Genomic DNA, 55402 nt, shown 5'->3' with positions numbered 1-55402 from the left:
CGGAAATGGTGCGCAAGGGCATGGCAGTATCCTACGGTGCTTACCGTGATGAGGAGACGCAAGCAAAGGTCGAGAAAGTCGGGTTGTGGGCGGGTGCGTTCGAAATGCCCCGCAGCGTGCGCGACCACGCGCCGCGATCGGATACCCGCGGCATCATGGGGCCGCTCGGATGGTGAGCGGGAAGGCTCCGCCAGACGAGCAGGCGCTCGATATTCTCCGGCAGGAAATTGCGGCCTGTCGCATCTGTCGGGATACGCCGCTTGGCGGCGCGGATGCTCGCTTGCCGCACGAGCCGCGGCCGGTCGCGGTGGTATCGTCGAAGGCGAGGATATTGATCGCGGGGCAGGCACCAGGTCTTAAGGTTCAAGAGACTGGCCTGCCATTCAACGATGCATCCGGCGATCGCCTGCGGGACTGGCTGCAGGTCGATCGAGAGACGTTCTATGACCGCGACTGTTTCGCCATCGTGCCGATGGGCTTCTGTTTTCCCGGTTATGATGCCAAGGGCAGTGATTTGCCGCCGCGGCGCGAATGTGCACCGCATTGGCGGAGCAGGGTCATTTCGGCAATGCCGCAGATCGAGCTTATCCTTGCAGTCGGCCAGTATGCGCAGGCTTGGCACATGCGCACGGAACGCCGCCAAAACATGACCGAGACGGTGCGGGCTTGGCGGACGACGCATTCACCGACACATCTGCCGTCAATTCTGCCGTTGCCGCATCCGAGCTGGCGCAACACCGGTTGGATCAAGCGTAACTTATGGTTCGAGGAGGAGTTGCTGCCCGTGCTGCGGGAACGGGTCGGCGCGTTGCTGCGCTGAAAAAAAATTCTTTTAACCTGCCGGAATCGCGCTATACAGAGAAAATAAATTCGAAGGGGCTTTTCCAGATGGACCGTCTTGACCGCAAAATCCTGCGTCTCTTGCAGGAAGATTCGACTTTGGCTGTTGCCGACCTTGCCAAGAAGGTCGGGCTTTCCACGACACCATGCTGGCGGCGCATCCAGAAGATGGAAGAGGACGGCGTGATCAAGCGCCGCGTTGCGATCCTCGATCCGGAAAAGGTCAATACCAAGGTTACGGTCTTTGTGTCGATCCGGACGGCAACGCACTCGATCGAGTGGCTGCGGCGCTTTTCCGAGGTCGTTGCCGATTTTCCCGAGGTGGTCGAGTTCTATCGCATGAGCGGCGATGTGGACTACCTGTTGCGTGTGGTTGTGCCTGACATTGCCGCCTACGACGCCTTCTACAAGCGGATGATCGCCAAGATCGAGATCCGCGATGTGTCGTCCGCCTTTGCCATGGAGCAGATCAAGTATTCGACGCAACTGCCGCTCGATTACATGATCCTCGACAACGCGAAGTCGAACGAGGACTGACAAGCGACAGCGGCGCAGCGTTATTCGCTCTGCCGCAGATTTCTCAGCCGGTCGAACAGAACCGCAAGAACGATCGCGCCGCCGATGAAGGTCCCTTGCCAGAAGGCATTGATGCCCAATAGGCCAAGGCTGTTGCGGATAACCTCGATCAAGGCGGCGCCGACAAGGGCGCCGAAGGCGGTACCGACACCGCCGGCGAGATTGGCGCCGCCGATGACGGCTGCGGCGATGACCTGCAGTTCCATTCCGGCGCCGATGTTCGTCGTGACGGCTCCGAGCCAGCCTGTCTGGATGATGCCGGCAACACCGGCCGAGAGAGCCGAGATCATGTAGACTGCGACCTTGATCTTCCTGACCGGCACGCCGGTCAGGGTCGCAGCGTGTTCGTTTCCACCGATGGCGAAGACGTAGCGACCGAAGCGTGTCCAGCGCAGCACGAAGCCGGTCAGCAAAGCCAGCACAGCCATGTAAAGCACGGGATTGGCGATGCCGAAGAGCCATGCACCGCCGCCGAGCGCCAGCAGCTTGTCGTGATCGGGGCCGAACTGGAAGACGACGGTGTTGTTCGAGGCCACCATCGCGAGGCTTCGGGCGATCGACAGCATTCCGAGCGTGACGACGAAGGGCGGGAATCCGAGGTAGGCGATCAGAATGCCGTTGAAGGCGCCGACCACCAGCGCTGTGCCGATCGAGGCTGCAATGCCCGTTCCGATGCCATAGCCGGCATGCATGGTGATCGCAAGGATCATGCTGCAGAGGCAAAGCACTGACCCGACCGACAGGTCGATTCCACCGGTGATGATGACCAGCGTCATGCCAAGCGCAATAATCGCGACGAAGGTGACGTTGCGGGTGATGTTGTAAAGGTTGGTGGGCGTGGCGAAGGAGCTCGTGGCGAAGGATAGGAAGATGCAGGCGAGGACGACGGCAACGAGCACCCAAAAGGTCTGACTGGCGAAAATGGACGAGAACCAGTTGCGCTGCTTCTGCGCTATCGTCTGATCGAGGGTTATTGCCATGGTCGACCTTCGCTTACGTTAACTACCGTGTGCTAATCACACCTGTTCGATTGCGCCTGTTATCAGCCCCGTGACTTCCTCCGGCGAACTCGCCGCTATCGGCTTGTCTGCGACCTTGCGCCCGCGCCGCATGACGATCACGCGGTCGGCAACCGAGAAGACGTCAGGCATGCGGTGGCTGATCAGAATGACTGCGATGCCGCGATCGCGCAGTTGACGGATGTGAGCAAGAACCTCCGCAACCTGGCGTACTGAGATGGCGGCGGTCGGCTCGTCCATGAGCACGAGCTTCGCTTCCGCCAGCATGGTACGAGCGATTGCCACGGCCTGGCGTTGGCCACCCGACATCTGTTTTACCAGATCTCGTGGCCGTGTCTCCGATTTCAGCTCCTTGAAGATTTCGCCGGCGCGCTTGTACATCGATTTGTAGTCGAGGATGCGAAGGGGGCCGAAACCACTGCGGATCTCGCGGCCGAGGAATACATTGGCGGCGGCCGTCAGATTGTTGCAAAGCGCGAGGTCCTGGTGGACGATCTCGATGCCCCGTTGTCGGGCTTCGACCGGCCGATGCAGAACGAGGTCTTGGTCGTCGAGTCGCATCGTTCCGTGGCTTGGACGGAAATTGCCGGCGATCATCTTCACAAGCGTCGATTTGCCGGCGCCGTTGTCGCCCATCAATCCGACGACCTCTCCCGCTTCCAGCGAAAATGACACGTCGTTGACCGCCTGTATGGCGCCGAAATGTTTTGAGATGTTGGTGAGCTCGAGAACTGCCACCAGCTGTCTAGCCTCCGAAAGCCGCGACCGTATTTCAAGCCGCAATTTCACCCGCCAGTTCCTCCCTGCGAGCGCTCTCAGCATTTATCCAGAACCGCGCGAGACCGTCAATTGGATGCTGCTAATTTACGGCGTTCGTTACAATTACTCGTTTTATAGTACAATTCGATTGACGCGCGGAGGTGTCTGTATATTAGCTGTTTGTGGAGGAGAGCATGCTGATCCTTGTCACCGGTGCAACGGGCAAGGTCGGGCAGCACTTCATCGCTGGGCTGCTCGACGATCCGCGATTTTCGAAGGCGCGCATTCGCGCGCTTTGTCATAACCGCTTGTGCCCAGAAACCGAACGCGTCGAGGCGGTGCGCGGCTCTATCAGCGATCGCGGGGCGGTTACGAGCGCGCTTGCGGATGTCACGCATGTCGTGCATCTCGCAACATGCAAGGAGACGCCTGATGACGTGATGGATGTCACCGTCAAGGGACTGTTCTGGCTTCTCGAAGGCTTCAGGACCAGCGCCACTGCACGCCAGTTCATTCTCATCGGCGGCGATGCCGCGATAGGGCATTTCTTCTATCGCCACGAGGCCCCGATTACCGAAGCGACGCCGCATCAGGCCTATCCCGGCTGCTATGCCCTATCGAAGGTGCTGGAAGAGGTGATGCTGGAGCAATTCCAGATCCAGTATGGCATCAATGGCTGCTGCCTGCGTGCGCCTTGGATCATGGAGAAGGATGACTTCAAGTTCACGCTGTCGTTCGGAGACGATGTTTTCGGGGGGCCGGATTGGAAGACGCTCGTTCCGGAGAGCGACGCCGTGCGCTATGCGCGGAAGCAGACGGTTCCGTTGTTGCGTGACGCCGATGGCCGCCCCTTGAAGCGCAATTTCGTTCACGTCGACGATCTCGTCTCCGCAATACTTGAAGCGCTCGACAATCCGCGCGCGCGCGGCCAGCTGTTCAACATTTGCATGGATCGACCTGTCGACTACGGTGAGGTTGCCCTCCACCTTGCGCGCACACGCGGCCTCGGTTCGGTCGACGTACCGAGCCAGTTCCACTCGAACTGGATGGACAACGGCAAGGCGAAATACCTGCTCGGGTGGCGGCCCGTCTACGATCTGGAAATGCTAATCGACTCGGCCTGGGGGTATGTGCGTTCGGAGGAGGATTCTCGCATCGTCTGGTATCCGGGTTGATCATGTGGCGGGCGATGGCGTCCGCCATTTTTCAATGGGAGGAAGCTATGAAGAAGGCATTATTGCTTACAGTCGCGGTGCTGGCGCTGACGGCCGGACAGGCCCTGGCAGCCAAGAAGCAGTTGGTCATCGTCGTGAAGGGCCTCGACAACCCGTTCTTCGAGGCGATCAACCAAGGTTGCCAGAAGTGGAACAAGGAAAACGCCAAGTCCGAGTACGAGTGCTTCTACACAGGCCCAGCATCGACATCTGATGAGGCCGGCGAGGCGCAGATCGTTCAGGACGTGTTGGGCAAGGCCGAAACGGCGGCAATCGCCATATCTCCGTCGAACGCCAAACTGATCGCACAGACGCTTAAGACGGCTAATCCCAAGGTTCCTGTGATGACCCTCGACGCCGACCTTGCGGCAGAGGATTCAGCTCTGCGCAAGACCTATCTCGGCACCGATAACTATCTGATGGGCGCGCGCATCGGCGAGTACATTAAGAAAGCGAAGCCAAAGGGTGGCAAGATCTGCACGATCGAAGGCAACCCCGGCGCCGACAACATTCTCCGGCGTGCTCAGGGTATGCGCGATACCTTGACCGGAAAGAAAGGCCTGACGGCATTGAAGGGTGAGGGCGGATGGACGGAGGTTGCCGGCTGCCCGGTCTTCACGAACGACGACGGCGCCAAGGGCGTTCAGGCCATGACCGACATTCTCCAGGCCAATCCGGACCTGGACGCCTTCGGCATCATGGGCGGCTGGCCGCTGTTTGGCGCACCGCAACCCTATCGCGACCTATTCAAGCCGATGGCTAAGAAGATTTCCAAGAACCAGTTCGTGATCGGTGCAGCCGACACGATCGGCGATGAAGTCGCGATCGCCAAGGAAGGTCTCGTGACTGCTCTTGTCGGTCAGCGGCCGTTCGAAATGGGCTACAAGGCGCCAACGGTCATGATGGACCTGATCGCTGGAAAGAAGGTTCCGGATCCCGTCTTCACCGGTCTCGACGAATGCACCAAAGATACCGTCAAGACGTGCATTCAGAAGTAGTTGACAAGCGAGGCAGCGGGCGAAGCATCGTCCGCCCGCTGTCTTTCCGATGGCGGGTACCGCGGTCACCGTAGAGCCGCTTTCCGATCCAGTCTGGCAAGCACCTTGTCGCTCGTCAGTTCCCGGACGGCATCCTTGCCGATCCAACGTGCCGTCTGATCATCCGATGCCGCCAGTTTCTTCGCGAGCTCCAGTGCTGCGGTATGGCAGTAGAGACTTCGTTTTCCGATGTTTCTCAGCGCCCAGTTCACAGCCTTGCGCACGAAATTGCGGGGATCGTCGGCATGGGTCGCGATGAGCGGAAGCGAGGCCAGCAATGTCTCATCCGGCTCCTTCTTCAGGTGGACGGCCGCGCCCGCAATCATTGCAAAGGCCGTGCGCCGGACGAATTCCCGCTCGTCGGATGCGAATTCGGGAATGAGCGTTTCGATGCGTGCTTCGACATAGAGGTCTGCGGCGCAATCGACGATTTCCCATGAGTCGAAGTCGTCGGCCCAGGCTCGCGCGGTTTCGAGCGTAAGCCTGTTGGGCTCGGCCGTATAGAGAGCGAGTAAGCGGCCTTCGCGGATGCCGCTCTGCCAAAGCTCAAGGGCGCGGGCATGGTTCCGCTTCACTATCCGGGCGATTTTCTGGAGATCCGGATTGGAGATGCCGAGCGCGGTTTCGGTGACGATACCAAAACGGGCCATGCCGGATATGTTTTCCTCCGAGCGCAGCGTCTGCAGATGCGCGATCAGTTCCGCGGCACTGGAGGAGGGGCCGATCATTTCTCCAGTCGAGCCAGCAGTGAGGACGTGTCCCAGCGGTTGCCTCCCATGGCCTGGACGTCGCCATAGAATTGATCGACCAAGGCTGTCACCGGCAGTTTCGCACCGTTGCGGCGCGCCTCGCTGAGCACGATTCCGAGATCCTTGCGCATCCAATCGATGGCGAAGCCGAAATCGTATCTCCCCTCGTTCATGGTCTTATGCCTGTTCTCCATCTGCCACGAGCCGGCAGCACCTTTGGATATAACTTCGACAACCTTCTCGATGTCCAGGCCGGCGCGCTTTCCGAAATGAATGCCTTCCGCAAGTCCCTGGACGACGCCGGCGATGCAGATCTGGTTGATCATCTTGGTCAGTTGGCCGGCGCCCGCCGGTCCCATGAGGCCGACCATGCGGGCGTAGGCATCGATGACAGGCATTGCCTTGTCGAACGTGGTCTCCTCACCGCCGCACATGACCGTAAGCACGCCGTTCTCGGCGCCCGCCTGTCCGCCCGATACTGGGGCATCGATGAAGCCGCAGCCCTTGTCTTTCGCTGCGGTATCAAGCTCGCGGGCAACCTCGGCGCTCGCGGTCGTGTTGTCGATCAGGATCGCACCGGGCTTCATCGTTTCAAAAACGCCGTTCTTGCCCGTTGTCACCGAGCGGAGATCGTCGTCATTGCCGACGCAGGTGAAGACGAAATCCGCATCCTTGGCTGCTTCCGCAGGCGTTGGGGCCGATTTACCACCAAACTTTTCTGCCCAGGCAGCCGCCTTTGATGCGGTCCGATTGTAGACCGTGACGTCATGGCCGCCTTTCACCTTGAGATGGCCCGCCATGGGAAACCCCATCACGCCAAGACCGATGAATGCGACTTTTGCCATGTGCCTATCCTTTTCTGAATGCAGGGCATGAGGATTAGCCGAAAGCACTGCGCGCGAAAAGGCATCGGAGCGCCGGCAACCTCGAGACGGAAAAATTTTCCTCGAAAGCGGCGAAGCTTGTTCGGATAATCCCGTGAGCGTCGAAAGATGATAATTATAAATGTCGATCGATTTAATAGGTTTTATCAAGATTGGAGTATCGAAACGCTGGAGCGCCGAGACCGGCTGCCTCCCAACGAGGGAACGATCATGATCTCACGACGTCAAACATTGGGACTTTTTGGCGCCGCGGCCGCCACGGCATTGTTGCCTGGCATCAAGGGTGCGCGCGCGGCAACGACCGAATTTCGGATCGGCTGGCAGAAGAATGGGGTCCTGGCCCTCGCCAAGCGCCGCGGCGCGCTGGAAAAGCGGCTAGCAGACAGAGGCATTACCGTCAGCTGGTCGGAATTCACCTCCGGCCCGCCTCTGCTGGAAGCGCTCGGCGCTGGTGCGCTCGACTTCGGTGCAACGGGCGACGTGCCTCCGCTTTTTGCCCAGGCGGCCGGCGGTCACCTTTACTATGTGGGGCTCTATCGAGGCAGCCCGGCAGGCTCGGCAATCCTTGTCAGAAAGGACTCGCCGATCCAGACGCTGGAAGATCTGAAGGGCAAGAAGATTGCCTTCAAGCGCGGTTCGAGCGCGCACAACGTTGCAGTCAAGGTCCTGCGTAAGGCAGGCCTGGCACCGGAAGACATTGAGGGTGTGGATCTCAGCCCGGCGGATGCGGCGGCAGCCTTCAAGAATGGTAGCATCGACGCCTGGTCGATTTGGGACCCCTATCTCGCAATTGCTGAAGCCGATCCGGAAACGCGGGTTCTGACGACGGCTGAAGGCATTGTCGACTCCTACAGCTTCTTCCTTGCGAATGCCGAGTTCACCGACGCAAACGGGCAGGTCATCACCGATGTGCTTGATGAGCTTAAGCAGGTCGGGAGCTCTGCTCAGAGCAATCTCGATCAGACAATCAAGGAGCTCTCCGAGATCACCGGCGTGCCGCCGGAGGTAACACGCGTGACCCTGACGCGCGCTGGAGCCGATCTCGGCAGCGTATCTGGCATCACGGATGCGGCCGCGGCCTACCAGCAGGGGTTGGCCGATGAGTTCTACAAGCTCGGCATCGTGCCGAAGCAGCTGAACACCGGCGACATCATCTGGCGCGCCAAGGCAAGCTGATTTCCATTCCGACTAGAAGGCATCACTTGCATGACCAGCAAACACGACCCTATCAATTTCCTCTGGTTCATCCCGACCTCCGGGGATGGCGCCTATCTCGGTTCGAACGAGCAGACGCGCGCGCCCGAGATCGGCTATCTGACGCAGATCGCCCAGGCAGCTGATCGTCTCGGCTACTCCGGCGTGCTGCTGCCGACGGGCGTTGCCTGCGAAGAGTCCTTCGTGACGGCAGCAGCACTTGCCGCCAAGACCGAGAGGCTGCAGTTCCTAGTGGCTATCCGTCCCGGCACGGCATCGCCGGCATATTACGCGCGTCTAACAACGACGCTGGACCGTATTTCGAATGGGCGCCTGCTGCTCAACATCGTCGTCGGCGGCAGTCCGGCGGAGCTTGCCGGCGACGGCATTCATCTCGCGCATGACGAACGCTATGCCCATGCCGACGAGTTCTTCACGGTTTTCGAAGAGCTGCTGGAGAGGGGTGTCGCGAGCTATGATGGCAAGTACATCAAGGCGACGAACGCGAAGCTTGGTTTTCCTTCCGTCCAGAACCCGCGGCCGCCACTGTACTTCGGTGGTTCGTCGGATGCCGGCATCGACTTCTCGGTCGGCCGAGTCGACAAATACCTGACCTGGGGTGAGCCACCGGCTCAAGTTGCCGAAAAGGTTCAAAAGGTACGCGCTGCCGCGGCGAAAAAGGGGCGCGAAGTCAGCTTCGGCATTCGCCTGCATTTCATCGTCCGCGAAACCGATGAGGAAGCATGGGCAGCGGCAGATCGCCTGATCTCGAAACTCGACGATGAGGCGATCCGCGAGGCGCAGGAGCGTTTCGTGAATGAATCCGATTCCGTCGGCCAGAAGCGCATGGCGGCATTGCACGGCGGCCGGCGCGACAAGCTGGAAGTGTCGCCGAACCTGTGGGCTGGCGTCGGCCTAGTACGCGCCGGGGCAGGGACGGCACTGGTCGGCTCGCCGAAAACAGTCGCCGCGCGGCTGCGCGAATATCAGGACGTCGGCATCGATACCGTCATAGGATCCGGCTATCCGCATCTTGAGGAGGCCTATCGCGTCGCCGAGCTATTGTTCCCGGAACTCGGGATCACGCGCGAGGAGCAGCGACACGGCTTCCAGACTGATTTTGGAAAGCATCAGGTCTTCGGTGGCGGCAGCCATGGCGGAAACCTGAAAGTCGTCTCCGGCTCCTGATCTGCCAATTGGCGCCGTCCGCTGTCGGGCGGCGCTTCTTCATCGACCGCACCGGCCCACCAAGCCTCTCGGAGGCCGGGTTAAGCAAGCAGAAGCGAGGAAAACCTTCATGTCGACTTTTGATACGCCGATTGGGCGGACGCTGACCGAGCGCGTTGAACGCAACGGAAGGCTCCGGGTCTCGCTTCCAGGGTGGGACAAGCTATTGCCCTTCTTCGTGCCGGTGGCAATTATTGCCGCCTGGCAGCTGGCCTCGTCAGCCGGCTGGATCTCCTCCCGCATCATGCCGTCGCCCGCCGATGTAGGCGTTGCATTCTGGTCGACGACCGCCACAGGACAGTTGCCGCACGATATCCTCGTCAGCGCCGGTCGCGCCTTTGCCGGTCTGCTGGTAGGTGGCTCGATCGGTTTCCTCCTTGGGATCGCCAACGGCGTCTCGAAAATCTCGGAACAACTGACGGATACGACGCTGCAGATGCTGCGTACGATCCCGCATCTCGCAATGATCCCGCTGGTTATCCTCTGGTTCGGGATCGGCGAGGAATCGAAGTTGTTCCTGACCTCGCTCGGCGTGCTCTTTCCCATTTATCTCAACACCTATCATGGCGTTCGCAACGTCGATCGTGACCTGATCGAAATGGGCCGCGTCTATGGGATGGGACGCTGGACATTGTTCCGAAAGGTGATCTTCCCCGGCGCGCTGCCGTCTATCTTCGTCGGGCTGCGATACGCGCTCGGCATCATGTGGCTGACCTTGATCGTGTCGGAGTCGATCGCCGCTTCATCCGGCATCGGTCACATGGCGAACAATGCGCGCGAGTTCATGATGACCGACGTCGTCGTGCTGGCGCTGGTCATCTACGCCATCCTCGGCAAGCTTGCCGATGTCGTCGCCCGGGCCCTCGAACGCCGGGCCCTCAAATGGAACCCGGTTTACCAGAAGTAGGAGAGGCGTCATGACCATCATTGCGCATGAGCGTTTTCAAGGAGCCTCGGACGAGTTCGAATACGAGACCGATCGCGCGACGCCAGCCGGCACCGGCGCTGCGGCAATTACGCTGAGGGGACTTGAGAAGAGCTTCGGCGGCAATCGCGTGCTCCGCGGCATCAATCTCCACATTCCGGCCGGGCAGTTCGTTGCCGTCATCGGCAAGAGCGGCTGCGGCAAGAGTACGCTGCTGCGCATTCTGATGGGCCTCGACGAGCCGACGAGCGGTAAACTCCATTTCGAGAACGCCGATGGCGCTGATGCGGAAGCGAATGCCAGGATCGTGTTTCAGGAGCCTCGTCTGCTTCCCTGGTTGAGCGTCGCCGAAAACGTGGCGGTCGGGCTTGGCGATGGGGTCGATAAGCGCATCGCTCTCAGGGAGGCCGAGGCGGTGCTCGGCGAGGTGCAGCTTGCCGAAAAGGCAGCCGAATGGCCTGCTCGTCTCTCTGGCGGGCAGCGGCAGCGTGTCGCGCTGGGACGGGCACTTGTCAGCAAGCCTGGCGTGCTGGCGCTTGACGAACCGCTGGGCGCGCTCGACGCATTGACGCGGATCAGCATGCAGGAGCTGCTCAATCGTGTCTGGCGGGAACTGGGCTTTACGGCCGTCCTGGTTACGCACGACGTCAGCGAGGCGATGCATCTCGCCGATCGTGTGATCGTGCTGGAAGAGGGGCGCGTTGCGCTTGATCTGGCGATCCCCTATCCGCATCCGCGTCGATACGGCAATCCCGCGCTCGCCGAGCTCGAAGGGCGGCTTTTGGCGGCGATCCTGGGGACGGACACCGCTCATTGAATTGCCCGGTTGCGATGTTCGACGCCGTTGTCTCAGATCGCGCCGTCGACAATCACCATCGGTGTGCCTTGCGAGCAGTTTTCTATGCGAGCGTTGATCTTGTAGATGTCGCGCAGCATGGCGTCGGTAATGACGTCCGATGTCGGTCCGCTCGCCGCCATTGCGCCATTGGCGATAACAATTGTGTTCTCGCAATAGCGCAGCGCATGATTGAGGTCGTGGAGCGCGATGAGCACGATCATTCCGTTGCGGCGGGCGAGGTCGGCGATAAAGCTCAATACTTCGATCTGTCTGTGGAGGTCGAGCGCCGAGGTCGGCTCGTCCATCAGCAACACCTCGGGCCTGCGTACCAACGCCTGCGCGAGAGACACAAGCTGGCGCTGGCCGCCGGAAAGTTCACCAAGGCCCCGGAAAGCCAGGTTTTCGATGCGAAGAGCCCTCAGGATTTCATCGATGCCATTGAGCTCGTCGTCGGCGACCCGCCAGCCGCCGCCTTGCTTAGCTGACAGGAGAATCGACTCGTAAACGGTCAGGACGGCATTGGCGCCGGTATCTTGTGGCATGTAGCAGATCGTACGCGATCCGCGATCGGTATCGGAAAGCTCGACCAGGCCAGGACCTTTCACCAGGGCCGCGATCCGTTTGAATAGCGTGGATTTGCCTGCCGCGTTGGGGCCGATGATGGCCGTGACGCTGCCGCCTTTCAGGTCGTCGATGCTCACGTTCGATAGAACGGTCGTGCGTCCATAGGAAGCGCCGACATCTGCGAGGGCTAGGGCTACCATGAGCGCCTCCGATTGCTGAAGATAAGGACGAAGAAGAAGGGGACGCCGACGAGCGCCGTAATGACGCCGATCGGCAGGATTGCGCCGGGGATCAGGATCTTGCTGACCACAGATGTCACCGACAGGAGAAGAGCGCCGCATATGACGGAACCCGGCAGGAAGAAGCGCTGGTCCTCGCCAACGACCATGCGGGCGATGTGCGGTCCGACGAGCCCGACGAAGCCGATGGTGCCGACGAACGACACCGGGATGGCAGCCAGGAGGCTGACGATCATCATTGTTTGCAGACGCAGCCGGCGGACGTTGATGCCGAGGCTGGCGGCCTTGTCGTCACCGAGACGGAGAGCCGTCAGTGCCCAGGCCTGCCGCATGAAGAGCGGCACTGTGACAACAAGCACCGCGGCGGTGAAATAGACCTTCACCCAGGTCGCCTTGGTCAGGCTGCCCATCGTCCAGAAGACGACGGCGGCCAGAGCTTGCTCGGAGGCTAGGTATTCCAGCAGTGATAGCGCGGCATTGAAGGTGAAGACGAGGGCAATGCCGAGAAGCACGATCGTTTCGACGCTCACGCCACGCATTGTCGAGGCGAAATGAATGAAAAGGGCTGCCGCCATCGCCATCAGGAAGGCATTGAGCGGCACCATGTATTCGATCGCTCCCGGAAAGATAGCAACGCCGCCGACCAAAGCGAGAGCCGCACCAAAGCTCGCGGCGGCAGAAATGCCGAGCGTGAAGGGGCTCGCCAGCGGGTTCGAAAGGATCGTCTGCATCTGCGCGCCTGCAACGGAAAGCGAAGCGCCGACGGTCACCGCCATCAAGGCGATCGGCATACGGATGTCCCAGATGATGACGCGAAGCTGGTTGGCTGCCGCGGCGGGATCAAAGAGCGCCGAAAGGACGTCCGACAGCGCGTAGTTGGCAGGGCCAAGCGCCATATCGGTCGAGATGCTGAAGCAGAGCGCCGCGGTTAGGCCGACGAGGATGAGGATACGGCGAAAGGCGAGGGCGCGATATTGCTCGCGCCCCGTCACTTCGGCCTGGACCTGGCTGAACGAGGCCATCAGTTGGAGCCCTTTTCGAGAGAAACGAAATATCCCGGCTGGTAGGTCACCGGCAGGAATCGCTTGTGGAATTCTGCGAAGTTCGCTTCGGGATCGAGATCTGCGAAGAGATCCGGGTGGAACCAGTTGGCGAATTGCTGGATGGGGAAGAACTCATAGGGCGCGCCGTAGAACTGATGCCAGGCGGCGTGTACTTTGCCGGTTTTGACGGCCTTTAGTTCGGGGAACGGCGTCCGGGTCATCAGATTTGCCAGCCTCTCCCGGGCCAGCGTCAAATCCGCACCGCGACCGACGGGCACGAACTGATTGATGTCCGACTCGACCGCCCAGTTCGATCCGGTGACGATGATGTGTTCCGGATCGGCAAGCACGAGCTGTTCCGGATTGAGATCGCCGAAGGTGGTCTTTATGACGTCGGCGCCAATGTTGTGGCCGCCAGCCTGCTCGACCATGGCGCCGAAATTGACCGGGCCGAAGGTACGGCAGCAGGTGTTCTCGCCTGATATGCCGGGCGAGCGCTCGATGAAGACGTTCGGCCGCTTCAGATCTTTCACGGCTGCCAACCTGTCGGTCACGCGCGCGATCTCGGCGCGGCGATAGGCGATGAACTCCTTCGCGCGCTCCTCCGCGCCGAAGAGCCTGCCGAGGATCGCAATTGAAGCCTCGCTGTTCCTATCGGGATCGATGCGGAAATCGAGATAGACCACCTTGATGCCAGCGGCTGCGGCCTTCTCCTCAAAACCGCTTTCCTTGGCGGACTTTTCCGCCTCGAGATTGAGCGTGATGACATCCGGTGAGAGCGAGATCGCTGTTTCGAGGCTGAAATCGCCCTGTGGCACATAACCGAAACGAGGCAGCTTTTCGATCTGCGGAAAATGCTCGGCGTAAGCCTTGTAGCTATCGGGGTCCTTCGTGATGATATCGTCACGCCAGCCGACGATTGTGTCGAAGGTCTGTTCACCCTTGAGCGCCGCGATCACATGGATCTGACGCGCTTCGCCAACGATGACGCGCTTGGCGGGCAGGTCTATCTCGACCGTGCGACCGGTGACATCCGTAATTTCCGCAGACAGGGCGGGTGTGGTCAGGAGCGCGAGGGTAAGGACAGCAACATGCCGGAGTGTCGTGAGTCGCATGGACACCTCTCAATCTGAAACAGAAGCGCGGAGCCGCGTACGCGGCCCCGCCTTGCGATTTCGGCGAACCGTCGATGGCCCGCCAAGTATCTTATTCGTCCTTCAGAGAGACGAAGTAGCCGGGCTTGTATTCCAGCGGCAGGAAGCGGGCGTGCAGTTCCTTGAATGTCGCTTCCGGATCGAGATCGGCGAAGAGATCAGGATGCAGCCACTTGGCGATCTCCTGGATGGCGACGAACTGGTAGGGGTTGTTGTAGAACTGGTGCCAGATGGCGTGGACGTTCTTGTCTTCGACGGCCTTGACGCCGGTGAAGGCAGGGCGCTTGGTCAGGGCTTCGAGTTTGCGGTGCGCTTCCTTGAGGTCGGCGCCATAGCCAACGCCGACCCAGGCGCCGCCCGGCACGTACTTGTCCCAGTTGCCGCCGGTAATGATGATCTGGTCCGGATTGGAGGCGATGATCTGCTCGGGATTGACGGTGCCGAACGTGCCCGGGATGATGTCCTTGGCCATGTTCTTACCGCCTGAAATCTCGACCATCTTGCCGAAATTCTCGTCGCCGAAGGACATGCAGCAATCATCGGAGTAGCCGCCGGCACGCTCGACGAAGACGACGGGCTTAGGCGGGTTGTTCTTCTCGAGGACATCGGTGACGCGCTTGATGCTGTCGGCACGGAACTTGATGAAGTCCTCGGCGACAGCCTCCTTGCCCATCAACTGGCCCATGATGCGCATGCTGGCTTCGGTATTTTCCATCGGCTTTTCGCGGAAATCCACATAGACAAGCGGAATGCCGACCTTCGCCAGTTTCTCGATGTAGCCGGCTTCGTCGGTCGCCGTCTTGGCGTCGACGTTCATGAGAATGACATCCGGCTTGAGCGTCACGGCCTGCTCGATATCGAAGGTGCCGTCCTTCATGCCACCGAAAGTCGGGAGCTTGGCGATGTCCGGATATTTCGCCAGATAGGCCGCATAGGATTCGGGATCGGCCTTGGGGAGGTCGTCGCGCCAGCCGACGACGTGCTCAAACGGCGCCTCCTTGTCGAGCGCGGCCAAAAAGTAGATTTGCCGTCCTTCGCCGAGAATCATGTGGTTGACGGGCGCGTTCACTTCGACGCTGCGGCCGGTCACGTCCTTGATCGTGATCTTGTCGGCCAGCGCCGGCAGGACTGCGGAGACGAGAAAGCCGATTGCAAGCGCTGCTGTTTTGCCTGTAAGTCGCATCGAAAAGTATACCCCCGTGGAAAACTTTTCGTCGTCTATTATTTTCTGAGTAAAGCGGTCAAGTTATATCTATTAGAACGATTTCAAACTGGAATGGCGATCGGCATGAGCATGGGTGATACAGGGATTGCAGGCGGGCACAACTACGGGCTTCGCGAGGAGATCAAGGCTTATTGGTCCGCACGTGCGGCGACGTTCGATCTGTCTCCGGGGCATGAGATTTTCTCGGAACCGGAGCGTGTTGCCTGGCACCGACTGATTCTGAAGCATCTGGGGCCGGGCGATGGCAGGCAGGCGCTTGACCTCGCCAGTGGCACCGGCGTGATTTCCCACCTGATGGACGATCTGGGCTTCAAGGTCTCGGGGCTCGATTGGGCGGAGCCGATGCTGGAGCGGGCGCGCGCCAAGGCGAAGGCGAGGGGAAGGTCGATCTCATTTCGAATGGCTGATGTCGAACACACGATGGAGCCCGATGAGACTTATGACGTCATCATAACCCGCCATCTCGTATGGACACTCGTGGATCCCAAAGCGGCTTTTGCCGAATGGATGCGCGTTCTGAAACCTGGTGGCACGATCCTGATCGTTGACGGGGACTTCGTGAATGTTAGCCGGGTAGAGCGCATGCTGAAGGCGCTTGCGAAGACCATGGAGAGGGCCGGCTTGCTCAAGACCGATCCGCAGCATGCGCCGCCCGAGCTCATGAAAAATCACAGTGACATCGTTTCGCGCGTTCACTTTTCGAATGGGGCACGGGCAGAGCTGGTCGCAAGCATGCTCGGCGATGCTGGCTTCGAAGACGTGACGATCGACACGAACCTGCGCGAAATCCACAAGACGCAGGCGAAGCACTGGAATTATCTGAAGGCGCTGTCGCGCGGCATCCAGCATCGCTTTGCCATTAGCGCGCGCAAGCCGGGCGGTTAAGGCCAACGGCCTTGCAGCACTCGGCGGCTACCATAGTGCCTGAACGGCGACAACGACGAGAAAGACAACCGTCACCACGGAAGCCATCCATAAAACGGTGCGATTGGCGTCGGCCAGAACGTGCGGTTTCGGGTCGCGCTTGGGATTGAATTTGTGCCGACGTCTCTGTGGGGCACCCGCCTGGGACGGTTTGTTTCCTGCTGCCATGGCCGTTTCGCTCGAGGTGGTGGATTGCTGGAACGGCAATCTAGCATGAAAGGCACGTGGCGCTTAGTGCGCGATGCTGCCGTCTCGCTCGACGAAGGCCTGGATGCGGTCGACCAGAATTTCGGTCCCTTGTCGGCGCGAACCGCCGTCCGTGTAGCCATCGAGGAAGACAACCTGCTCGGTGAAGAGCATGGTTGTTCCCGACGGTGTTGCCTCGAAGGTGACCGTCGCGAGCGATGCTGAAATACGTGTTTCGCCGAGCTTCATGTCGTAGGCATAGATAATGCGGGCTTCTGGCACGATATCGAGATAGCGCGCCTCGTAGGCGTGCGGAACGCCGCTGCTGTCGGCGACGCGGTTCCGCTCCTGGCCGCCGACCCGGAAGTCGAGGCTATAGTCGAGGGACACCCACTCGTCGTGGCAGGCAAACCACTGGCGCTTGGCTGCGGGACTGGCCCAGGCCGCAAAGACGCGAGAGGCCGACACCCGAATCTTTCGCTCGATCGAGAAGGTCTCGTGCATGGCGGAATATTTCATCATCTCCGTCCTCACTCTGGTTGGTCGTCTGACAGGAACTGTTCCAGGCGGTCGAAGGCCTTGTTCCAGCTCGCCTTGTGTGTGGCAAGCCAGTGCTCCATCTGCGCCAGGGCGTCTTTCCGTAGGTGGTAGGTGCGCACACGGCCGCTCTTTTCCGAATGGACGAGACCGCCTTTTTCCAGAACCGCAAGGTGCTTCATGACAGTGGGAAGCGCCATCGACAGAGGCTCGGCGAGCTCGGACACGGAAGCAGGCCCATGGCCGAGGCGATCAACCATGCCGCGCCGGCTGCGGTCGGACAGCGCGTGGAACATCTGATCGAGAGCGGCAGGTTCGTGCATCATTCGGCGGCTTCATCCGGCCGGAAACGGGCGGGCAGCCGCTCGCGGTACGGATAGAACTTGAAGTATGGCCGCGCCTCCTCAAGGACCCGCGCGAAGGAAGGGCGCGCCAGAAGCCTGTCATAGTAACTCTGCAGCTTCGGTTGTTTCGCGAGCGGGACCAGTGTCTCGGAGTAGAAGAGGGCGGGAGCGGCCGCGCAATCGGCCATGGTGAAGCTATCTCCGATGATCCATGCGTGTTCGCCAAGCTGCCTCTCGATCAGCGCGTAAGCTTTGCGCAGCGCTGCCTCGGCCTGGGTCACCCGGGCCGGATCGCCGCCGCCGCGCAGACGTTCACCAACGATCTGCTGCATCGGTTCCTGTACGTGCAGGTCGAAAAGACGATCCCACAGCCTGACCTCGAGCGCTTCGTCGAAGTCGTCGGGGATAAGGGGTATTGCGCCCGGATAGTACCGATCGAGATACTCGATGATGATTGTCGTTTCGGGCACGGTGCGGTTCCGGACTTCATCACGAAGGACCGGCATCTTTCCGAGCGGCCAGACGCCGAGGAACGCCGCTCTCGACGCCTCGTTTCCAAGGTCGACATGAACGTCTTCGAAGGGCGTGGCGTTCTCATAGAGCGCCACAAGGACCTTGTGGCAGAAGGATGCAAGCGGGTGGCTGTGGAGGAAGAGCGACATGCGACCAGCCTTTCACGTTGTTTTAAACTTGCGCGATTGGCTAAGTATCAGCTCCTTGAGCTGTGATCAATGAAAAGTTTCGTGGTTGGCTAACTATTGGTCGGCGTATTTCGCTGCAGGCGTCAGCCGAGGCGGGCGACTACAAGATGGCCAGGGCTTGGAAGCCCTTCCTGCATACGAACGTTGATCTCCGTCATTTCGACGAGCTCGAATCCCGTCGCGATGAGCCTTTCGCGAATGTAAGTCGCCGAATGCAGAAAGCGCTGATGCGGACCGACCATGTAGGGTTGGGCGTTCGCAGACGCCTCGGACAGTTCCTCCGAGGAAAAGATGAAGAGGCCGCCGGGGTTTAGGTTTTCCGCAGCGCCAAAGAACAGTGGTTCCAGCGCGCCGAGGTAGGGCAGGACGTCCGTTGCCGTGATGAGGTCGAAGGGATCCTCGTCATTGTCATCGAGGAAGTCTTCGACTTCCGCGACGAAGAGCGTTTCGTAGAGATCCTTCTCGTGGGCGATCTCGACCATGTTTTCGGAGATATCGATACCGGTCATGTCCTCGCAGAGATCGCCGAGCGCGCTGCCGGTGAGGCCGGTGCCGCAGCCGAGGTCGAGCATGCGCTTGAAGGGGCCAAGCTTCAGCTCCTGCAGGCGTTGGCGCACCATCATCGGTACGTGGTAGCCGAGTTGTTCCACCAGAACGTCCTCGAAGACCTCGGCATGCTGGTCGAACAGGGTCTCGACATAGGCATCCGGCGCCTTGGTCGGCGTCTCGCCACGGCCCATGGAGGCGATCCTGACGGCTGCGCCCCCGTGATCTTCGGGATCGATGGCAAGAACCTCCTCATAGGCCTTCACGGCTGCGTCGACATCACCTGCCTTTTCAAGGGCAAGAGCCCGCTCGTAGGCTTCCGCGAGTGCGTCTTCGTCGATCTTATTGGCCATAGCAATTCACCATCGTTTTTATCCAGAGCTGCGTCTACGGCGACTGAATGTCTTTTGCAATGGCGACGTTCGAAGCGCAGAATAGGGATCCTCTAATGGATAAGAACAAAATGGAGGAAATGCCATGGTCGCCGAAATCAGCAAGGCGAATTTCGAGAAGGAGATGGATAGTCCGCGACCGGCGCTCCCGGCCACCCCAGGCGAGATCACAAATACGCTCAGCCACTATTATCGCGGAGAGCTCGGCCGGATGATAAGCTGGCGCGATCGTATCGACCGAACATCGAACTGGGCGATCACAGTCTCGGCGGCGCTGCTTTCCGTTTCTCTGTCGACGCCGACCTCCCACCATGGCGTGCTGCTTTTCGGGATGATGCTGATCACCCTGTTGTTGCTCATTGAAGCCCGCCGCTATCGCTTCTTCGATATCTATCGCGCCCGTGTGAGGAAGCTTGAGCGGGGTTACTTCGCGCAAATTCTTGCGCCGAACGGCGAGTCCAGGCCCGATTGGGCCGGCGCCATCGCCAAGAGCTTGCGCAAGCCGCAATTTCTCTTGAGTTATCCCGGCGCCGTGAAGCGTCGACTGCGGCGAAACTATTGTTGGATGTATCTCATCCTGCTTCTCGCATGGTGCCTGAAGATCACCACACCCAAGCTCCAGACTGAAGGAAATCCACTGACGCAGGCACATTCATGGAGCTATGTGGTCGACAACGCGGCGCTTGGCCCAATCCCGGGTTGGGCCGTGCTCTGCATCGTGAGCTTGGCTTATGTCGGCATACTGTACGGCACACTGCATCGCGAGATGGACGAAGACGAATTCGTCCAGGGGGAGGCTCATGTCTGACCGGCGCTCGCTGCGCGGTCAGTTGATGATGAACTCGCCTCTCAGCGCGCGCCATTCGGTGGCGGAGATCAATTTGCGGTGCATGTAGCGCACCGAATGCAGCGGCCCGTCGAGCTTCTCCTGCCAGAACTTCAGGAAGCTGCACATCTCGGGAAAATCCGGAGCAAGGTCGTAGTCCTGCCAGATATAGGTCTGAAGGATCGTTTGATGATCCGGCATGCGGTAGATGATCTGGGCCGTCGTAAGGCCGTAGCCCTGAAGCTGCCTTTCCATGTCCTTGTGCATCGTCGTCTCGCTTCTGGTTCCAATGACCGCTTATTAGTGGTCCTCGAAATGGAACCACTACATGCTTAACCGAAGCTTGACGAATTGCTAGTGTTTCATGGATTTTCTTTGTAATTTCAGATCGTTAGCAGCTCTCTTCAGTGAGTGCTGCCAAATCTTCAACGCTTTAGGTGGCGAGTCAGCCGCCGCTCAATCCAGGCCCAGAGATGGCGTAGCGCTTCAACCATGCTGAGGTAGAAGATCGCTGCCCAAAGGTAGGTCTGGTAGTCGAAGGTGCGCGAGAAGGCGTAGCGCGTTTCGCCCATCAGGTCGAGAACGGTGATGATCGCGACGACAGCCGAGCCCTTGATAAGCAGGATGATTTCGTTGCCGTAGGGCCGCAGGGCGACGATCAGGGCCTGCGGCAGGATGATCTTGCGGAAGGCGACGATCTTGTGAATGCCGAGCGAGGCCGCCGCCTCATGCTGGCCGCGCGGAACGCTCTGGATGGCGCCACGCAGGATTTCGGCCTGATAGGCGGCCGTATTGATGGTCATCGCAAACAGACCGCAATACCAGGCATCGCGGAAGAACCACCACAGACCGACGGCTTCCAACTCCGGCCGGAAGCTGCCGAGGCCGTAGTAGATGAGGAAGAGCTGGGCCAGCAGCGGCGTGCCGCGGAACACGTAGACGTAGCAATAGGCGATGCCGTTGATGACCTTGTTCTTCGACATGCGGGCAAAGGCCAGCGGCAAGGAGAGAATGGCGCCAAAGAAAACCGAGATCACCACGAGCATGATCGTCGTGTACAGGCCATGCAGATAGCGGGGACCGTAGCGTGTGAATTTTTCCGGATCCCAACCGCTGACCACCATTGCAATCAGCGCGGCGGCAAGAAGGATCCAGAGAGCGACGACGACGTAACCGGTGATGCGCGCAACGGTGATCGGCTTGTGCGCCTGCTTCGGTGCCGGCTGTGCCGGAATGAGCGTTTGGGCGTGGCTCATCGGCTGATCTCCGACCGCTTGGCCCACCGCTCGATGTAGCTGAGACCGAAGGAGGAAATGATGGCAAGGCCGAGATAAAGAGCGCAGGCGACGGTATAGAACAGGAACGCCTGTTTGGTGACCTTAACGGCGACGCCGGTCTGCCGCAGAATGTCGGCAAGGCCGATAATCGAGACGTAGGACGTATCCTTGAGCAGGATCATCCAGAGGTTTACCAGGCCGGGAAGGGCGATGCGCACGAGTTGCGGCAGCACGATAAGCAGCAGGGTACGGCCGCGATGAAAGCCCAGCGCGTCTCCTGCCTCATACTGGCCCTTCGGAATGGCGCGGAAAGCCGACAGCAGAACTTCGGAGCAATAGGCGGAGAATACGACCGAAAGGGCGATCATGCCGGCGAAGAAGGCGTTGATTTCAATACGGCTGTCGTAGCCGAGAGAGGCAAGAACCGACTGGATCAGAATCTGCATGCCGTAATAGATGATAAACAGCGTCAGCAGTTCCGGAAGGCCGCGAAAGATCGTGGTGTAAATGCCGGCGGCCAGGCGGACCGATTTCTCTTCCGATTGCTGGCCGAGCGCCACGAGAAAGCCGATGATCAGTCCGATCGGCAGGGTAAGGAGCGCGACTGCAACGGTGACCTTCAGGCCGGCGGCAATCTCATCGCCCCAGCCGGTGTCGCCACAGGCCAGGATCGTCGAAGAGCCGAACCAGGTGAAGAGTCCTGCAGGTCCGCAAAGCGGATCGAAGATATACCCAATCCAGGCCCAGAATGAGCCCAGCGCGGAAAATAATCCGCCCATGCCAGTTTTCCCCTCGCGGTTTGTACCGCTTTGATCTTTCCATTCTTTTCAAACAAAAATGGCGGAAGAGCAAGCCTTCCGCCATAACCTTTCTGGGCGACCTACAGCTTTTCTTATTCGCCGTAAACGTCGAAGTCGAAGTACTTGTCCTGGATCTTCTTGTATTCACCGCTGGTGCGGATCGCGGCGATCGCTTTGTTCAGCTTTTCGCGCAGCGCGTCGTCGCCCTTGCGGACGGCAATGCCTGCACCAACGCCGTTGATTTCCTTGTCGACCGGGAGCGGCGTCAGGATCTTGCAGCATGCGCCGGCATCCGACTTGACCCACTGCGACAGAACGACGATGTCGTCGATGACGGCGTCAACGCGGCCATTCGCGATGTCGAGCTTGTACTCGTCTGCCGTCGGGTAGAGCTTCAGCTCTGTGTCGGGCAGGTGCTTTTCAGCGTAGTTCGAGTGGGTGGTGGAGGTCTGCGCGCCGATCGTCTTGCCCTTCAGGCCGGCAACGTCGGTGACGGTCGAATCCTTCGGCACGGCGATTGCCGGCGGGGTGTTGTAGTACTTGTTGGTGAAGTCGACGAGCTTCGAGCGCTCCGGTGTGATCGACATGGACGAGATGATCATGTCGAACTTCTTGGCTTGCAGCGCGGGAATGATGCCGTCCCAGTCACTGCTGACGATGGTGCAGTCGGCCTTCATCTCAGCGCAGAGCGCGCGGGCGATGTCCATGTCGAAGCCGAGGAACTGGCCGCTGGCATCAACGTATTCGAAGGGCGGATAGGTCGAGTCTGTGCCGATGACATACTTCTCGCCATCAGCCATGGCGGCGCCTGCGAAAAGAGACATCGCGGCGACGGAAGCAGCGGCAAGAATACGGGTGGAGATACGCATGTTAGTCCTCTCTGTTGGTGCTGCCGCTCGTATTCTTCTTTTGGACGGCGGCGGAGCAGGGCGGTGCTGGGCACTGCCTTGGCGCGATACTCAACCCTTTTTCAGCGGAATTGCAACTGGAATCGCAGGGGGGCGCGGCGAGCGGTCAACTATGGCGAAGATGAACAATGCCGCACTGCCACATTCATACCGGGTTAATAGTCCAGTTCCTAAGACTCGTGGAACAAATGCAGTCCTCGCGCGGTTTTCGCCGTGGGTGAGTGCCCCAAAATCGGACGTGGCCGCGACCGCGTCTCAAGAACATAAAGTCAACGAGGAGCCCCTATGGGAATGAAATCCAGATTGTTTGCCAGTGCCGCCTTTCCGCTGTTGTCGCTGTCGCTCATAATGCCTCCCGCACATTCCTTCGCCGCAGTGGCCAGCGTTGATCAGGTTCGCACAGCGCCGCAAGCGGTCGCGGGCAGTTTCGAGGTTGCTCAGGCTGCACCCTCCGATGAAGAGCTTCTGAAGAAGCGGCATAAACAGCACGATGGTGGCGGCGAGCCACAGGCGCCGGCAGGCCAGGAACAGCCGCCCCAGCAGGAAGCGCCCGCCGAAAAGCCGCGTGGCCAGCGCCAACCCGCTGCCGACCAGCCCCAAGAGCAGCCAGCGCCAGTGGAGAAGCCACGGAAGCAGCGTGAGCCTGCGCCCGAGGCCCAGCCCGAACAACAGCAGCAAGCGCCGGTAGAGAAGCCACGAAAGCAGCGTGAGCCCGCGCCGGAGGCCCAGCCTGAGCAACAGCAGGCACCGGCAGAAAAACCGCGCCATCAGCGCGAACCCGCCGCCGAGCAGCAACTTCAGCAGTTGCAGCAAGAAGCGCAGCCCGAGCAACCGCGCAAGAAGAGGCAGCCCGCTGCAGAGCAGGCAGAGCCTGCTGCGCCGCAGGAGCAGGTAGCACCGGGACAGCAACAGCAACCAGCGCAGAGCCCCGAAAAGCCGCGGCGCAATAAGAAGCAGCAGCCACAGCAGCAAGAGGCTGCACCGCAGCCGCAGATCGAGCAGGTGGCCCCACAGCAAGAACAGGCAAAACCGCAGGGTGAAGAACTGCAGCCGCCGGCCAATGGTAAGCAGCCGGCGACCGAAGGGGCCGAACAACCGGTGAAACCGCGCAAGAAGCCGACTGCCGAAACGCAGCCGCAGAAGCCGGCCACAGAACAAGCAACTCCGCAGGAATCACCCGTGGCACCGAAGGCTCCCAAGCCAGCGGAAGCACCGACGGCTGAGAAGCCGCCGGTTCCCGCACAGCAGCCTGCGACTGAAGCCAAACCTGGCGGAGAGCAACCGGCCCAACAGCAGGGTAATCAGGCCCCTGCGCCGCAGGGGGGGCAGCAGCAGCCTGTCCAACAACAAGGCGAACAGGTTCCGGCTCAGCCTAATGCCGCACCGGGTGGCCAGCCGATAACTGGCCAGGCCGAGCAACCCATCCCGGCTCCGGAAAAAGTCACGCCGCAGGAGCTCCAGCGCCGCAAGGCAATCGCTGCCGATCCGAGCAAGAGCACGGAAACCGTCGTTCTGCCTGTTGAAAACGGCGCCGCTGTTCTCGACAGCGACAAGGACGCTGACCGCTTCGGCGGCATCCAATCCCGTCGTGACCGCGACAGGCTGCGCGGTCAGGAGCAGAACTTCCGCGTGCCGAAGTCCGATGCCGATGCCCAGATCGTAACCGGGGGAGCCAAGGCTGCTCCAATCAAGATCGAAGCCGTTACCAGTGAAGAGGGTCGGCGTCTCGACAAGCGCCCGCAATTCGAGCAGCCGCAAGGCGCGCTCTTCGGCCAGCGCAGCGACGACAATCGCGTGATCATCCAGATCAACAACCAGACGATCGTTCGCGGCGACGATGACCGGCGCTTCCTGCGTGATGGTGAACGGCCGATCTACGAACAGCTGCCGCGCGACCGCTATCGCGAGACGATCGACCGCGATGGCTATCAGATCGTGACGATCCGGAACCGCTACGGCGACGTTATCCAGCGGTCGCGTATCGATGACCGTGGCCGCGAAGATGTCCTCTATTATTCGCCCGACCTCTATGAGGATCCGGACCGTGGCGGCTACTTCGAAGATCCGGGCCGCGACCTGCCGCCGATGCGTCTGGCCATTCCGCTTGATGACTACATCATCGACACCAGCAGCGACGAGGATCGCGACTATTACCAGTTCCTCAGTGAGCCACCTGTCGAACCGGTGGAACGCGTCTACTCGCTGGACGAGGTGAGGTATTCGGCACGTATTCGCGACAAGGTTCGTCGTATCGATCTGGATACGATCACCTTCGCAACAGGTAGCGCGGAGATTCCCATGAGCCAGGCGCGGACACTTCGTAAGGTGGCCGATGCTATGAACGAGTTGCTGCGGAAGAGTCCGGCGGAAACCTTCCTGATTGAAGGTCACACCGACGCCGTCGGCTCGGATCAGAGTAACCTCGTTTTGTCGGACCAGCGTGCGGAGTCTGTGGCCAACGTGCTGACGGATGTCTACGGCGTTCCACCGGAAAACCTGACGACTCAGGGCTACGGCGAGCGTTACCTCAAGGTCAACACGCAGGGGCCGAACCAGGAAAACCGTCGCGTTACCATCCGCCGCGTGACGGCGCTGGTGCGCCCAGTCGCCTCGCGCTAACCTAGCCGAGAGACAGAACGGATCGAAAGCCGCCGGGAGACTGGCGGCTTTTCTTGTTGCCGCACGCAGCGGTTTTGGGCTCGCTTTTATGTGGGCTGCGACCGAAGCCCTAATTCGCAAAGCGGCGTGGGCGACCGGTGTTGCAGTCGACGTGGACTTTTATTTCTCAGCGCGTGAATGGATTTCCCAGTAAAGCGCGCCAATCCTAGGTTTTGGGGCGAGATCAACGTCGCAGACCTTTCGCTGTAAATCTTGCCGCAGCATACCAGCAACGTTGTCGCAGACCTCTGCCCCAGGGTCACCTTGGAGGTTTGTCGATACACGGAAATTGCCGCGTATTAGACGCAGGCCCGAAGCGCTGTTAGCGGCTATGGAAAACAATTCGGCCATCGGTCCCGTCGCCCCAAGCGGAAAGTTATCAGGGCTAATCTGCCAATCGCAATACGAGAGAGGACGTCCAGCCTCGTCTCGCATTTGATTAATATTCAGAGCATGCATTCTACAGATAAAATATAGAAGGTAGACGACGTACGCAGCTTGCACGGACGAGATCGTGAACTCACGGCTTGACGCTAAGCCGACGGCCGAGACTTTGTGTCCGGAAGTCAAAATGTGCCGGCTTAAGCCCGGGTTGGGATCAACGCAGAAAGTGAATCTGTAACTGTGCCGCCTTTCACGCTGAAAGCGAGACCAAAGACCTCGCTGTTGGCAAGCGTTATGGGGAACTGCTTGCGGAATTCTTCCCGGTATCGGTCGTTGCGTTTGGCCGCCCATTTCCGCAAAGTCTTACCCTGGCGGTTCAACAATGGCCCTAGCGTGTTGCCCCATCCCCACTGTTCGGCACGTTCAGATACCAAAAGGACTGTCGTATGCCAGCCCTCACGATCGTTTGGAATCTCCTGAGGACTATGGTCCATGGAAGCAACGAGCATTGTCATCTATCGAACCTTGCTTGGTTGCTCCTGCTCGGTTTGTCGTCGCGATGCGTCACTGCCAGTTCACCCAGTTGCGGGTACCGCCTCCACTCGACGGAACCAAGTGCTCCAGGATTGGTTAGCATCCTGCGCCCTTGTAGCTTACGTGAAGACCCTGCGCCTCGTCGGATTGACGCTGCAAGCGCTGCTGTCTTTCGGAGCCGTAGTAGGTCATTGCTCCCTCGCAACAAGCTTTTCTATTTTGCAGGCAGTTGCACTATTCCTGAAATGAAGTCTGCGATCGCCTGGGTATCATCAAGATTGAACACCGGTAGAAAACCTTCGGCAACCGGGTGATCGGCTGCGATGGCCACGATGAAGGGATCGGTCGGTGCGAGAGGTTCCCGGTTGGTGGATTCGAGCCGCCTGGCTTCAATCTTCGGGATCGGCTCGCGCTTGTAGCCCTCGATCAACACGAGGTCACAGGGCGCAATGCGGCCAAGGATTTCATCGAACGTCGGCTCAGGGGCGCCGCGCAACTCGTGCATGATGGCGTAGCGCGTCCCGGAAACGATGGTGACTTCGTGAGCTCCAGCCTGCCGGTGGCGGTAGCTATCGGCACCGACCTTGTCGATGTCGAAATCATGATGGGCGTGCTTGATCGTGGAAATGCTGTAGCCACGGCTGGTGAATTCCTCGACGAGCCGGACGGCCAAGCCGGTCTTGCCGGAGTTCTTCCAACCCGCGATTCCAAAGACCTTCGGTTTGTCCATCATACCAGTACCTTGAGCCAGCGTTCCGCCTCTGCGAGGTCGTCGGGCGTGTTGACGTTGAAAAACGGATCGAGGAGGCTCGCCCGAGTCGGGCGTAGGGGAAAGGCAACTTCCGTAACGTTATGCCGTAAGAGGAAGTCCCGAACGCGGCGTTTTTCATCGGCAGCGATCCAAGATGCCAGCTCATCGGCAAGAGCGACGGGCCATAAGCCGAACACCGGATGGCTGCGGCCCTCCGAGGAAGCAATAGCGATTTTATCGTGCGCATCGATCGCGGCAGCGAGCCAATCGACGAGGTCGCCAGGAAAGAATGGACTGTCGACAGAAACCGTGACCACGTGCGTCACCCCCCCGAGCGTCGCGCCGTAGGCCATCGCGGCGTGGATGCCGGCCATCGGTCCCGCTTTGCCGGGAATTATATCAGGAATGAACAAATGCCGGCAATTCTCCGGTGTCGCGTCGGCGTTGACGGCGAAGGTATTCACCTGCGGCTCAAGCTGTTCGACGACGCGCTCCAGCAAGGTGCGGTTGCTGAGGCGTACGGAGGCTTTGTCGCGGCCCATGCGCGAGGAACGCCCGCCCGCGAGCACGACACCCGGTATATTGGATCTATCGAGCACAAAATCGTTCATTGTTGCCTCAGACGGGTGTTCTCGGCTCGGACTCCTGGGCGACCGGCGGCACGTGGCGCTTGGCCTCACGATAGAACGTGTAGAGGCCGGACGCTATGACCACTGCGGCACCTTCAAGTGTCCAGAGATCGGGAAACTCCGCAAAGAAGACGAAGCCCAGCAATGTCGAGAAAATCAGGCTGGTGTAGCGGAAGGGCGCCACGAAGGAGATTTCACCGGTTCGCATTGCCATGATGACGGACTGATAGCCGATCAGGACAAGAATGGCGGCGAGCAAAAGGTGGGAAAGCGAGCTCAGGCTGACCGGCTCCCACCCGCCGAGTAGCGGCGTCAGCAACGCACCAACGATCGTCACGGAGACGGCTGTAACGACGGTAATCATCAGCGATGGGATCTCAGGGCCAATGCCACGGGTGGCGAGGTCGCGACCGGCCGTGGTGAGGACGCTACCAACGCAGAGGAGGGCTGCGGCCGTGAAACCCTCTGGTCCCGGTCGAATGATAATCAGAACGCCGATCAGGCCGACAAGAATGGCTGACCAGCGACGCCAGCCGACGGGCTCGCGAAAGAACAGCGCCGCACCGAAAGTGACGACCAGCGGCAGCGACTGCAGGATGGCCGATGCGTTCGCGATCGGCATCATGCCAAGGGCGGTAATGTAAGTCACCGCTGCCAATATCTCGCAAATGACTCGGACGATAATCATCGGCTTCAATACGAGTCCCCACGGACGCAGCGCGTCCATGCGGCGCGCGATCACGTAGACGAAGATGCTCGTGAACAGGCCACGCAGACACATGATCTGGCCGGCATTCATGTAGGCGATGACTGATTTGGAAAGTGCGTCGCTGCAAGAAAATCCGGCCATGGCCGAACTCATGTAGATGGCGCCCTGGGTATTGCGGGACCGCGGCATGTCGATATTCCGATTCTCGTACACGTCCTTGTAGAGGGTGCCTCGCGGCCTGGGTATCGAGCGAAAGACACAGTCGAGATAATTCGGTTGCGCAGTGCACAATAACGCAGGCGGTGCGTGCGCAGACGCGAGCAGGAAACGGGTGGCTGCTCGGGCGGATGTCTGAAAATTTGGAATGCCGCAAACAACAAGTGGAGGTTTCGACATGAGATATCTGGATGACAAGGTTGCGATTATAACCGGTGCGAGCTCAGGTATTGGCCGGGCGGCGGCCAAACTCTTTGCAGCCGAAGGCGCGCGACTGGTCGTTGCGGCGCGACGCGAGGCCGAACTCGGTATGCTCGTCGAAGAAATCGCGGATGCCGGTGGCGAGGCGTTTGCTGTTGCCGGTGACGTGCGCGAGGAGGCTTTGAACAGACGGCTGGTCGAGGTGGCTGTCGAGCGTTTCGGTGGTCTTGATGTCGCCTTTAACAATGCAGGCAGCACCGGCGAGTCAGCGCCGATGGTTGATCTATCCTTGGCAGGCTGGAACGAAATGCTGGCGGTCAATCTGACCAGTGCGTTTCTGGCGGCGAAATACCAGGTGCCGGCGATGATTGCTCGCGGCGGCGGATCGATCGTCTACACCTCGACTTTCGTCGGCCATACGGCGGGAATGCCAGGGATGGGTGCCTATGCTGCGAGCAAGGCGGGGCTGACCGGCCTGGTGCAGGTGCTTGCAGCCGAACTCGGTCCGAAAAACATCCGCGTCAACGCGTTGCTGCCTGGAGGTACCGATACCGCGATGAACCCGGCAAACTCCGAGAATCCGGATATGCAGTTGGTCGCGTTCATCCATGGCCTGCATGCGCTGAAACGACTGGCGCAGCCGGAGGAGATTGCCAAAGCGGCTCTTTTCCTTGGATCGGATCTGGCAAGTTTTGTGACCGGCACGTCCATGCTGGCCGATGGCGGAGTATCGATCAACCGGACCTGATCTGCTTGAATTCAGTGGGCGTCACCCACCGGTGACGCTCATGTGGCGGGCAACCGCGGGGCGGTTGTGAGTACGGTCGATGATGAAATCGTGGCCTTTTGGCTTGCGTGAGATCGCCTCGTCGATCGCAGCATAGAGCAGCCCGTCGTTATCAGTGGCGCGGACAGCGGCGCGGAGATCAGCGGCGTCGTTCTGGCCGAGGCACATGTAGAGCGTGCCCGTGCAGGTCAGCCGCACGCGGTTGCAGCTCTCGCAGAAGTTATGCGTCATCGGGGTGATGAAGCCGAGCCGGCCGCCAGTTTCCTTGACCTCGACATAGCGGGCCGGACCGCCAGTGCGGTAGCCGACATCCGACAAGGTGAACTGCTGCTCGAGATCGGCTCGGAGCTTTGACAGCGGCAGGTAGCGGTCGGTCCGGTCTTCCTCGATCTCCCCCATCGGCATGGTTTCGATGACGGTCAGATCCATGCCGCGGCCGTGCGCGAAGCGGATCATCTGAGGCATTTCGATATCGTTGAAGTCCTTCAGCGCCACGGCATTCAGCTTGACCTTGAGGCCAGCCTTCTGGGCCGCCTCGATGCCGTCCATCACCTTGTGAAAATCGCCCCAGCGGGTGATCTGGCGGAATTTGTCGGGATCAAGCGTGTCGAGCGAGACGTTGATGCGGCGCACGCCGCAATCATAGAGTTCGTCGGCAAAGCGGGAGAGTTGCGAGCCGTTGGTAGTCAGCGTCAACTCGTCGAGACCGGAGCCGATCTGCTTTCCGAGTTCGCGCACCAGATACATGATGTTCTTGCGCACCAGCGGCTCGCCGCCAGTGAGCCGCAGCTTGCGGACGCCCTTGGCGATGAAGGCGGAACAGAGCCGGTGCAGTTCCTCGAGCGTCAAGAGCTCCTGCTTCGGCAGGAAGGTCATGTGCTCGGCCATGCAGTAGGTGCAGCGGAAATCACAGCGGTCGGTCACGGAGACGCGCAGATATGTCACGGCCCGCTTGAACGGGTCGATCATCTGTTTCGCCTCTGCAACGAGGGGCGATGCGTTGCCTGTCGTTCCGACGTTGCTGTTCACGAATACCTCCGCAATGCTACTAATGTGCGTATATGCCATTGTCGCGTCAAGGGAAACGCGTTCTGGGCACGACAAATTGAGCTTGCCTCGCCAAGCATCATTGCCTACTCGTGATTTTGAAGGGGAATGGGATCATGAGCGATATCTGGCCGACTGAACTCAGAGTTTCGAAAGATCGGCAGCACCTCGTCGTCACGTTCAACGACGAGCAGAGTTACGATCTTTCCGCCGAAATGCTGCGCGTGCTTTCGCCATCGGCGGAAGTGCAGGGGCACGGGCCGGGGCAGAAGGTGACGGTGCCTGGCAAGCGCAATGTCGCCATCATCTCGCTGACGCCGACCGGCAACTATGCGGTGCGCATCGGCTTCGATGACATGCACGATACGGGTATTTACACCTGGACCTATTTGCGCGAACTCGGCGAACGCGGCGAAGAACTCTTCGCCGCATACGAGGAAGAGCTGCGCGAAAAGGGCATGAGTCGCGACACCTCCGAGAAGCCGCGGTAAAAAACAACACTCACGGGGTGAATGCGTGACGGGAACGAAGAAACGAAACTGGCTGCGCGCGAAGGGTAGTCCAGGCGGGAGCAGGGTCACTTTTCTCGAACTGTTTTTCGATCTCGTTTTCGTCTTCTCGATTTCGCAGCTTTCGCATGCCTTGGCGGCGCATTATACGCCCCTCGGAGCGCTTGAGGCTGGACTGATGACCTTCGCCGTCTGGTGGGTGTGGATCTTCACGGCGTGGGTTACCAACTGGCTCGATCCCGACAAGATGCCCGTTCGCGGTATGCTCGTCGTGTTGATGTTGCTGGGCCTCGTTCTTTCCGCGTCCATTCCGGAAGCCTTCGGTGACAAAGGTCTTCTTTTTGCTGGCGCCTATGTGCTGATGCAGGTCGGGCGGTCGCTCTTCGCGACCTATGCCGTCAAACAGGCGAGTGCTTCCAACTACCGCAATTTTCTGCGCATCAGCACCTGGTTGACCGTTTCCGGCATATTCTGGATTGCCGGTGGCATTCTAGAGCACGACGCGCGGCTGATTGCCTGGCTGATCGCGCTTGCGATCGAGTACGCGGGGCCGGCGAGCGGCTTTGTCGTACCCGGGCTTGGCAAGTCAACTGCTTCCGACTGGGATGTGTCCGGCGCGCATATGGCCGAGCGTTGCGCGCTCTTCGTTATCATCTGCCTCGGTGAAGCGATTCTCGTCTCCGGCCGTACATTCTCCGAGTTGCCGTTTTCGCTGCTGACAGCGGTGGTATTCGCCACGGGTTTCGTCGGGACCGTCGCCATGTGGTGGCTCTATTTCCGCTTCGGCCACGAGCGGGCGGCGCATCGGATCGAGCACGACGAAACGCCTGGAAGCCTCGCACGGCAGGCCTTCACCTATGCCCATATCCCGATTTTGGCGGGGATCATCGTTCACGCCGTTGCGGTTGAGTTCATGTTCTCGCACCCGCATGAAACCGGCGACCTCGGCGTGATTGCCTCGGTGCTCGGCGGCTCGGGACTGTTTCTGGCGGGCAATCTCTGGTTCAAGGGGGCGACCAGCGGGCGTTTGCCGCTCTCGCATCTGGCCGGCCTCGTGCTCCTGATTCTGCTCGCTTTCATTGCGCCATTTATCGAGCTCTACCTTGCCGGCGTTCTCGCGACGGCAGTGCTGATTATCGTGGCCGCCTGGGAGTACAAGTCCCTCGCGGGCCAGGCAGTCGGTCATACAGCTGACTGATGTCAATCTTCGTCGACCAGATCCCGTTGCAGCACGCGGATAATCCGCTCCATCGAGTCCGCCATCGCCATGCATTGCTCGATCGGTTCGGGGGAAAGCACGCGCTCGATTAGGTCAGTCTGAATGATCATGGCTTTTTCGGTGACTTCGCGCCCTTCCTGGGTCAGGAAGAGGCGTAGCACACGCTTGTCTTTTGCGTCGCCGCGTCGTTCGATCAGGCCGCGCTTCTCCATCTGCGGCAGCAGCATGCTCATGTTCGAGCGCCCGACCAGCAGTTTGCGGGCGAGCTCCTGCTGGGAAATGCCTTCGAAGCGGTAGAGGTTGATCAGAATATCGAGATGCGGGGTCTTGATATCGAGTTCAGACAGCGAGCGACCGAGCGACTGCTGCATGAGCTGGCAGGCGCGGGCGACGTTGATCCAGCTGCGGAAACGCGGATGATCCCAGGGCAGGGATTGATTTTTGTTCATCGTTGTACTTTATTGTTCAGTGTTGAACATTATTGGATTCCCACTATGGCAAACTTTACGCTGAAGGTCACCCGCCTCGGATTTTCCTTGTTGCAGTCGGTTTCGCCGCGCATCGCCGGGAAAATGGCGTTCCGTCTGTTCTGCATCACACCCTCCTCAAAGCCCAAGGGCGAGAAGGCGAAGGGCGCGCATGCAGCCGGCATAGCAAAGCTGGCCGGCGCGGAGCGGTTCAGGCTTCGTCTTGCCGGCGGCGGGCGGGCGCATGCCTATCGGCTGAATGGTGGCGCCTTGGGGCGCCGCCCCCGCTATCTCGTGACGCACGGCTGGGGATCAAACAGCGCCTATATGGCCGACCTTGCGACGACTCTGGCGGCAGCGGGCGCGGAGGTGATCGCAATCGATTTTCCCGGCCACGGCCGCGCAGCGGGGCGGGCGCTCCATATGGGTATGGCGGTGAAGGCAATAGCGGCGGCCGAAGTTCGGTTCGGCGCGTTCGACGCCGCAATCGGCCATTCTTTCGGCGGTGCCGCACTGGTCGTGGCGGCGGCAGGCCTGCTACCGGGCGTGCCTGCCGTGCTCCCGCAAAAGCTGGTGCTGATCGGCTCGCCGAGCGAAATGCACTGGCTGTTCAAGGATTTCGGCAAGCTGATCGGGCTTGGGTGGCCGGCGCAGCAAGTCTTGGAGAACGAGGTGCGCCGTGTCACCGGCCGGCGAGTGGAGGAGTTCGACGCGAGCAGGACCGCCGGCACGATCCAGCGCCCGGTGTTGATCGTGCATGCCGAAGACGACAAGGAGGTGAGCGCCGACCATGCCCGACGGTACGCGGCGGCTGGCGATGATGTCCGGCTTCACTGGGCCAACGGATTTGGGCACCGCCGAATTGTCGCGGCGCGGCCGGTTCTGGATACGATCGCGGGCTTTCTCGGCGAGGTCTGTTCCGATAAAGATGCTGAGATCATTCCGCTTTTTGATCTTCCGACCCGTCGTGTGTCATTGTAACGTCACGCCAGGCAGCTAAAGGCCGCCCGACAAACCCGGCAGGACGATCATGAAGATCATTGAAACGGTGGAAGAACTCGCGGCGATCTATGCCGGCGGGCTGACGCAGGCATCAGTAGCCAAGGTGACGGATTACCTGACACAGCTCTATCGCGAGATGATCGAGGCATCGCCTTTCGTGGCACTGGCAACGGTTGGTCCCGAAGGGCTCGACTGCTCGCCGCGCGGCGATATTGGTGGCGTCGTGCGTATCATCGACGACAGGACGCTGCACCTGCCGGACTGGCGCGGAAATAACCGTGTCGACTCGCTCTCCAACATCGTGCGCGATCCGCGTTTGGCGTTGATGTTTCTCATTCCCGGTTCGAACACGACCATGCGCATCAATGGGCGCGGCGTCGTGACCAACGATGAGGCGGTCCTTTCCAGCTTCGTGATGGACGGAAAGCATCCGCGGACGGTGATCGCTATCACGATCGACGAGGTCTATTTCCAGTGCGCCCGTGCGCTGATCCGTTCCGAGCTCTGGAATCCAGCAACGTTCATCGATCCGAAGAGCTTGCCGACCCCCGGGTTGATGCTGAAGGCGGCGACTGGGGATTTCGATTACGAGACCTATGATCGCGAATGGCCGGAGCGTGCGGCCAAGACGATGTGGTGAAATAGCAACCGGAAGGTTCAAGCCCGAGGCAGCTGGCGAACTGTCCTTGCGGGCTTAACCCTTGTAGATCAGCCAGCTCTTCGTGAAGTCTTTCTGCATGCCGTCTTCGAAGAGGACGCTGCAGTTGCGGCCCGAATTTTTGGCGCCGTAAAGCGCCACGTCTGCCTTGTGGTAGAGCTCGCCGGCGTCGTCCGCGTAGGAAGCCATGCAGACGCCGACCGATACGGTGACAGGCCCGTAATTGATCCTCGTGCGCGAATTCGTGAAAGGTGTCGTTTCAAGCGTGCGGCGGATCCGCTCCGCCGTTCCCATCACTTCCTCGGCGGTGTTGCCTTCGACGATCAGGGCGAACTCCTCGCCGCCGGTGCGGGCGACGAAAACGTCGCGGCGGACGTTGGCGCGGATGACAGACGCGACAGTCGCAAGAATCTTGTCACCGACAGGATGGCCATAGGTGTCGTTGATCTTCTTGAAATTATCGATGTCGGCGAGCACCAATGCGGTGACCGGACGCATGGCAGGATTGTTGAAAACCGCCGCGAGGCGATCGTCGAAGGCACGGCGGTTCGACAGGCGTGTCAACGAGTCGGTGTTGGCGATGCGCTTGTACTCGTCGAGCTCCTTGCGGACCTGGTCCATCTCCTGCGAGCGCTGGACGACGTTCTCTACCGTGCGTTCGCCGTGCGCCATGGTGTCGCCGGTGGCCTCGGTGAGCAAAGTGAGGGCGTTTTCGATGAGTTCCACGCTCGTATGGTTCTTCGAGCTGATCCGCTTGTAGGTTTCCCCAAGCAGCCTGTTGTAGCTCTCCAGTGAGGTTTGCTCCTGGCGCAGGACGCGCAACAGCGTCTCAAGCTCGGCGGCGATACGACCGTGCGCGTCGTCGAACACGCGGGCAGGGCTGTGCGCAAAATACTGTGCGCCGAGCCTATCGAGTTCTTCCTGCGTTGCCTGACTGCCGAGCGCCGCAAGATCTCGTGTCAGCGCCGGGTTGGAGCCGATATAGGCTTCATAGAAGAGTTCGTAGTTCCGAGGAATCGGCGCGACGCCCATGGAGCGCATGGCGAACGTGATCTGACCTGCCACGTCGGGAACCTGCGCCCTCGTTGGCGCTGCGGTCGTCGTCATGCGACTACTCCTCAATTGAATGTCAAATGCAGACTTTAATTTGTTAGCCTACAAATATTGGGAAATGATTAAGGGGGGATATACCAATGATTACATGTGAGATTTACGCAAGATTCTCCAATACTTGCTTATCGCTTTGATTTTTATCTGTGAATTTGCCGCAGTGTAACGATTGTTGCGCGTTATGCGCGAGTGACGCAAAACAGAAAATCCAACTTGTCGTTTCTTCTTTGCTTTATTGTCTTCAGATTGTTGGCGCTCGGTGTCGATTGGTCGCTCTGTTCTGTCTCACAGAGAAGGCGCACCTTCCCGTCAAAGCCGGCTCTTATCGAAGGCCAGGCGCATGGATAAGTCTCGTCATACTTCGTCCATCGTCCTCGGTGCCGTAGTTGTCGCGGCGTCTGTCGCGCTGATTCAGCAGGAGGGCTTCTTTGATGGGGTTTTCCGCAGCGACATTCTCGCCAGCGTGAAGACAGAAGAGGCGCTTGGCATTGCAGACTCCGAGAGCCGGACGAGGGCGCCGCGGCCGACCATCGGGCGACTGCGGCTATCCATTGAGGTCGATCAGCCGAGGTTGAATTCCTGGAAGAAGTCGTTGCCCTCGTCATCGGTGACGATGAAAGCGGGGAAATCTGCAACTTCGATCTTCCACACGGCTTCCATGCCGAGTTCCGGATATTCCAGCACCTCGACCTTCTTGATGCAGTCCTGCGCCAGTCGGGCTGCAGGTCCGCCGATCGAGCCGAGGTAGAAGCCGCCGTGTGTCTTGCATGCCTCGCGCACGGCGCGGGACCGGTTGCCCTTGGCCAGCATCACCATCGATCCGCCGAAAGACTGGAACTGGTCGACATAAGAATCCATGCGACCAGCTGTGGTCGGGCCGAAGGAGCCGGAGGCGTAGCCCGCCGGAGTCTTCGCGGGACCGGCATAGTAGACAGGATGGTTTTTCATGTAGTCGGGCATGCCTTCACCCTTCTCCAGCCGCTCGCGGATCTTGGCGTGGGCGAGGTCACGGGCGACGATGATCGTTCCGGTCAGTGACAGCCGCGTCTTGACCGGATGCTTGCTGAGTTCGGCCAGAATACCGGACATCGGTTGGTTGAGATCGATGCGGACCATCGAGTCCGATAGTTTCGAGTCGTCGATTTCAGGCATGTACTTCGAGGGATCCGTCTCGAGCTGCTCGACGAAGATGCCGTCGCGGGTGATCTTGCCCTTCGCCTGGCGATCGGCGGAACAGGAAACTCCGAGGCCGATCGGCAGCGAGGCGCCGTGGCGCGGCAGGCGAATGACGCGCACATCATGACAGAAATACTTGCCGCCGAACTGAGCGCCGACTCCCATCTGCTGCGTCAGCTTGTGGATTTCCTTTTCCATCTCGATATCGCGGAAGGCATGGCCGCTATCGGAGCCTTCGGTCGGCAGATCGTCGAGATAGCGTGTCGAGGCGAGCTTGACGGTCTTCAGGTTCATCTCGGCCGACGTGCCGCCGATGACGATTGCCAAATGGTAGGGAGGGCAGGCCGCCGTACCTAACGTTAGGATCTTCTCCTTGAGGAAGTCGATCATGCGATCATGCGTCAAAAGCGACGGGGTGCCCTGATAGAGGAAGGTCTTGTTGGCGGAGCCGCCACCCTTGGCAACGAACAGGAAGTCGTAGGAGTCGGTGCCTTCCTCATAGATATCGATCTGCGCCGGCAGATTGTTCTTGGTGTTCTTCTCTTCGAACATCTTGACGGGGGCCAGCTGCGAATAGCGCAGGTTCTTCTTCTCATAGGCGTCCATCACCCCCTTGGCGAGAGCCGAGTAGTCCTCACCTTCGGTCCACACGCGGCGGCCCTTCTTGGCCATGACGATCGCAGTGCCTGTATCCTGGCACATCGGAAGCACGCCGCCGGCAGCGATGTTGGCGTTTTTCAGCAGATCGTATGCTACGAAGCGGTCGTTGTCGGTCGCTTCGGGATCCTCGAGGATCGAAGCGAGCTGCTTCAGATGGCCGGGCCGGAGGAGATGGTTGATGTCGGCAAATGCCGTTTCGGCCAGCAGGCGGATGCCTTCGGGCTCGACGGTCAGGATGTCTTGTCCCTTGAAGCTGTCGACAGAGACGTAGTCGCTGCTGATCTTGCGGTATGGGGTGGTGTCTTTGCTGAGGGGGAAAAGATCGTCAGCCATCGAAGGACCTTTCATGCGGACCGAAATCGTAGATGGTCTATTCGGGCGTCCTCGCAATTGCAATAATTCTAAAACTTGTCTGTTTTTGTCATGAAAACCTATGAAAACGCCGCCGCGAGTGCGGGGCTCTCACATTTCAACCGAGTTCGACGCGGGTTATTTAGGGCCGATCATCGCCTCGGGGCGAACGATCGTATCGTACTCCTCAACGGTGACGAGACCACTCGCCAACGCCTCTTCTTTAAGGGTCGTGCCGTTCTTGTGTGCCGTCTTGGCGATCTTGGCGGCATTGTCGTAGCCGATTTTCGGCGCGAGCGCGGTGACCAGCATTAGCGAGCGCTCGAGGCCGGCCCTGATGTTGTCTTCGCGTGCCTCGATGCCGACGACGCAATTGTCGGTGAAGGAGATTGCTGCGTCACCGAGCAACTGCACCGACTGGAGGAAGTTATAGGCCATCATCGGATTGTAGACGTTCAGCTCGAAGTGGCCCTGACTGTCGGCGAAGGTCAGGGCAGTGTTGTTGCCGAAGATATGAATGCAGACTTGCGTCAAGGCCTCGCACTGCGTCGGGTTGACCTTGCCCGGCATGATCGAGGAGCCGGGCTCGTTCTCGGGGAGGGCGAGTTCGCCAAGGCCGGAACGAGGGCCCGAGCCCAGCAGGCGAATATCATTAGCGATCTTGAAGAGCGCAGCGGCAGCGGCGTTGATGGCGCCATGGCTGAACACCATCGAGTCATGCGCGGCGAGCGCCTCGAACTTGTTCGGGGCAGTGATGAACGGGAGGCCGGTGATGCCGGCGATCTCTTCGGCAACCATTTCGGCAAAGCCGACCGGCGCGTTGAGGCCGGTTCCGACGGCGGTTCCGCCTTGTGCAAGTTCGCAAAGACCGGGAAGCGTCATCTCGATGCGCTTGATGGCGGAACCGACCTGCGCCGCGTAGCCCGAAAACTCCTGACCGAGCGTCAGCGGCGTTGCATCCTGAGTGTGCGTGCGGCCGATCTTGATGATGTGGCTGAACTCGGTGACCTTCATGTCAAGGGCGGCATGCAGATGCTTCAAGCTCGGAAGCAAGTGGCGAACGATCTCTTCGGCGCAGGCGATGTGCATCGCCGTCGGATAGGTGTCATTCGACGACTGGCTCATGTTGACGTGATCGTTTGGATGTACCGGCTTCTTCGATCCCATCACGCCGCCCAGCATTTCTATTGCGCGGTTGGAGATCACCTCATTGGCATTCATGTTTGACTGCGTGCCCGAGCCGGTCTGCCAGACGACGAGAGGGAAGTGATCGTTGAGTTTGCCGTCGATGACTTCCTGTGCTGCATCCACAATGGGGTTGCCAATCGCCGGATCGAGATGGCCAAGCGCCATATTCGCGCGCGCTGCCGCCTGCTTGACGATGCCGAGCGCGCGAACGATCGAAAGCGGCTGTTTTTCCCCGCCGATCTTGAAGTTACCGAGGGAGCGTTGTGCCTGGGCGCCCCAATACCTGTCACTCTGAACTTCGATCGGGCCGAACGTATCTGTTTCGGTGCGGGTGGAGGTCATGGCCATGCCTTTCTATCGCGGTGCGTCTCAGAGATGCGGTCTTATAGGTCTGAAATGATCCGAAGAAAACCGCTTGAAATATAAATATGAGCGGCGATGTCATGTTAGCGGGCGCAAGATCAGTGATCTTTTAGACACGGCTGAATTTTTATCTGTCAGCGGCTTTTTGGCCACTGTGTCTGGTCGCGAAAATAAAGTAAAAAATTAACCAATAATTTCATAATTTTGTGTGAACTGACGGCCAGCGTAAGAGTTTACCTAGTTACTAAAGGTTGAGTTGGTCGAGGCTGGCGGCTGCGCCTGCTTTCTGCCATGTGACGCTCGCGCCGGATGAAACAAGTTCTGAGGCGGGTCTTGCCCGCGATTTGAAGACAGCATGACACTGGGACTGGATAGAAGTATGACATTCCTTTTGAAAGGTGCGGCGTCCGCACTTGCGCTTTCCTGCGGTATGGCTGCGATGGGTGCCGCGCCCGCGCATGCTTACACCTTAATGGATATGATCCGTGGGGATCGCGCTCGGACCCAGAGCACGATTGTCAATCCGAGGGCATCGGTTCCCTCATTCCTTCAGTCGGCTCCAGATGCGCCGCTGCCCAAGGTTTCGAGCCCGCGCTACTATACTTATCAGCCGGATGCGATGCGCTTCGTTGATACCGGCAAGTTTACCGACCCTGTCGTCACCGGGGCAGTTGCCGATGCGTCGGCAACGACCGAGGCGACGCCCTCGGTGCAGCGCCGTTTCCTGATCGAGGCGAAGGTGCGCGCGCCCGTCGAAGTCGCCAAGGCGCTTGAAACCTATTACGGTGACGTGAAGAACCCGCTGGTTTGGCTCGCCGGAACGGATGTCAACGATCGCGCCAAGGCGGCGATGGCCGTATTGGCGGATGCCGCGTCGGTTGGCCTTGATCCGGCAGACTATACGGTACAGGTTCCGACCGAGGATCCGGCCAATCCGGATCCAGCAATCCGTGATCGCGCCCTGACGCAGTTCGAACTGGAGCTATCCGCCAAGGTGCTTGCCTATGTGCAGGATACCATTCGCGGTCGCATCGATCCGAACAAGCTGTCCGGCTATCACGATTTCAAGCGTAAGGACGTGAACCTTGCGCCGGTGCTGAAGCTCGCCCGCATTAGTCCGGACACGGCAGCCTATCTCAGAAGCCGCACGCCGGATGGGCCGCAGTTTGTCGCGCTTGAAGGTGAACTGGCAAAGCTGCGCGCCGAAGGCGCAAGCGACGATCGCATCAACGTCGCCCTGAGCGGCGTGCTTCACCCCGGCGAGAGCTCGTCCGAAATCCCGAATATCGTGAAGGCGATCGACAAGCATGGCTCAGCCGCGCTCAAGGCGGAACATGCGACAACGCTTGCCGCCTATGCAGGTGGCACCGAGTATTCGCCCGAGATTGTCGCGCTCGTCGAAGGATTCCAGAAAGAACATGGGTTGAAGCCGGACGGCGTCATCGGTCAAGCCACGGTCCGCACTATGGTCGGCGGCGACAGCAACGCCTCGAAAGTCGAAAAGCTGGTCGTTGCCTTGGAGCAGGCGCGTTGGCTGCCTAGTGATCTCGGCTCGCGCTACGTCTTCATCAACCAGCCGGCCTACATGGTCTACTACCACAACGACAACAAGGAGCAGTTGTCGATGCGTGTTGTAGTTGGTCAGCCGTCGCACCAGACCTTCTTCTTCCAGGATCAGATCGAGACGGTCGAGTTCAATCCTTTCTGGGGTGTTCCGCAGTCGATCATCATAAACGAGATGCTGCCACGTCTGCGCTCCGACCCGAGCTATCTGGACCGGATGGGCTATGAGGTAACGGTTGGCGGCCGCGCCGTGGCGTCGTCCAGTGTTGATTGGTACGGCTCGACGACCAATGTTTCCGTACGGCAGCCGCCGAGCGACGACAATGCGCTTGGCGAACTCAAGATCCTCTTTCCGAATGCGCATGCGATCTACATGCATGACACGCCCTCGAAAAGCTTCTTCAAGCGTGACATGCGCGCTCTCAGCCACGGTTGCGTGCGTCTCGCCGAGCCGCGCGCGATGGCGGCGGCCGTATTGAATACGTCGGTCGAACAGATCGGCAAGGAGATCGCGACCGGCAAGAACCATGCCATCCAGGTTCCACAGAAGATCCCGGTCTACGTGGCTTATTTCACCGCGTGGCCGAATAAGGACGGCGTCGTGCAGTATTTCGACGACGTGTACGGCCGCGATGCTTACGTGCAGAAGGCATTCGATGCCACGACGAAGGCGCGTGGCGCGCAGATCTGATTGCGCTAGGGACAATATGAAAAAAGGCGGCCGTTGAGCCGCCTTTTTTGTTTGTGTCAGCCTACTGCGGCAGTCGGTCTCGCGGCGAAGCCCGCGATCAACTCGTACACGAGCGCAGGCGTGAGCTCGTTGAAATGTGTGATCATGCGGGTCGGCCCGAGTGTCTCGACGGGGACGTCGGAATAGCCGAACGGCACGGCAATCGAGGGCACGCCGGCATTTCGAGCAACAAGAATGTCGTTGACGCTGTCGCCAATCATGACGGTGTTGCGGAAGTCGCCGCCGGCGCGCTCAATAGTTCCAAGGAGATGCTGGGCGTCCGGTTTCCTGACCGCGAAGGTATCGCCGCCGGTAATGGCGTCGAAGTAATGGATGAGTTCAAGCTTTTCGATCAGGCTGCGCGCCAGACCTTCCAGCTTGTTGGTGCAAACGGCAAGCTTGCAGCCGGCGCTCTTCAGTTGATTCATAGCCTCGATAAGGCCTGGGTAAGGCAACGTATGTCCAGGCATGTTATTGGCATAGTGAGCGATGAACCGGTCGAGTAGGGCTGGGAGCTGCTCCTGTGACAACGGATGTCCCCGAAGACCACAGGCCCGCTCAATCATGACCTTGGCACCGTGTCCGACCAGATACGTGAGGTCGCCATAGCTGACCGGCGCGATGCCGAGCTCGGCAATCGTATGGTTTATACTCTCGACAAGATCGGTGTGAGTATCGAGCAGTGTTCCGTCGAGATCGAATACGATGAGCGCAGGGGTCAAGGATTCCGCCTTTCAGAAATGATGTCATTGGGCAGTAGGCGATGAGGGCGGGAAAAGCAACGTTTCGCGGCAGAAGCGACAAGTTGTAGATGCCCACGGCTTTTCGAAAATCATTACGCTATTTTGGCTTTCGTTTGGCAAGCGAGCCGTGTAAACAGCACATCCAACGCAATAATCGGAGTCAGCGGCGCATGGATGCCCGCGAAATGAAGATCAGGGCCGCCGAGGCCGCACTCGCTCATGTCGAATACGGCATGCGGCTTGGAATCGGGACCGGGAGTACTGCCGAGGAGTTTGTTCGGCTGCTTGCGGAGAAGGTTTCCACCGGCTTCAAGGTCGAAGGGGTTCCGACTTCGGAACGCACGGCAAGGCTTTGCGTCGAGCTGGGCGTACCGCTGAAGTCGCTTGATGAGTTGCCGGAACTTGATCTGACGATCGATGGCGCGGATGAGGTTGATTCCAACCTGACGCTCATCAAGGGTGGCGGGGGTGCGCTGTTGCGCGAGAAGATCGTTGCTGCGGCATCTCAGCGCATGATCGTCATTGCCGACGAAAGCAAACTGGTCGCGACACTTGGGGCATTTCCACTGCCGATCGAGGTGAATCCCTTCGGGCTGGTCTCAACGCGCATGGCGATCGAAAAGAAGGCCTCGAAACTGGGATTGAGCGGCAGCTTGACGCTGCGCCAATCCGGTGGAGAAGACTTCATGACGGACGGCGGTCACTACATCCTCGATGCATCTTTTGGCCGCATTCCTGATGCAGAGGCGCTCTCAAACGAGCTGAATTCGATACCCGGAGTCGTTGAACACGGGCTTTTTCTCAATATGGCGACGCTTGCGATCATTGCAGGTCCAGCAGGTGCACGCACGCTGCGGGCGAACAGGTAACAGGAGCATTGAAACTCATGATTAAATTTGCAGGTCTTGGCCGTTTTGCTGCTGCGACCGTTATTCTTTCGGGCGTCGCATTCGGCTCTGTCGCACACGCGCAGGAAGCTTCTCCGGAGCAGTTGAAGGCGGCCCGCGCTGCCATCGACGCGATTGGCGCCACTGCGCAGTTCGACAACATCCTGCCTGGCCTGGCCGAGCGCCTGAAGGCTGATCTTATCCAGGATTCGCCGAACTATCAGGATGCGATCACCGCTGAGGTTGACAAGCAGGCGCTGGCGCTCGCGCCGCGGCGCGCCGATCTCGAAAAGGAAGCCGCGCTGACCTATGCCAAGGCATTCTCCGTCGAGGAGCTCAACGCGATCGCCGAGTTCTACAACTCGGCGGTTGGCAAGAAGCTGCTGAAGGATGGCCCGATTGCATCGCGCGAAACGGTGAAGGCAGCCGACATCTGGGCGCAGGGCATTTCCCGCGATCTTCAGAAGCAGACGAGCACTGAGCTTGCCAAGATCATCAAGGCGCCGCCGCCGGCCGCCGATCCGTCCAACCCGGCTGCAACGACTGCGCCGAAGGCTGCGCCGGCTCCCAAGCCGAAGCAGTAAGCTACGACACGACTACAGACCGAAAGCCCGGCATCGTCCGGGCTTTTGTTTTTGCGGCGGTCAATACTATATCACCTTCACTTTACCAGCCGATTCCACCCGGAGTTTCTCATGACGTCCTACGATTACGATCTCTTTGTCATTGGCGGGGGCTCGGGCGGCGTGCGAGGCGCCCGCGTTGCAGCCTCGCTCGGTAAGAAGGTCGCGATCGCAGAGGAATATCGCTACGGCGGAACATGCGTGATCCGCGGCTGCGTGCCCAAGAAGCTCTTCGTGTATGCAGCTCAGTTCCATGAACACTTTGAGGATGCTGCCGGCTTCGGCTGGACAGTCGGCGAGAGCTCGTTTGATTGGAAGAAGCTGATCGCGGCGAAGGACAACGAGATCGCGCGCCTTGAAGGGCTCTACAAGAAGGGGCTCGCCGGTGCCAACGCCGAAATCCTGGAAACACGCGCCGAATTGGTCGACGCGCATACGGTCCGACTGGTCAACACCGGCAAGACAGTGACAGCCAAGACGATCGTGATCGCGACCGGCGGTCGGCCGAACCCGCACGCGGCTTTGCCGGGGAACGAGCTCTGCATTTCGTCCAACGAGGCCTTCCATCTGGAAGAGCTGCCAAGGTCAATCGTGATTGCCGGTGGCGGTTATATCGCAGTGGAATTTGCCAATATCTTTCATGGCCTCGGCGTCGAGACGACGCTGATCTATCGCGGCGCCGAAATCCTGTCGCGCTTCGATCAGGATCTTCGTCGGGGGCTGCACGAGGCGATGAGTGCCAAGGGCATCCGGATTCTCTGCCATGATGCGCTCGAGAGGATATCGAAGCAGGATGATCGTCTCTCTGTCGAGACACTGAACAACGGCACATTTACGGCGGATGTTGTCATGCTGGCCCTTGGACGCATCCCGAATACGCAGGGCCTTGGCCTGGAAGCCGCCGGCGTGAAGACTGACCAGCGCGGAGCGGTGGTCGTCGACGAATATTCGCGCACCAGCGTCCCGAACATCTATGCGCTCGGTGATGTCACTGACCGGGTACAGCTGACGCCTGTGGCGATCCACGAGGCAATGTGCTTCATCGAGACCGAGTACAAGAATAACCCGACCAAACCGGATCACGAGACGATCGCAACGGCCGTCTTCTCTCAGCCGGAAATCGGCACCGTCGGATTGACCGAGGAGGAGGCGGGCAAGCGCTACGGGGAACTCGAGATCTACCGTGCCCAGTTTCGTCCGCTGAAGGCGACGCTATCGGGGCGCGGCGAGAAGATGATCATGAAGCTGATTGTCGATGCTTCCAGCCGCAAGGTCGTCGGTGCGCACATTCTCGGTCACGATGCCGGGGAGATGGCGCAAATCCTCGGAATCACCTTGAAGGCCGGCTGCACCAAGGACGATTTCGACCGCACGATGGCCGTGCATCCGACGGCAGCGGAAGAGCTCGTCACAATGTATGCGCCGACCTATCGCATTCGGGACGGCGTTCGCGTCTGATGCCGGTCAGCTGGTGAGGCGGGGCATGCGGAGGACCTTCAGGAAGAGTGCCTTCATGGCGTCCGTGATACCTTCGGTGGGCGTGACTTCGAAATAGAGACCGGGCGAGGCGCAGCTCTGCATCTTCGTCGGAATTTCGTCCTGGAAGGGTTTGATCCAAGTATTGTACCAGCTGTTGGTCGGCAGCGGCAGATACGTCGTGTAGAGCACGGCGATCTTGATGCCTTTGTCCTTCAGGGGCTTGCAGAAGGAGGTATCGATCGGTTCCTGACAGCGGCTTCCAGTCGTTTTCTTTGTGCAGGTCGAGGCCTTGTAGCTGTCGCCGACACCGTCGGACACGAAGAAGACGATCTTCTGTGTATCGGCAGCGTTTGTACCCGAGCCCCCAGCCGGGATTTTGGCCTTGAGTTGGGTCAGTGCGCTATCGAAGCTCGTCTGGGTGTCGTCGTTGTAGCCTTGCTGAGGGATGGTCATCAGGTCGAGCACGTATTCGCTGTCGCCGACTTGGGGATTTGGGGTCTTTTCGGAGACCTTGCTGCCCACCTTGTCGAGGTCGCCTGTAAGCGGCACGATTTCACTCAGCCCTGCCGCCTCTGCTTTCGCGCCGAAGGTGTAGACCGCCATGCGAAATTGATCATCGGTGTCCGCCTTGGCGGTCGCAGTCAGTGCCTGGGTGGCCTGGCGCACGACATCAATGCGCATCGTCACTTTGTTCTTCTTGGCAAGTGTATAGTAATCCTTGCCTTTGTTCGTGCCGCTCTCATGGCAGGCAAAGGCACAGGAAGCGTTCGATTTGTTGTTCTTCGTGAGACCTACCATGGTGGCGACGTCGTTCGGTGTCGCGCCGACGCCCATCGATGGTGTGTTGTCGATCAGGATATAGAAATCCATGAAGGCCGCTGTCTCGATTGTTGCTGTCGCGGTGCCCGATACTTCGACGGTTTTTCGCCCGAATATTTGCATGAACGTCGTCGGGACGGCCGCGCTGAAGGAGACGGACGAGTTGAGTTTGGTTGCTGCCTTGTTCACCTGGATGTCGACCGCAACTTCGTTTGCCGTCAATTCACCCTGCATCTGGCTGACGAAGATATTGCGCGCGTCGCTCTGCCCGACGGAGATCGCGCCATCTGCGGTCATTTTCATCGCGGCGGAGGCGGCTGCGGATTTTTCCGCAATTGCGCCGACGGCTGCGGCGTCCGCCGCCGCGTAAAGCTGCGTGCGCAGGCTCAGTGCGTGAGCGAAGTCGACGGCTACGCCCGCGGAGCCGATGAGCGGCACCATCAGGATGGCAGTCAGCATGCCGAAATTGCCGGAACGGTCAGTACAGAAACGATACAAGCTGCGCACGAAATGTATCCCACGGTTCCACCAAGCCATCGGTGTTCAAGCGGGAGTCATCATGACGCGCTATCAGAATTGAGGGTATTTCTACGGCAGAAGCCTAAATTAGATACAAACTGTCTTGGTATATTGATCATTAATCCGGTGCCCGCCGTTTGAAAACACGGGGCGGATTTCCTTTATATTCACGTGTTGTTCTTGAAACTAATCCGGAGCGCCAAAGAGCGGAACGCCGCTATGCAAGATGGCGCTAAAGGTTTATAAGCCGCGCAACATTTTTAAGACGGAACATCCGGACGGACCGGATGCTGAAACAGGTGAGCGAGATGGCACAGAATTGGACTCCGAGCAGTTGGCGGCAAAAACCGATCCAGCAGGTTCCGGACTATCCGGACCAGGCGGCATTGGCAGCAACGGAAGCCCAGCTCGCATCCTATCCGCCGCTCGTCTTCGCAGGTGAAGCACGCCGGCTGAAGAAGCATCTCGCCAACGTTGCTGAAGGCAATGGCTTCCTCTTGCAGGGCGGTGATTGCGCCGAGAGCTTTGCCGAACATGGCGCCGACAATATCCGCGACTTCTTCCGCGCATTCCTGCAGATGGCCGTCGTCCTGACGTTCGGCGCGCAGCTGCCGGTCGTCAAGGTCGGCCGTATTGCCGGCCAGTTCGCAAAGCCACGTTCTTCGGGCATCGAGACCCAGGATGGCGTGTCGCTGCCGAGCTATCGCGGTGACATCATCAACGGCATCGAGTTCACTGAAGAGGCCCGTATCCCGAATCCGGAGCGTCAGGCCATGGCATACCGCCAGTCGGCCGCAACGCTGAACCTGCTGCGCGCCTTCGCGATGGGTGGCTATGCCAACCTCGAGAACGTGCATCAGTGGATGCTCGGTTTCGTCAAGGATAGCCCGCAGGGCGAGCGCTACCGCAAGCTTGCCGGCCGCATCAGCGAGACGATGGACTTCATGAAGGCGATCGGCATCACCTCGGAAAACAATCCGAGCCTGCGCGAGACGGATTTCTTCACTAGCCATGAAGCGCTGCTGCTTGGCTACGAAGAAGCGTTGACGCGCGTCGATTCGACGTCTGGCGACTGGTACGCGACCTCAGGCCACATGATCTGGATCGGCGACCGTACGCGGCAGGCCGATCACGCGCATGTCGAATACTGCCGCGGCATCAAGAACCCGATCGGGTTGAAGTGTGGTCCGTCACTGCAGACTGATGACCTTCTGAACCTGATCGACATTCTCAATCCCGAGAATGAGGCGGGCCGGTTGACGCTGATCTGCCGCTTCGGTCACGACAAGGTCGCCGAGCATCTGCCGCGTCTCATCCGTGCGGTCGAGCGCGAGGGCCGTAAGGTCGTGTGGTCTTGCGATCCGATGCACGGCAACACAATCACGCTCAACCACTACAAGACCCGTCCGTTCGAACGGATCCTGTCGGAAGTTGAAAGCTTCTTCCAGATTCATCGCGCCGAAGGTTCGCATCCTGGCGGCATCCATATCGAGATGACTGGCAAGGATGTGACGGAATGCACCGGCGGCGCCCGCGCTGTGACGGCAGAGGACCTGCACGATCGCTATCACACGCATTGTGACCCGCGTCTCAATGCCGATCAGGCGTTGGAGCTTGCCTTCCTGCTGGCCGAGCGCATGAAGGGTGGGCGCGACGAAAAGCGGATGGCCGTCAACGGCTGATCAGAAAAGATGGACGAAAGAAGCCCGGCTGAAGCCCGTCCGGCTGATGCCGGGCTTTTTTGTTGGGCAGAACAACAAACTGGCAGCGTTCGTAGTGCCCATGTCGGCTGGGATTGCCTCGCTTACTCAACGCTCGTGTCGGAGAAACGGATTTGGCCGGCTGCCCAGTGGATGGCGCTGTCCAATTCGGCGAACTTTGCCGACTGCCAATGGAAATAGTCTTCGATGAATCTCCGGGAGAGCCATAGTGCACCGCGGTTGCGCGGGTTTTCCCAGCCAAGCAGGCTGTCTATTTCGGCCTTCTTGAACATCCGCTTCACATTGGTGAGGGAGATGCCGAACTCGTTCGCGATTTCGCTGATCGTTACGCCTTTCAGCAGTATGCGATCGTGCAGCCGCGCGTCGTCGGGCAGGCGGCTGATGAGATCGTGCAGCACAAGGCCGCCGACATCGGACCAGAGGAAGTGGCCGATACTGGTCCGCGGTTCCTTCCAGACCGGCTCCTGGATGAGGGCACGCGCGGCACGAGGTTGCGCAAGGCGAAAAAGTCGGGGATCCGCTGCCGTCAGGCTTGCACGATTGCCGCCGTCGAGTTGATCGAGGCAGGCCATGTGCCCTTGGAACCAGGAGGCCATGGCCTCCTCGCTGGTTTCGGTCGTTTCGAGGCGACGAAGGCGCCGATCGGGCGTTTCGTCAGGTGCATCCCGCAGAAATTTGTAGGCGATGAGTTCGGCAAGAAACGAGGCGGCAGTATTCTTGCTGGCGAGATCAAACTCCGTGGCGACCTGCATCATGCGACTGGCCGTCAGCCCCGACCGGGGATTACCCCGATCTCGTGCAGTGTGCATGGCAAACAGCGTTTGCGTCAGCAGCCACTTTTGGTGCGAGGCTGCGAGGCGGGCGAGACGAGGCGCACGCCTGTGGATGCCAATAAGATGGAGCGCTATCTGGCGTTCGATCGACAGAAACAGGGGATGATGAAGAATTTCATCGCGTGTATGCGGTCGGCCTGTGAGCATCGTCTCGTACGGTGGATCGGATTGGTTCCAATTGCTCCTCTTACATTTGTGACGGTGTTTCAATGCGGGACTTGGCTAGCGGCTCGCTAATCGGTCGGTATAGTTAAATTCAAGCGATCAGGGATCGTTCCATCAACTAGGCAGGCGCTGGTTCAGTCGCTCGATGTCTTCGCGCAACGCCGCAATTTCGGTGAGCACGCGCATGTCTATTTTCTGATGCAGGGAAAGAACTTCCAGTTCTGCCTTGAGATTGACTTCATAGTCTTTCGCCGCCTCGAAACGATCGCGCTCCGCCTGCCGGTTTTGCGACATCATGATGATGGGAGCCTGGATCGCCGCAAGCATCGAGAGCACGAGATTGAGGAAGATGAAGGGATAGGGATCGAAGGCGCGTGTGAGCAATACAACGGTATTTACGACGCACCAGAACACCAGGAACATCAAGAAGGTGACAATGAACGACCATGAGCCGCCGACGCGGGCAATCGAATCCGCCAGGCGCTCTCCAGCGGATGCTTCCGCCTGCAAGGCCGCATTGATATCGGTCGAGATTATCTTGCGCTCATGGGCCTTTGCGAGAACGCGCTTCTCGACCTCGCCGAGTTCGTCAGCAGATTTGTCGAAGTGATGGTGGATTAAGTCCGATAGATTGTGCATGGCCGACTCCGAATGCTAGATCGCTCGGGCGCCAGTATTCCGTAATGTTTTCAAATTGCAATGTGGGCTTGTTCCGGTCTTTTACGTGCCTTGCGCATACAGCCAAGCATGCTGCGGGAAGAAGCGATCGAGCGTCTGAGCCTTGCCAAACATGATGTCGTGCTGGAGGTATCGATAGTCCCGTACGAGGGGATCGAGGTTCTTCGGCTTCAGGACCCAATCGGGAGAGGGCGTGTTGTCGCGCGCAATCAGCTGATAACGATCGATGACGCTGTACTTCTTCTGCACACGGCCGAGGAAGCCCGTGTAGTAGGGATGCTCGAAGCCGGCGAACTTCAAGAGATGATAGGGCAGCAGTGAAGGGCTGATTGTGCCGACATCCTTCTTGCTGCCCTTCTTGTTGGACCAGATGACGAGCGGCGTCTCATGCTCCTGTCTCATGGTGTTGACCGACGCCTTACGGGTGGCAACTTGATCCGGCATGTAGCCGGTCGCCATGTAGACGTTGCCGAGCGGCGGCAGGTGATCGCCCCAGAGCACGATGATCGTTTCGCGGTCGCGCTTCTCTGCCCAATCCATTAGCAACTTAAGGCTGTCGTCCGCTTCCTTGATGCCCTGCGTATAGGTAGCAAGCGTTGCGCGGTCTGCATCGTTCAGGTTGCCCTGTATATCGATAGTATTGCGTGCATAACGGTTCGGCTCATACGGCCCATGTCCCTGCAGGGTGACAGCAAAGAAGAAGAACGGGCGATCGATGCCGTCCGCCTCGTTCATGATTTCCTTCATGAGCGAGTCGTCCGAAGCGAAGATGCCCCGCTTTTCCATTGGAGGCATGGTCTCTTCCGAGCGGAACTGCTCGAAACCGAAGTCCTTGTAGACTTCATTGCGGTTCCAGAACCAGCCGCTGAACGGATGCAGCGAACGCGCCGCATAGCCTTCGCCACGGAAGAACGTGGCGAGCGAGGGAACGTCGTGACGGATGTATTGCTGATAGGGGATGCTGCCGTATGGCAGGAAGGCATTGGAAAAGCCCGTCAGCGCCTCGAATTCGACGTTGGCGGTCATCCCGCCGAACTCCGGTGAGAAGACATGGCCAGACTGCTCGGCGCGGATAGTCGGCATGGGATCGGGCGACAGGCTCAGCGTTTTCAGCCGGGTCGGATCCCAGAATGACTCGCTCATCAGCATGATTACGTCGGGCTTTTCGCGCGGGCCGCTGAGATAGCCGTAGTTGCGGCTCGGGATAGTATCAAGCGCCTGCGTGCCGAAGCCGACCGGCGCCGCCACCTCGGCCATCGGAATATTGAAGATGAAGGCGAGGATGAAGCCGTTGCTCCGGTAGTTTTCCTTTTGGTCCCACATCATTGGAACCACCTGAAGGCGGTCGCGGATGAAGGAATACTGGGAATAGTCCATCAACGACCCGAAAGCCGCGATAACAGGTAGGCCGACGCACAGCCGGCGGACGCGAGCGGTCCGTGAGAGCTGTGGGAAGTTGCGCCAGGCGAAACGCCACAAGATGACAATTGCGCCAGCGGAAAAGGCGATGCCGACAGCCATTGCAACAGCAGTCCAGGGACGGTCGCTCACCATGACAGGAAGCAGTTCCATGATCTGGCGCCCGAAAAGGACGTCGGACGGATAAAGTGGATCCGAAAGGTAGTGTTGCTTCTGGTTGGATACGATGGCGGGGACGATCACAATCGGAAGAACGATCAGCGCTGAAATGAACCGTCGGCCCAAGGCGGCGTCGAGCGACAGCATCAGCACAGTCAACATCACAACGGTCGTCATGCCGGGACGCACCGGCGATGTCAGGAATTCGCGAACGTCAGTCAGCCCATCGCGGGCAATTATCTCTACGGTGGCCGTAGTGAGAAGCGCAAGCAGGGCACAAAGAACGGCGCTGAGCGCCGTGCGTATAGCAGGCGATCGGATGCTTCCTCCGAAATCGGTGGAAAGCGACGCAAAGCGCGCTGCCGCTGCAGACCTCATTACCAACGCGATCAACCGGAAAACTCCAACGTCATAAAAGCTTCACTGAACTGTCACATCCTCGTCATGAACGCTAGATGAACCGTTAGGTTTCGCGCATTTGTGATTGGGGGATAAGGGCCGATCGCTCCAAAGACATTCCTGGGCCGAACCTGGCCAGGCGCATTTGCTTGTGCTGAGTGGCGGGCCGTCGTAGGTCTGACGGAGACGATGTCAGGAGGATTCAGATTGCGCAGTTCCGTCGAGATCTACAACATCAGGATAGGCGAGGCACGCGTCGTCTGGCAAACGACGCAGCTTGTGGAGGCGCCCAACTTTGCGCCCGACGGCAGCTATCTTCTGTTGAACGGCGACGGACTTCTGTACCGTCTGGCGCTTGATGGTTCAGGCAGGGTCGAGAAAGTCGACACCGGTTTTGCCAAAACGTGCAACAACGATCATGGCATTTCGCCCGATGGCCGGCAGATCGTCATCTCCGACAAGACCGAGTTCGGGAAGTCGACGATTTATGTGCTTCGGGCCGAAGGCGGGATGCCACGGCTGGTGACGCAAAATCAGCCGTCCTATTGGCACGGCTGGTCGCCTGACGGAAAACAACTGGCCTATTGCGGCATCCGCAACGACTTGTTCGATATCTACACGATTTCCGTGGATGGCGGCGAAGAACGGCGGCTGACACACGGCGAGGGACGCAACGACGGGCCGGACTACTCCGCTGACGGCCAATGGATCTACTTCAATTCCAGCCGCACCGGCCTCATGCAGATCTGGCGCATCCACCCGGACGGCACTGGCCTCGACCAGATCACCAGCGACAATTATGGGAACTGGTTTGCCCATCCGTCGCCCAACAACGACAAGGTCCTCATCCTTTCCTACGACCCGGATGTTTTCGACCATCCGCGCGATCTCAATGTTCGTCTGCGGCTGATGGATATGGACGGGGGCAATCTGACGACACTCTTCGATCTCTTCGGCGGGCAGGGCACAATCAACGTGCCCAACTGGTCGCCGTCCGGCGATGAGTTCGCCTATGTGCGTTACCACCCTGTCTCTGGGTGAAGGATTGCGTCGAGCGATTTTTGCGGGCATAGAGCTTTCGTCAGGTGCCCGTGTTAGGCGGGAGAATCGGGAATTCGGTGAGAGACCGAAACGTGCCCAACGCTGTAAGGCTGACGACTGCCGCAACACGCCACTGGCCCAGCGCCGGGAAGGCGCGGCAGTTGGATGACGCCAAGTCAGAAGACCGGCCCGACATCATAGACTGACCCGCGTGGACGGCGGGCGGTTGTGTTGTTGGGGATAGACGATGCGACCAGACCATTCAGGCTCCCTGTCGGGAGCTACAGCCTTTTCGACCGAGGAACGTGACGCCGTTTACCGGGCGATCTCAACGCGCCGCGACGTCCGTTCGGAGTTCCTCCCGGATCCGATACCGGACGACGTTGTCAGCAGGCTTCTGACGGCCGCGCACCATGCGCCGTCCGTGGGATTCATGCAGCCCTGGAATTTCATCCTGGTTCGCGATCAGCAGGTGAAGGAGGCGGCGTGGCAAGCTTTCAATCGCGCCAACCGTGAGGCTGGCGAGATGTTTGAGGGCGAACGACAGAGGCTGTACCGGTCGCTGAAGCTCGAAGGTATCCGAGCCGCACCGCTCAGCATCTGTGTGACCTGCGATCCGGATCGCTGCGGTGATATCGTTCTCGGCCGAACGCATAACCGGCGAATGGATTCTTACTCCACGGTTTGCGCCGTGCAGAATTTGTGGCTCGCGGCCCGAGCCGAAGGCGTGGGGGTCGGCTGGGTGAGCATCTTTCACGAGTCCGATATCAAAGAGATCCTCGGCGTTCCGGAACGGGTCGAGATCGTTGCCTGGCTCTGCATCGGCTATGTCGATCAGCTCTATGACCAGCCGGAACTCGCGGTCAAAGGATGGCGCCAGCGCCTGCCGCTGGAGGAACTGGTGTTCACGGATCGCTGGGACAGTTCGCTGGACTGAGGGCGGCTATTGTTGCTGCGGCTGAGGGCCAGGCTTGGCGGGATTCTTAAGGTCGATCGTGCCCTGGTCACCGGCTAGGAACTGCGGGCCGATCTGGCGCACCTTGTTGTTTGCCGGATCGTATGGCCTGTCCGGCACTTGCGGCTGCGGTGCAGCCGGGGCGGCGACCTTGCTCTCCGGCTCGGGCTTCTTGGTTTCGATCGTGGTGATCGATCCTTGTTGCGGCGGTTCGCTGATCGATTGGCTATTCCTCATCTGTTCGTAGTAAGCGTTTAGATTGCAACTGCAGGACGATTTTTCGCCCGGCTTACGGTTCTTGTAGGCGAAAGCATTCGGCATTGCGCTGTAGGGGGCGCCCGTCGACGCCGAAATCATCTGTGAGGTCTCGGTGCTGGAGACGTCATGATAGAAGAGCTCGGTGTCGATGCCGGGACACATCTTCGAGCAGGTGTCGGCATCGCGGGCGAAGTCCTGCGAGGTTGCGTTCGAGCTTAGCGGAAAAAAGCCTCCGTCGCAGGTGCGTACGCAGACGGTGTTCAGATGAGAGAGCGTAGACATGCCGAAACCGTATCGACGCTGGTTGGGATCGCCACCTAGAGGTATGAAGGTGTCGTTTCGCATCGCCTGATCTTCGATGCTCGGCGGCGGAGCATATCCATCGGCGCGATCCTCAGGCCACTGCTCCTCGTTGCAGCCGTTGTCGTCGAGCGCGGCAAGCAGTTCATTTCTCGTGCGCGCATCATCGCTCTGGCCGCGCAGTTCGTCGCGCCGCTGCTGCAGATAACGGATGTTGTCGACCATCTTGGTTTCCGCGCGCTCGAGCTCGCCGCAGTAGCCGTCATCATCCCCGATCACGACCATGCTGCCACTTGTGCAGCCGTTTTGGCGCAGATCGCTACGGAGTTTGCGAAGCTCAAGGTTCTGTTCGGCAATAGCACTGGCGAATTTGCGCACCTCGGGCGTGCTGCCGATGATTTGTGGCAGATCGGCAAGGCGGGCGCGAAGGTCACCGCAGATCGCCGGCATCTGGGCTTGGGTCGGGCCGGTGAGTGCAAGGGCGGTTGCGAGTGACAGAATCCAGCGGTTCAAGGCATCGTCCCATCGGTGAGCAGGTCATAGGGCGCGGCATCCCGCCGCGCC

56 protein-coding genes and 1 riboswitch (1 of these 57 only partly in view) are annotated in these 55402 nt (G+C 59.5%); of the genes, 24 read left to right on the top strand and 32 right to left on the bottom strand.

The window, feature by feature from the left end; translation table 11 throughout:
* From ATY79_RS21535 to ATY79_RS21525, 3 genes are all read left to right on the top strand, one after another.
* Positions 1–176, top strand: partial view of a thermonuclease family protein gene (locus tag ATY79_RS21535; protein ID WP_088704827.1) — the 3' end only. Its footprint begins 361 nt before the window's first position; the window shows 176 of its 537 coding nt (coding positions 362–537); its start codon lies beyond the left edge, outside the window; the stop codon is at positions 174–176.
* A complete protein-coding gene (locus ATY79_RS21530) occupies positions 170–820 on the top strand; it encodes a uracil-DNA glycosylase family protein (protein ID WP_088694336.1) in 651 nt (216 codons plus the stop codon). The genes ATY79_RS21535 and ATY79_RS21530 overlap by 7 nt, the downstream gene beginning before the upstream one ends.
* A 68-nt stretch (positions 821–888) precedes the next feature.
* The gene (locus ATY79_RS21525) at positions 889–1377 is read left to right on the top strand and encodes an Lrp/AsnC family transcriptional regulator (RefSeq protein WP_007533095.1); all 489 of its coding nucleotides are present in this window, start codon (positions 889–891) and stop codon (positions 1375–1377) included.
* 20 nt (positions 1378–1397) lie between these two features.
* On the opposite strand, the gene ATY79_RS21520 is transcribed toward ATY79_RS21525, so the two are convergent.
* Complete coding sequence (locus ATY79_RS21520) at positions 1398–2396, bottom strand: ABC transporter permease (RefSeq protein WP_088694335.1); 999 nt, start codon at positions 2394–2396, stop codon at positions 1398–1400.
* Positions 2397–2432: 36 nt separating this feature from the next.
* The gene (locus tag ATY79_RS21515; RefSeq protein WP_245312424.1) at positions 2433–3257 is read right to left on the bottom strand and encodes an ATP-binding cassette domain-containing protein; all 825 of its coding nucleotides are present in this window, start codon (positions 3255–3257) and stop codon (positions 2433–2435) included.
* A gap of 131 nt (positions 3258–3388) precedes the next feature.
* On the opposite strand from ATY79_RS21515, the gene ATY79_RS21510 reads away from it, so the two are divergent.
* Positions 3389–4369, top strand: a complete 981-nt coding sequence (locus tag ATY79_RS21510; protein ID WP_088704826.1) for an NAD(P)-dependent oxidoreductase — start codon at positions 3389–3391, stop codon at positions 4367–4369.
* A gap of 47 nt (positions 4370–4416) precedes the next feature.
* The gene (locus ATY79_RS21505; RefSeq protein ID WP_088694473.1) at positions 4417–5406 is read left to right on the top strand and encodes a sugar-binding protein; all 990 of its coding nucleotides are present in this window, start codon (positions 4417–4419) and stop codon (positions 5404–5406) included.
* Positions 5407–5471: 65 nt separating this feature from the next.
* Here the strand turns inward: ATY79_RS21505 and ATY79_RS21500 are convergent, their stop codons facing one another.
* Positions 5472–6173: a DNA alkylation repair protein gene (locus tag ATY79_RS21500; protein WP_088704825.1), complete on the bottom strand. Its 702-nt coding sequence runs from the start codon at positions 6171–6173 to the stop codon at positions 5472–5474.
* Entirely contained in the window at positions 6170–7063 is an 894-nt protein-coding gene (locus tag ATY79_RS21495; protein ID WP_280950896.1) for an NAD(P)-dependent oxidoreductase, read from the bottom strand. Before ATY79_RS21495 ends, ATY79_RS21500 begins: the two co-directional genes overlap by 4 nt.
* A gap of 225 nt (positions 7064–7288) precedes the next feature.
* Between ATY79_RS21495 and ATY79_RS21490 the strand changes: the two genes are divergently transcribed.
* From ATY79_RS21490 to ATY79_RS21475, 4 genes are all read left to right on the top strand, one after another.
* The gene (locus ATY79_RS21490) at positions 7289–8254 is read left to right on the top strand and encodes an aliphatic sulfonate ABC transporter substrate-binding protein (RefSeq protein WP_088704823.1); all 966 of its coding nucleotides are present in this window, start codon (positions 7289–7291) and stop codon (positions 8252–8254) included.
* A 30-nt stretch (positions 8255–8284) separates the two neighbouring features.
* The gene (gene ssuD, locus ATY79_RS21485; protein ID WP_088704822.1) at positions 8285–9460 is read left to right on the top strand and encodes an FMNH2-dependent alkanesulfonate monooxygenase; all 1176 of its coding nucleotides are present in this window, start codon (positions 8285–8287) and stop codon (positions 9458–9460) included.
* Between the two features lie 109 nt (positions 9461–9569).
* A complete protein-coding gene (gene ssuC, locus ATY79_RS21480) occupies positions 9570–10406 on the top strand; it encodes an aliphatic sulfonate ABC transporter permease SsuC (RefSeq protein ID WP_088694329.1) in 837 nt (278 codons plus the stop codon).
* A 10-nt stretch (positions 10407–10416) separates the two neighbouring features.
* Positions 10417–11241 carry an ATP-binding cassette domain-containing protein gene (locus ATY79_RS21475; RefSeq protein ID WP_088704821.1) on the top strand — a complete coding sequence of 275 codons (825 nt, stop codon included), beginning with the start codon at positions 10417–10419 and terminating at the stop codon, positions 11239–11241.
* A gap of 32 nt (positions 11242–11273) precedes the next feature.
* On the opposite strand, the gene ATY79_RS21470 is transcribed toward ATY79_RS21475, so the two are convergent.
* The 4 genes from ATY79_RS21470 to ATY79_RS21455 form a co-directional block, all read right to left on the bottom strand.
* A complete protein-coding gene (locus tag ATY79_RS21470; RefSeq protein ID WP_088704820.1) occupies positions 11274–12026 on the bottom strand; it encodes an ABC transporter ATP-binding protein in 753 nt (250 codons plus the stop codon).
* Positions 12020–13087, bottom strand: a complete 1068-nt coding sequence (locus ATY79_RS21465) for an iron ABC transporter permease (RefSeq protein WP_088704819.1) — start codon at positions 13085–13087, stop codon at positions 12020–12022. Before ATY79_RS21465 ends, ATY79_RS21470 begins: the two co-directional genes overlap by 7 nt.
* On the bottom strand, positions 13087–14223 hold the full coding sequence (locus ATY79_RS21460) for an ABC transporter substrate-binding protein (RefSeq protein ID WP_088704818.1): 1137 nt from the start codon (positions 14221–14223) through the stop codon (positions 13087–13089). The genes ATY79_RS21465 and ATY79_RS21460 overlap by 1 nt, the downstream gene beginning before the upstream one ends.
* Positions 14224–14314: 91 nt before the next feature.
* Positions 14315–15445 (bottom strand): ABC transporter substrate-binding protein, encoded by a 1131-nt coding sequence (locus ATY79_RS21455; protein WP_088704817.1) that lies wholly within the window; start codon positions 15443–15445, stop codon positions 14315–14317.
* A 111-nt stretch (positions 15446–15556) separates the two neighbouring features.
* Here ATY79_RS21455 and ATY79_RS21450 point away from each other — a divergent pair, with 111 nt between their 5' ends.
* A complete protein-coding gene (locus ATY79_RS21450; RefSeq protein ID WP_088694472.1) occupies positions 15557–16372 on the top strand; it encodes a class I SAM-dependent methyltransferase in 816 nt (271 codons plus the stop codon).
* A 27-nt stretch (positions 16373–16399) separates the two neighbouring features.
* Here the strand turns inward: ATY79_RS21450 and ATY79_RS21445 are convergent, their stop codons facing one another.
* The 5 genes from ATY79_RS21445 to ATY79_RS21425 form a co-directional block, all read right to left on the bottom strand.
* Positions 16400–16579 carry a hypothetical protein gene (locus tag ATY79_RS21445; protein WP_088694323.1) on the bottom strand — a complete coding sequence of 60 codons (180 nt, stop codon included), beginning with the start codon at positions 16577–16579 and terminating at the stop codon, positions 16400–16402.
* A 63-nt stretch (positions 16580–16642) separates the two neighbouring features.
* The gene (locus ATY79_RS21440) at positions 16643–17119 is read right to left on the bottom strand and encodes an SRPBCC family protein (protein ID WP_088694322.1); all 477 of its coding nucleotides are present in this window, start codon (positions 17117–17119) and stop codon (positions 16643–16645) included.
* A gap of 8 nt (positions 17120–17127) precedes the next feature.
* Positions 17128–17460 carry a metalloregulator ArsR/SmtB family transcription factor gene (locus ATY79_RS21435; RefSeq protein ID WP_088694321.1) on the bottom strand — a complete coding sequence of 111 codons (333 nt, stop codon included), beginning with the start codon at positions 17458–17460 and terminating at the stop codon, positions 17128–17130.
* A complete protein-coding gene (locus ATY79_RS21430) occupies positions 17457–18140 on the bottom strand; it encodes a glutathione S-transferase family protein (protein ID WP_088694320.1) in 684 nt (227 codons plus the stop codon). Before ATY79_RS21430 ends, ATY79_RS21435 begins: the two co-directional genes overlap by 4 nt.
* 122 nt (positions 18141–18262) lie before the next feature.
* Entirely contained in the window at positions 18263–19078 is an 816-nt protein-coding gene (locus tag ATY79_RS21425; protein WP_088694319.1) for a class I SAM-dependent methyltransferase, read from the bottom strand.
* 124 nt (positions 19079–19202) lie between these two features.
* Here ATY79_RS21425 and ATY79_RS21420 point away from each other — a divergent pair, with 124 nt between their 5' ends.
* Positions 19203–19925: a DUF2270 domain-containing protein gene (locus ATY79_RS21420; RefSeq protein ID WP_088694318.1), complete on the top strand. Its 723-nt coding sequence runs from the start codon at positions 19203–19205 to the stop codon at positions 19923–19925.
* Between the two features lie 18 nt (positions 19926–19943).
* On the opposite strand, the gene ATY79_RS21415 is transcribed toward ATY79_RS21420, so the two are convergent.
* From ATY79_RS21415 to ATY79_RS21400, 4 genes are all read right to left on the bottom strand, one after another.
* Positions 19944–20210, bottom strand: a complete 267-nt coding sequence (locus tag ATY79_RS21415; protein ID WP_088694317.1) for an aspartate-semialdehyde dehydrogenase — start codon at positions 20208–20210, stop codon at positions 19944–19946.
* A gap of 158 nt (positions 20211–20368) precedes the next feature.
* A complete protein-coding gene (locus tag ATY79_RS21410) occupies positions 20369–21199 on the bottom strand; it encodes an ABC transporter permease (protein WP_088694316.1) in 831 nt (276 codons plus the stop codon).
* The gene (locus ATY79_RS21405) at positions 21196–21999 is read right to left on the bottom strand and encodes an ABC transporter permease (RefSeq protein WP_088694315.1); all 804 of its coding nucleotides are present in this window, start codon (positions 21997–21999) and stop codon (positions 21196–21198) included. The genes ATY79_RS21410 and ATY79_RS21405 overlap by 4 nt, the downstream gene beginning before the upstream one ends.
* A 113-nt stretch (positions 22000–22112) precedes the next feature.
* The gene (locus ATY79_RS21400) at positions 22113–22889 is read right to left on the bottom strand and encodes an ABC transporter substrate-binding protein (protein ID WP_088694314.1); all 777 of its coding nucleotides are present in this window, start codon (positions 22887–22889) and stop codon (positions 22113–22115) included.
* 324 nt (positions 22890–23213) lie between these two features.
* Here ATY79_RS21400 and ATY79_RS21395 point away from each other — a divergent pair, with 324 nt between their 5' ends.
* Positions 23214–25547 (top strand): OmpA family protein, encoded by a 2334-nt coding sequence (locus tag ATY79_RS21395; RefSeq protein ID WP_088694313.1) that lies wholly within the window; start codon positions 23214–23216, stop codon positions 25545–25547.
* A gap of 620 nt (positions 25548–26167) precedes the next feature.
* On the opposite strand, the gene ATY79_RS31695 is transcribed toward ATY79_RS21395, so the two are convergent.
* From ATY79_RS31695 to ATY79_RS21375, 4 genes are all read right to left on the bottom strand, one after another.
* Positions 26168–26485: a hypothetical protein gene (locus ATY79_RS31695; RefSeq protein ID WP_245306912.1), complete on the bottom strand. Its 318-nt coding sequence runs from the start codon at positions 26483–26485 to the stop codon at positions 26168–26170.
* 233 nt (positions 26486–26718) lie between these two features.
* A complete protein-coding gene (gene mobB, locus ATY79_RS21385; RefSeq protein ID WP_088694312.1) occupies positions 26719–27234 on the bottom strand; it encodes a molybdopterin-guanine dinucleotide biosynthesis protein B in 516 nt (171 codons plus the stop codon).
* Complete coding sequence (gene mobA / locus ATY79_RS21380; protein WP_088704816.1) at positions 27234–27866, bottom strand: molybdenum cofactor guanylyltransferase MobA; 633 nt, start codon at positions 27864–27866, stop codon at positions 27234–27236. The genes mobB and mobA overlap by 1 nt, the downstream gene beginning before the upstream one ends.
* A gap of 7 nt (positions 27867–27873) precedes the next feature.
* Entirely contained in the window at positions 27874–28782 is a 909-nt protein-coding gene (locus ATY79_RS21375; RefSeq protein WP_088704815.1) for a DMT family transporter, read from the bottom strand.
* A gap of 205 nt (positions 28783–28987) precedes the next feature.
* Here ATY79_RS21375 and ATY79_RS21370 point away from each other — a divergent pair, with 205 nt between their 5' ends.
* Positions 28988–29758, top strand: coding sequence for an SDR family oxidoreductase (locus ATY79_RS21370; RefSeq protein WP_088694309.1), 771 nt, complete (start codon positions 28988–28990; stop codon positions 29756–29758).
* A 21-nt stretch (positions 29759–29779) separates the two neighbouring features.
* Here ATY79_RS21370 and moaA read toward each other — a convergent pair whose 3' ends face one another.
* On the bottom strand, positions 29780–30826 hold the full coding sequence (moaA, locus tag ATY79_RS21365; RefSeq protein ID WP_088704814.1) for a GTP 3',8-cyclase MoaA: 1047 nt from the start codon (positions 30824–30826) through the stop codon (positions 29780–29782).
* A gap of 134 nt (positions 30827–30960) precedes the next feature.
* Here moaA and ATY79_RS21360 point away from each other — a divergent pair, with 134 nt between their 5' ends.
* Together ATY79_RS21360 and ATY79_RS21355 are read left to right on the top strand one after the other, a co-directional pair.
* On the top strand, positions 30961–31335 hold the full coding sequence (locus ATY79_RS21360; RefSeq protein ID WP_088694307.1) for a DUF971 domain-containing protein: 375 nt from the start codon (positions 30961–30963) through the stop codon (positions 31333–31335).
* A gap of 25 nt (positions 31336–31360) precedes the next feature.
* Positions 31361–32551, top strand: a complete 1191-nt coding sequence (locus ATY79_RS21355) for a low temperature requirement protein A (protein ID WP_088704813.1) — start codon at positions 31361–31363, stop codon at positions 32549–32551.
* 2 nt (positions 32552–32553) lie between these two features.
* On the opposite strand, the gene ATY79_RS21350 is transcribed toward ATY79_RS21355, so the two are convergent.
* Positions 32554–33021: a MarR family transcriptional regulator gene (locus tag ATY79_RS21350; RefSeq protein ID WP_088694305.1), complete on the bottom strand. Its 468-nt coding sequence runs from the start codon at positions 33019–33021 to the stop codon at positions 32554–32556.
* Positions 33022–33066: 45 nt separating this feature from the next.
* Between ATY79_RS21350 and ATY79_RS21345 the strand changes: the two genes are divergently transcribed.
* Positions 33067–34020 carry an alpha/beta hydrolase gene (locus tag ATY79_RS21345; protein ID WP_088694304.1) on the top strand — a complete coding sequence of 318 codons (954 nt, stop codon included), beginning with the start codon at positions 33067–33069 and terminating at the stop codon, positions 34018–34020.
* Positions 34021–34069: 49 nt separating this feature from the next.
* Positions 34070–34681, top strand: coding sequence for a pyridoxamine 5'-phosphate oxidase family protein (locus ATY79_RS21340; protein WP_088694303.1), 612 nt, complete (start codon positions 34070–34072; stop codon positions 34679–34681).
* Positions 34682–34735: 54 nt separating this feature from the next.
* Here ATY79_RS21340 and ATY79_RS21335 read toward each other — a convergent pair whose 3' ends face one another.
* The 3 genes from ATY79_RS21335 to fumC form a co-directional block, all read right to left on the bottom strand.
* Positions 34736–35806 carry a GGDEF domain-containing protein gene (locus ATY79_RS21335; protein ID WP_088694302.1) on the bottom strand — a complete coding sequence of 357 codons (1071 nt, stop codon included), beginning with the start codon at positions 35804–35806 and terminating at the stop codon, positions 34736–34738.
* A 564-nt stretch (positions 35807–36370) separates the two neighbouring features.
* Positions 36371–37978 carry a fumarate hydratase gene (locus tag ATY79_RS21325; protein ID WP_088704812.1) on the bottom strand — a complete coding sequence of 536 codons (1608 nt, stop codon included), beginning with the start codon at positions 37976–37978 and terminating at the stop codon, positions 36371–36373.
* A gap of 156 nt (positions 37979–38134) precedes the next feature.
* Positions 38135–39526: a class II fumarate hydratase gene (fumC, locus tag ATY79_RS21320; protein WP_088704942.1), complete on the bottom strand. Its 1392-nt coding sequence runs from the start codon at positions 39524–39526 to the stop codon at positions 38135–38137.
* A gap of 400 nt (positions 39527–39926) precedes the next feature.
* Here fumC and ATY79_RS21315 point away from each other — a divergent pair, with 400 nt between their 5' ends.
* The gene (locus ATY79_RS21315; RefSeq protein ID WP_088694469.1) at positions 39927–41801 is read left to right on the top strand and encodes a L,D-transpeptidase family protein; all 1875 of its coding nucleotides are present in this window, start codon (positions 39927–39929) and stop codon (positions 41799–41801) included.
* Between the two features lie 56 nt (positions 41802–41857).
* Here the strand turns inward: ATY79_RS21315 and ATY79_RS21310 are convergent, their stop codons facing one another.
* Positions 41858–42562 (bottom strand): HAD family hydrolase, encoded by a 705-nt coding sequence (locus ATY79_RS21310; RefSeq protein ID WP_088694300.1) that lies wholly within the window; start codon positions 42560–42562, stop codon positions 41858–41860.
* A gap of 191 nt (positions 42563–42753) precedes the next feature.
* Between ATY79_RS21310 and rpiA the strand changes: the two genes are divergently transcribed.
* From rpiA to gor, 3 genes are all read left to right on the top strand, one after another.
* Positions 42754–43452 carry a ribose-5-phosphate isomerase RpiA gene (gene rpiA, locus ATY79_RS21305; protein ID WP_088694299.1) on the top strand — a complete coding sequence of 233 codons (699 nt, stop codon included), beginning with the start codon at positions 42754–42756 and terminating at the stop codon, positions 43450–43452.
* Positions 43453–43469: 17 nt separating this feature from the next.
* A complete protein-coding gene (locus tag ATY79_RS21300) occupies positions 43470–44054 on the top strand; it encodes a DUF2059 domain-containing protein (RefSeq protein ID WP_088694298.1) in 585 nt (194 codons plus the stop codon).
* A 111-nt stretch (positions 44055–44165) separates the two neighbouring features.
* The gene (gene gor, locus ATY79_RS21295) at positions 44166–45551 is read left to right on the top strand and encodes a glutathione-disulfide reductase (RefSeq protein WP_088704811.1); all 1386 of its coding nucleotides are present in this window, start codon (positions 44166–44168) and stop codon (positions 45549–45551) included.
* A gap of 6 nt (positions 45552–45557) precedes the next feature.
* Here the strand turns inward: gor and ATY79_RS21290 are convergent, their stop codons facing one another.
* Positions 45558–46928, bottom strand: coding sequence for a pilus assembly protein TadG-related protein (locus ATY79_RS21290; RefSeq protein ID WP_088694296.1), 1371 nt, complete (start codon positions 46926–46928; stop codon positions 45558–45560).
* Between the two features lie 290 nt (positions 46929–47218).
* Between ATY79_RS21290 and ATY79_RS21285 the strand changes: the two genes are divergently transcribed.
* Positions 47219–48592 (top strand): 3-deoxy-7-phosphoheptulonate synthase class II, encoded by a 1374-nt coding sequence (locus ATY79_RS21285; protein ID WP_088694468.1) that lies wholly within the window; start codon positions 47219–47221, stop codon positions 48590–48592.
* 122 nt (positions 48593–48714) lie between these two features.
* Here the strand turns inward: ATY79_RS21285 and ATY79_RS21280 are convergent, their stop codons facing one another.
* From ATY79_RS21280 to ATY79_RS21270, 3 genes are all read right to left on the bottom strand, one after another.
* Complete coding sequence (locus tag ATY79_RS21280; protein WP_245312423.1) at positions 48715–49386, bottom strand: sigma-70 region 4 domain-containing protein; 672 nt, start codon at positions 49384–49386, stop codon at positions 48715–48717.
* Between the two features lie 357 nt (positions 49387–49743).
* Positions 49744–50268, bottom strand: a complete 525-nt coding sequence (locus tag ATY79_RS21275) for a DUF1003 domain-containing protein (RefSeq protein ID WP_088694294.1) — start codon at positions 50266–50268, stop codon at positions 49744–49746.
* 81 nt (positions 50269–50349) lie between these two features.
* A complete protein-coding gene (locus ATY79_RS21270; protein WP_245312422.1) occupies positions 50350–52263 on the bottom strand; it encodes an LTA synthase family protein in 1914 nt (637 codons plus the stop codon).
* A 228-nt stretch (positions 52264–52491) separates the two neighbouring features.
* On the opposite strand from ATY79_RS21270, the gene ATY79_RS21265 reads away from it, so the two are divergent.
* Positions 52492–53325: a TolB family protein gene (locus ATY79_RS21265; protein WP_088694292.1), complete on the top strand. Its 834-nt coding sequence runs from the start codon at positions 52492–52494 to the stop codon at positions 53323–53325.
* A gap of 25 nt (positions 53326–53350) precedes the next feature.
* Positions 53351–53533: riboswitch (cobalamin riboswitch) on the top strand.
* A gap of 39 nt (positions 53534–53572) precedes the next feature.
* Positions 53573–54262, top strand: a complete 690-nt coding sequence (bluB, locus tag ATY79_RS21260) for a 5,6-dimethylbenzimidazole synthase (protein WP_088694291.1) — start codon at positions 53573–53575, stop codon at positions 54260–54262.
* Positions 54263–54268: 6 nt separating this feature from the next.
* On the opposite strand, the gene ATY79_RS21255 is transcribed toward bluB, so the two are convergent.
* Positions 54269–55351 (bottom strand): DUF2865 domain-containing protein, encoded by a 1083-nt coding sequence (locus ATY79_RS21255; RefSeq protein ID WP_088704809.1) that lies wholly within the window; start codon positions 55349–55351, stop codon positions 54269–54271.
* Positions 55352–55402 lie beyond the last annotated feature (51 nt).

The sequence above is a fragment of the Rhizobium sp. R693 genome, from assembly GCF_002211315.1.
In the GTDB taxonomy this organism is placed as follows: Bacteria; Pseudomonadota; Alphaproteobacteria; order Rhizobiales; family Rhizobiaceae; genus Rhizobium.
Note: the sequence above shows the minus strand (reverse complement) of the source record. Positions and strands in the feature narration are given on the sequence as shown.

Excerpts from the sequence above, each read along its gene's own strand:
- ATY79_RS21530 (WP_088694336.1), top strand. The coding sequence starts at position 170 with ATGGTGAGCGGGAAGGCTCCGCCAGACGAGCAGGCGCTCGATATTCTC.
- ATY79_RS21525 (WP_007533095.1), top strand. The coding sequence starts at position 889 with ATGGACCGTCTTGACCGCAAAATCCTGCGTCTCTTGCAGGAAGATTCG.
- ATY79_RS21520 (WP_088694335.1), bottom strand. The coding sequence starts at position 2,396 with ATGGCAATAACCCTCGATCAGACGATAGCGCAGAAGCAGCGCAACTGG.
- ATY79_RS21515 (WP_245312424.1), bottom strand. The coding sequence starts at position 3,257 with ATGCTGAGAGCGCTCGCAGGGAGGAACTGGCGGGTGAAATTGCGGCTT.
- ATY79_RS21510 (WP_088704826.1), top strand. The coding sequence starts at position 3,389 with ATGCTGATCCTTGTCACCGGTGCAACGGGCAAGGTCGGGCAGCACTTC.
- ATY79_RS21505 (WP_088694473.1), top strand. The coding sequence starts at position 4,417 with ATGAAGAAGGCATTATTGCTTACAGTCGCGGTGCTGGCGCTGACGGCC.
- ATY79_RS21500 (WP_088704825.1), bottom strand. The coding sequence starts at position 6,173 with ATGATCGGCCCCTCCTCCAGTGCCGCGGAACTGATCGCGCATCTGCAG.
- ATY79_RS21490 (WP_088704823.1), top strand. The coding sequence starts at position 7,289 with ATGATCTCACGACGTCAAACATTGGGACTTTTTGGCGCCGCGGCCGCC.
- ssuD (WP_088704822.1), top strand. The coding sequence starts at position 8,285 with ATGACCAGCAAACACGACCCTATCAATTTCCTCTGGTTCATCCCGACC.
- ssuC (WP_088694329.1), top strand. The coding sequence starts at position 9,570 with ATGTCGACTTTTGATACGCCGATTGGGCGGACGCTGACCGAGCGCGTT.
- ATY79_RS21475 (WP_088704821.1), top strand. The coding sequence starts at position 10,417 with ATGACCATCATTGCGCATGAGCGTTTTCAAGGAGCCTCGGACGAGTTC.
- ATY79_RS21470 (WP_088704820.1), bottom strand. The coding sequence starts at position 12,026 with ATGGTAGCCCTAGCCCTCGCAGATGTCGGCGCTTCCTATGGACGCACG.
- ATY79_RS21465 (WP_088704819.1), bottom strand. The coding sequence starts at position 13,087 with ATGGCCTCGTTCAGCCAGGTCCAGGCCGAAGTGACGGGGCGCGAGCAA.
- ATY79_RS21460 (WP_088704818.1), bottom strand. The coding sequence starts at position 14,223 with ATGCGACTCACGACACTCCGGCATGTTGCTGTCCTTACCCTCGCGCTC.
- ATY79_RS21455 (WP_088704817.1), bottom strand. The coding sequence starts at position 15,445 with ATGCGACTTACAGGCAAAACAGCAGCGCTTGCAATCGGCTTTCTCGTC.
- ATY79_RS21450 (WP_088694472.1), top strand. The coding sequence starts at position 15,557 with ATGGGTGATACAGGGATTGCAGGCGGGCACAACTACGGGCTTCGCGAG.
- ATY79_RS21445 (WP_088694323.1), bottom strand. The coding sequence starts at position 16,579 with ATGGCAGCAGGAAACAAACCGTCCCAGGCGGGTGCCCCACAGAGACGT.
- ATY79_RS21440 (WP_088694322.1), bottom strand. The coding sequence starts at position 17,119 with ATGATGAAATATTCCGCCATGCACGAGACCTTCTCGATCGAGCGAAAG.
- ATY79_RS21435 (WP_088694321.1), bottom strand. The coding sequence starts at position 17,460 with ATGATGCACGAACCTGCCGCTCTCGATCAGATGTTCCACGCGCTGTCC.
- ATY79_RS21430 (WP_088694320.1), bottom strand. The coding sequence starts at position 18,140 with ATGTCGCTCTTCCTCCACAGCCACCCGCTTGCATCCTTCTGCCACAAG.
- ATY79_RS21425 (WP_088694319.1), bottom strand. The coding sequence starts at position 19,078 with ATGGCCAATAAGATCGACGAAGACGCACTCGCGGAAGCCTACGAGCGG.
- ATY79_RS21420 (WP_088694318.1), top strand. The coding sequence starts at position 19,203 with ATGGTCGCCGAAATCAGCAAGGCGAATTTCGAGAAGGAGATGGATAGT.
- ATY79_RS21415 (WP_088694317.1), bottom strand. The coding sequence starts at position 20,210 with ATGCACAAGGACATGGAAAGGCAGCTTCAGGGCTACGGCCTTACGACG.
- ATY79_RS21410 (WP_088694316.1), bottom strand. The coding sequence starts at position 21,199 with ATGAGCCACGCCCAAACGCTCATTCCGGCACAGCCGGCACCGAAGCAG.
- ATY79_RS21405 (WP_088694315.1), bottom strand. The coding sequence starts at position 21,999 with ATGGGCGGATTATTTTCCGCGCTGGGCTCATTCTGGGCCTGGATTGGG.
- ATY79_RS21400 (WP_088694314.1), bottom strand. The coding sequence starts at position 22,889 with ATGCGTATCTCCACCCGTATTCTTGCCGCTGCTTCCGTCGCCGCGATG.
- ATY79_RS21395 (WP_088694313.1), top strand. The coding sequence starts at position 23,214 with ATGGGAATGAAATCCAGATTGTTTGCCAGTGCCGCCTTTCCGCTGTTG.
- ATY79_RS31695 (WP_245306912.1), bottom strand. The coding sequence starts at position 26,485 with ATGACAATGCTCGTTGCTTCCATGGACCATAGTCCTCAGGAGATTCCA.
- mobB (WP_088694312.1), bottom strand. The coding sequence starts at position 27,234 with ATGGACAAACCGAAGGTCTTTGGAATCGCGGGTTGGAAGAACTCCGGC.
- mobA (WP_088704816.1), bottom strand. The coding sequence starts at position 27,866 with ATGAACGATTTTGTGCTCGATAGATCCAATATACCGGGTGTCGTGCTC.
- ATY79_RS21375 (WP_088704815.1), bottom strand. The coding sequence starts at position 28,782 with ATGCCGCGGTCCCGCAATACCCAGGGCGCCATCTACATGAGTTCGGCC.
- ATY79_RS21370 (WP_088694309.1), top strand. The coding sequence starts at position 28,988 with ATGAGATATCTGGATGACAAGGTTGCGATTATAACCGGTGCGAGCTCA.
- ATY79_RS21360 (WP_088694307.1), top strand. The coding sequence starts at position 30,961 with ATGAGCGATATCTGGCCGACTGAACTCAGAGTTTCGAAAGATCGGCAG.
- ATY79_RS21350 (WP_088694305.1), bottom strand. The coding sequence starts at position 33,021 with ATGAACAAAAATCAATCCCTGCCCTGGGATCATCCGCGTTTCCGCAGC.
- ATY79_RS21345 (WP_088694304.1), top strand. The coding sequence starts at position 33,067 with ATGGCAAACTTTACGCTGAAGGTCACCCGCCTCGGATTTTCCTTGTTG.
- ATY79_RS21340 (WP_088694303.1), top strand. The coding sequence starts at position 34,070 with ATGAAGATCATTGAAACGGTGGAAGAACTCGCGGCGATCTATGCCGGC.
- ATY79_RS21335 (WP_088694302.1), bottom strand. The coding sequence starts at position 35,806 with ATGACGACGACCGCAGCGCCAACGAGGGCGCAGGTTCCCGACGTGGCA.
- ATY79_RS21325 (WP_088704812.1), bottom strand. The coding sequence starts at position 37,978 with ATGGCTGACGATCTTTTCCCCCTCAGCAAAGACACCACCCCATACCGC.
- fumC (WP_088704942.1), bottom strand. The coding sequence starts at position 39,526 with ATGACCTCCACCCGCACCGAAACAGATACGTTCGGCCCGATCGAAGTT.
- ATY79_RS21315 (WP_088694469.1), top strand. The coding sequence starts at position 39,927 with ATGACATTCCTTTTGAAAGGTGCGGCGTCCGCACTTGCGCTTTCCTGC.
- rpiA (WP_088694299.1), top strand. The coding sequence starts at position 42,754 with ATGGATGCCCGCGAAATGAAGATCAGGGCCGCCGAGGCCGCACTCGCT.
- ATY79_RS21300 (WP_088694298.1), top strand. The coding sequence starts at position 43,470 with ATGATTAAATTTGCAGGTCTTGGCCGTTTTGCTGCTGCGACCGTTATT.
- gor (WP_088704811.1), top strand. The coding sequence starts at position 44,166 with ATGACGTCCTACGATTACGATCTCTTTGTCATTGGCGGGGGCTCGGGC.
- ATY79_RS21290 (WP_088694296.1), bottom strand. The coding sequence starts at position 46,928 with ATGGCTTGGTGGAACCGTGGGATACATTTCGTGCGCAGCTTGTATCGT.
- ATY79_RS21285 (WP_088694468.1), top strand. The coding sequence starts at position 47,219 with ATGGCACAGAATTGGACTCCGAGCAGTTGGCGGCAAAAACCGATCCAG.
- ATY79_RS21280 (WP_245312423.1), bottom strand. The coding sequence starts at position 49,386 with ATGATGCAGGTCGCCACGGAGTTTGATCTCGCCAGCAAGAATACTGCC.
- ATY79_RS21275 (WP_088694294.1), bottom strand. The coding sequence starts at position 50,268 with ATGCACAATCTATCGGACTTAATCCACCATCACTTCGACAAATCTGCT.
- ATY79_RS21270 (WP_245312422.1), bottom strand. The coding sequence starts at position 52,263 with ATGAGGTCTGCAGCGGCAGCGCGCTTTGCGTCGCTTTCCACCGATTTC.
- bluB (WP_088694291.1), top strand. The coding sequence starts at position 53,573 with ATGCGACCAGACCATTCAGGCTCCCTGTCGGGAGCTACAGCCTTTTCG.